Raw genomic sequence first — 57,671 nt, forward strand, 5'->3', positions numbered from 1 at the left:
CTCCGGTGGCCCAGGCACCCAGCATAGCCAGGGCAATCAATTGATCGGTGATGCCGTGCAGGCTCGGATATCGCAAGCTGTACCAGGCCGAGCGCATGACCGGCACGGCAACCAGCAGTGACGCAAAACCCAGCAGCAGCTGACTGACGCCAGTCTGCTCCGGCGCCAGCCAACGCCAGATCAGGCCCAGCGCAAGCAGGCCCAATGCGAGCATGGCCAGGGTCAACTGGCGCGCGGCGCGGCGCTGTTCGGCCGAGGACAACAGGCTCGGTGCGGCGGCGGTTTGAGCGGTCATTGTGCAGCTCCCTGAATGATCAGGCGGGAATCGTCTTTGGGATCAACCGTCGTGACCGATCCGGCCTGACCGAGAATTTTCGGCATCCGCTCGCGGTAAATCCGCAGCAGCATTTGCGGGTCAGTACCTTGCTGCTGTGCCTTGGCCAGGCTCAACACCGTGGCCGTATCCGCCGACGCCTTGGCCAGTCGTTCACTCGCCTGGGCATGGGCCACTTGCAGCGTACGGTCGGCTTGTTCGTTGGCGGTCTGCGTCAGTTTCTCCGCTTCGGTGCGTGCATTGGCCACGGCCTTATCGGCCTGCTGGCTGGCCGTCAGTACCGCGTTGAAAGCGTTCACCGCAGGACCGGGCAAACTCGATTGCACATCGACCCGCGCCACTTCGATCCCCAGTCCCTGCCCCGTCGCAGTGAGTTCGGCAAGGCGCTGGTTGATGCCCTGCACCAGATCACCACGCAAGCGTTCACGTCGTTCCGCCGCCTGGCTATCAGCGCCGATCAATTCCGGACGAGCAACCAGGATAGTGTCCAGATCTCGTGCAGCCGTGAGCGCGACCGCGCTGCGGGTTACCAGTCGGTCCAGCGCCGGCAACACGTGCTCGCCCTGGAGCACGAACGCATAGGGTTCGGTAACTTTGTAGAAAACCCGCACATCGAGTTGCACCACACCGGCATCACCCGTTAACAGATAACCGGAGCCTGCGAGGGCATCGCTGATGGGCGTGGCAAAACTGGCCACGCGATCTGCCTGCATCGCGGCACCACTGCGCAACAGACTGTCCACTCGCCGCTCGATCACCCGGTCCGCCGCCGGCAACAAAATCACCTGTTCGAAGGGTTGCGGCCAGGCCAATAACAAACCGGCATTCTGAATGCGGTCCAGCGCGCCGAAATGCAAAACCACGGCGCGATTTTGTGGATCGATCTGCCGCACATTGGAAAACGCCCACGCCAATGCCGCCAACACCGTCACCGCGTACAGGGCAATAAACGCCAATCGCCCGGCCTGAATCCAGGGGCTGCTCAACTCATTTGTTCCACGTGGAACCAAACTCATGGCTGCGATCCGGGCTTGTTATCGAGGCTAGGCGGACCATCAACCAACACCCGGAACGGTGCGGCATCGGTGCGCAGAATCAGCTTGGTCCCCGGCGTCACCACCGTGCCCAACGTATCGAGCGAACGCAGCAGGTTGTAGAGCTGCGGCGATCCCGCATAGGCGCGACCGTAAATCTGCGCCGCTTCGACGCGCGATTGCGCTTCGATATCTGCCGCTTTCACTGTGGCATCGGCCTGCACGATCCGTGCATCACGTTCGGCGGCGGAACGAATTTGCGCGGCTTCGCGCTTGCCGATCGCCGTGCGTTCAGTAGCGATGGTTTCACGCTCGGCGCGCATCCGGTCGACGGTCGCGGTGAGCGTCACCGACGGCAGCGTCAATCGTTCGATACCGACCTGCAACACCCGCACACCATAAGTGGTTAGCAGTTGCTGATCGATTTGCTTGCGCAGCTGTGCTTCGAAGTCGGTGATGCGCACCTGGCTGGCATCGGTGTTCACCAGATTCGCCAGATCAAAACTGCTGGCGGTGGTTTCCAGGGCGGAGCCGACAAAGGTACGAATCTGCCGTGCGGCTTCATCGGGCTGGTTTTGCACCGCGCGCATGAAACGTTGCACGTTGTCCGGATCGCCCTGCACCTGCCACGCCACGTAGGCCTGAACGATGATGCGCAAACCATCCCGTGTGCCGACGTCCTGCAATCCACTGGACGTGGTGCGCAGCCGCAGATCCACCGGGATCGCCGCCTCGAACGGTGCCGGCCAGCGCCAGCCCAGTCCCGGTTCCAGCAAGACCCGTGAAGGGTTGCCGAAGCGTGTGATCACCGTGGCTTCCCCTGAGCGCACCTGCACCAGGCTCGCGGCGGCGACTGCAAACGCCACCAGCAATGCCGCCCACCCCATCCGGCGCCATGGGAATGGACCGGCCTCTTGCGGATCGCCGTGATGATGGTGATGGCCGTGGTGGTGATGCCCGCCATGGCCGTGATCGTGGCCGGCGTGGTCATCGTGGTCGTGAGTAGGGGACTGGCTCAATTGGCAGCTCCTGGCTGAGCGGTTTTACGCGACGGCGCGGGGTCAACCGGCAGCGTGAACGTACGCAGGTCAATGGTCGGCGCGTTGCTGCTGCCGCCCAGTCGATGATCGAGAACCAGCAATCTGGCGTTGGCCAAACCCTGGGACAACTGGCTGAAATACTGCTCCAGTACGAAGGCCTGGCCAGCGCTGGCATAGGCTTTTTGCTCGGCGTTGAATTTCAGGTCCGCGGCCTCGGCGCCAGCATTGATCTCACGGGCGCTGGCCGTCGCCTGATCGCGCGCGGTGCTGGCCTGCAACTGCGCCTGGTTAGTGGCCTCGGCAGCGGCACCGCGCTCCCGGGCGATCAAGGCTTGCGCGCCAATCTGTGCCGCTTGCACGCCGTGATAGGCATTGGCTGCACCGGCCGGCGGGTGAATCGCCTCGACCACCGTAGCGAGAATTTCCACGCCGCTGTCGAGTTTTTGCAGGTCAGCCTGCACCGCGCGGCCGATCTCTTCGGCCAGCCCTACCCTGTCCTCGCCCAGCAAACCGTCGAGGGTGCGCGAGGCGAAGTCGTGAACCAGGATTCGGCTGGCGGTGCTGCGAATCAACATCGGCACATCGGCACTGTTATAGGTGGCGGCCAACGCAGCCTCATCGCTCAGACCGATGCGATAGACGAAGCGCACGTCCATGTTGACGATCTGAAAGCTCTGCTTGTCGGCTCGGCTGCTGGCGATCACCTGGGATTTGTCGTTTACATGGCTGGCGTCCCACAAGCGATTGGCAATTGCCGGGGCCGGGCCTTCAGCGGGGTCTGCCTGAGCAGGGGCCGTGGTTTCACCAACACTGGTGGCCAACTCGTGTACCACGCCATTCTCGACGCTCAATACCCGGCCCAAAGGCCAAGGCAAGCCCACATGCAAACCTGGGCCGAACACCTCCACTGGCTTGCCGAATCGCTCGTAGATGCCACGCCCTTGCAGGGCAATTTCGTGAATGCCGGTCAGCGACCAGCCAACCAGCGAAACCACCGCCAGCACCGGCAGGAACGCCCGACGCATGTAAGTGAAAGCCCAGATCTGCCGCAGGTCGATGCCGAAGCGGTTATGCAATTCGTGCTGCAACGCCAGCAATGGCTGTGGTGGCCAGCGCAACATGTCGGCGACAAAACTGCGCGCCAATAGCTCCGGCTCAAGACGTTCGCGGCGCGGGCTGAACAATGACAACACCGCGCGCAGCAACAGTTCTGCCGCCACCAGCCCCGGCAACAGTCCGATCAACACCGCCAGGCGTACAGGCCATACCGACGTTTCATCGGCAAACAACAGACAAAAAGCACCGAGCACCAGGCTGATGATCGCCACGCGGATCAATTGCGCCAACGTAGCGGCTTCGGGCCATTGCGCGGTATTTTCCTGCGCCAGATGGCGTTCCATCACCAACAGGCCGAACGCCAACAACAAGAAGCACGCCGCCCCGACAGTGGCCGACAGGCCCAGCGCTGCCGGGGGCAACGTGAGGTTCCAGGCTTGTTCGACGCCCAATACCGCCAACAATGCCCAGCCGCCAAGCCACAACGTTGGCGCACCGATTTGCCCGACCAGGTGCTGCGATTGCCGGCTGATCCGGTCCAGCAAACGTTCATACCACCCCGAAGGCGCGACAGACTCGTCGACAACCACCACCGGCACTACGGGATACATGGCACGGGCACGCCACTGGGTTACCCACCAGGCCGATTGCAAACCGGCCATCAACACCACAGACGCCGCGCTCAGGTTCAGCAGCAACGCCGGCCATAGTGTTTGCGAGGAAAACAGCCCGGCAAACAGCGCCAGCAGCACACCCACCGTCGCGAATACGCCCGCACCGATGGCGAACTGGCGTAAACGCCGCCCTTGAATGAACGCCTGCTGAAAGCGCGGCAACCCGGCTAACGGCGCTTCATCAACATCGAGATCGACTTGCATACCACCCCAGAGTGTCTTCGCTGACAGGACAATTCGTTACGATATAACGAAAATAGTGAAATTTCCGTATTCAAGCGCGCCATCTCAAGATGCCCAACCTGTCGCTTACCTGAAGCCTTGACCGAAATGAGGCAGAACGCACATATTACGTTCGTAATTTTATCCGGGAACTACTTTTACCGATCCTTCCCCCTTTCGATCCAGGAGTACATCCATGAGCACTTATGACGTCGTGATACTCGGCGCAGGGCCCGGCGGTTACAACGCGGCGATCCGCGCCGGACAACTGGGTCTGAAGGTGGCCTGCGTGGAAGGACGCGCCACACTCGGCGGCACCTGCCTGAACGTCGGCTGCATGCCATCCAAGGCGCTGCTGCATGCCTCAGAACTGTACGACGCGGCAATGGGTGCGGAATTCGCCAACCTGGGGATCGAAGTCAAACCCAGCCTCAACCTCGCCCAGATGATGAAACAAAAGAATGAAAGCGTTACCGGGCTGACCAAGGGCATCGAGTTTCTTTTCCGCAAGAACAAGGTTGACTGGATCAGAGGCTGGGGCCACATCGACGGGCCGGGTAAAGTCACGGTGACCGATAGCGCCGGCGGCAAGACTGAACTGAGCGCCAAGGACATCATCATCGCCACCGGTTCCGAGCCCACGCCCCTGCCCGGCGTGGACATCGATAACAAACGCATACTCGACTCCACCGGCGCCCTGGCGCTGACCGAAGTGCCCAAGCATCTGGTGGTGATCGGCGCCGGCGTGATCGGCCTGGAGCTGGGTTCGGTATGGCGGCGCCTGGGGGCGCAGGTATCGGTGGTCGAGTATCTAGACCGGATCTGCCCTGGCGTGGACATCGAAGCCGGCAAAACCCTGCAACGCTCCCTGAGCAAGCAAGGCTTGAGCTTCAAGTTGAGTTCGAAAGTGACCAGCGCCACCACCTCCGCCTCCGGTGTGCAACTGAGCATCGAGCCTGCCGCGGGCGGTGCTGCCGAGTTGCTGGAAGCCGATTACGTGCTGGTGGCCATCGGGCGCCGACCTTATACACAGGGCCTGGGGCTGGAGAATGTCGGCCTCGCCACCGACAAGCGCGGCATGCTCGCCAACAAGGGGCATCGCACCGAAGCCGCCGGGGTCTGGGTAATCGGTGACGTGACCTCCGGTCCCATGCTCGCCCACAAGGCCGAGGACGAAGCCATGGCTTGCGTCGAGCAGATCCTCGGCAAGGCGGGCGAGGTCAACTACGACCTGATCCCCAGCGTGGTCTACACCAGACCGGAGCTGGCCAGTGTCGGCAAGACCGAAGAGCAGCTCAAGGCTGAAGGCCGCGCGTACAAGGTCGGCAAGTTTCCCTTCACCGCCAACAGCCGGGCGAAGATCAACCACGAAACCGAAGGCTTCGCCAAAGTGCTGGCCGATGAGCGCACGGACGAAGTTCTCGGTGTGCATCTGGTCGGCCCGAGCGTCAGTGAAATGATTGGCGAGTACTGCGTGGCCATGGAGTTCAGCGCCTCCGCCGAAGACATTGCCCTGACCTGCCACCCACACCCGACCCGCTCCGAGGCCTTGCGCCAGGCGGCGATGGATGTGGAGGGGATGGCGACGCAGATGTAAGGCAAAGGACTGGTGGTGACAGGAACACCGCCTTCGCGGGCAAGCCCGCTCCTACAGGGATTGCGCTGTACCTGTGGGAGCGGGCTTGCTCCTGGCGGCGTTCCGACGAAGGCAGGCGACTCGGTCTAAAGCGGCAAATGCTCCAGCGGCAACGCCCCCGGCGCCTTCACCGTATGAATCGCAAAATTGCTGCGAATGTCGCTCACTCCCGGCAGCTTCAACAAACGCCCGGTGAGAAACCGGTCATAGGCACGCAAGTCCGGCACCACCACCTGCAGCAGAAAATCCGACTCCCCCGACACCAGAAACGCCGAAATCACCTCGGGCAATGCCGTCACCGCCAGGCGAAAGCTTTCGGCTTGTTCGTCGTTATGACGCTCGACCTTGACCCCGACAAACACCGTCAGCCCTAACCCGACCTCATCGCGATCCAGATTGGCCTGGTAGCCGCGAATCACCCCCGCATCTTCAAGCATCCGTACCCGGCGCAAGCAGGGTGACGCCGACAGACCGATTTCGTCTGCCAGTTGCACATTGCTCAGGCGGCCATCCCGTTGCAGCGCGGCGAGAATCTTGCGGTCGTAGGCGTCAAGTTTCATGGTTTGGCAGATCCCGATGGTTCAAGCGAAAGAAAGTTGAAGATTATGCCAATACAGCGTCCGATAGAAGCTGACAACGCAAGCACCTGCCCTACCCTTCAGCCCTAGACTGGCACCACCGAATCGACAACGAATGGGGGTGCAACGTGGAAGGACTCTGGCTGTTTTTCATGGCACTGGCGGTGGTCTACCTGTTGCCGGGGCCTGACATGATCCTGCTGTTGCAGACCGGTGCCCGCCAGGGCAAAGGCGCCGCGCTGGCCACGGCCGTGGGGTTGGGCATTGCCCGGGGTTGTCATGTGGCATTGGCGGCGCTGGGGCTGGCGGCACTGTTCAAGGCTGCACCCTGGACCTTCGATGTGGTGCGCCTGACAGGCGCCGCGTACTTGCTGTGGATCGGCATTCAATGCCTGCGAACCACGATGCTGCCGAGCTTGACCGGCACTGACACAACCGACGAAAAACCGCGCTGGGGCGCAGCCATCCGACGCGGACTGCTGACCAACCTGCTCAACCCCAAGGCATTGTTGTTCTGCTCGGTGCTGCTACCGCAATTCATCAACCCTCAGGCCGGGCCGGTGCTCGGGCAATTTGCGACGTTGGGCGTGGTGCTGGTGGGCGTCGGTTTGCTGTTCGACAGCGCCTACGCCCTGGTCGGTGCGGCACTCGGCCGGTGGCTGCAACGCAGCCCTTCAGCCCAGCGCCTGCAACAATGGTTGTTCGGCAGCCTGTTGATCGGTTTCGCCGTGCGGCTGACCTTTGTGCAACAGGCTTGAGCCTTACTGCACCTTGCGCCGACGATTGATCAGGAACAATGCCGCCGCCGTGACCACAATCACACCGCCATACTGCAGCGGCTTCTTGTACGGCCGCAGCGCTGAACGCGCGGCATCGGTAACCTGGGTCACGTAGCGCTTGTCGGCGTTCTGGAAGTCGGGATAGGGACACTGATGACCGAAATGGAACGCCCAATCCACGTACGGCCCCTCTTTGACATAGCGCTGGTAGAAAGCGTGTGCCTCTTCAGGGCTGCTGTTCCAGCCTGCTGCCGCGCACAGCACTGCCGCAAAGGCCTGGCTGGAGTGAGGCAAATTGTCAGCCGCACGACTGGCCAATGCCGTGGCTATAAAACGATAGTGATAACGCTCATCGGGCTGAGCAACGCTGGCCTGCTGGCGCTTCACTTCGTCCTCGGTCGTTAACGGCCCGACCTCGAGCTCAGTGCTTTCCAGGCTGTAGTTGCCGCCGAAAGTGGCGAAATCCGGGGCCATTTCATATCCCAGGATTTCCATTCCCCACGTGCGCGCGGCCCAGGCCGAGTTAAATAGCGCAGCAGCGCGAGTCGTGGGCCACCAGGCAGCATCCGCCTCCTTGCGTAATATTCCGTATGACTTGGCCTTGTTCTGTAGTTCAACGTTATCGAAGTACGTCGGCGCCTCCTCATAGTACCCCTCACGCAACAAACGCCGCCCCAGCAGATTGCGCAGGCTCGCCGCCACCGGCAACGGCACGTAGTTGTCGCGGTCCTGCTGGCTGAGTGGCGGCGGTGCCGGCACTTGTGTGTCGACGTAGTGCTTGAGTTCTTCGAGGGTCAACACGCGCTCGGCAACGGTGGCGGCATCGAACCAGTAAATGCTTTGGCTGCGATACAGCTGATCGAAGGCTTGCAGGTAATCCCCGCGTTGGAGGGCCAGGATCGCGCTTTCACCTTCGACCCGGCATTTGGGCTGAAGCGTTTCGTAATCGTAGTCCGGAGTCCGTCGCTCACCCCAGGATTCATTTTGCGGGAAGGCCTGGGCCGCTTTGGCGTAGGCTGCGGCGGCCGCGGTTTTATCGCCCTCGCGCACCGCCAGTTTTGCCCGCAGCCACCAGGCCAACCCGCCATCGCCGGCATGTTCAAGGAAAGCCTTGGCGCTGGCGTAATCGCCCTGTTGATAATTCATCGCCGCCAGGCGGTCGGCGTTTTCGAGACTGCCGCGGGTGCTGTTTTGCAGCAGTTTGATCATTTTCTGTTCGTTGGCCGGTTGATCGCCGAACGACCAACCCAACCGGCTGATCAGCGACGCAGTCACCAGTTGCTGCACGGGCTGGCCCTTGAGCAACTCGGCCACTTGGTCATCCGGCAGGGTCGTCAGGTCCGCCATCAACAGCTTCAGCGAGGTGTAGCCCACCGCAGAGCCGTGCAGATTTTGCGTGGCGTACAGCTCGATGGCGCGGTTCCAGTCGCCGGCGGTGCGCACCACCCGGGCTTCTTCGCCGAGGCTGGCGACGCCCAGTTCCAATGGATCGCTGAAGCCGTCGATGCTCAGTTGCCGGGTTTGCTCAAAGGCCTTGGCGGATTGTTTGAGCAGATCCGGAGCCGCATCGGCTTCGACGCTCATGGCGAACAACGCACGCCCCAGCGAGTAAGCCGCCCAGGTACTGCGCAAGGCTCTTTGCTCGGCGGGCAAGGCCAGCACTTTCTTGAAATACCCGGCGGCCAAGGCAGGATCACCCTCGCCAAATGCCACGGCACCCGCCAGGTACAACTTGAGTTCGGGCGGCAGTTGCGCCCCTTCGGCTTCCACCTGGCGGGCATCCGTCAGGCTGCGCAGGTGTTTCACCAACACTTGTTGCTCAGTGGAAAGTCCGGCCTGCTCGGCCTGATCGCGCAGCGCTACCGGGTCAGGTTCATCCGCGTAGTTGGCGCCAGCGGTCACGTTCTTCAACCCGTTGATGGCGTGGCCGAGGCGGCTGATTTCAAACCTGAAGTTACCTTCCGGCAGTTCCGCCAACGACTGGCCACGGTTATCCAGCAGACGCATGGGGAAGTCCGGGCCGCAGGCCAGCGCCGAACCCATTGGCAGGCTGAGGCTCAGGCAAAGCAAATGACGCGGCCAGTTACGGGTGAACATTCGAACCTCCTTGATCAATGTGTGCGCAGCGAGCCCAACCAATGGCACGCTGCCCGCCGGCCGGTATCCGACCGTCGCGCAGGCGGGTGAAGGTAAGCAGATCCGGGCGCTGTTGCAACGCGTACCCGGCCAAGGCATCGGCGCCCTCACAACCGCTGACCGACAGTGTCAGGCGTTCGGGCCAGGCGCTGTCGAGATTGCCCTGGTTGCTGATACCGATGTCATAGAGGCCATTGTCGGCCGAGAGTTTCAGCGCCAACTGACCGTCTAGGACATCACCACGCGCCACGGCGCGCAAAGTGATCAGGCTCCAGGCCCGGCGGTCGTTGGCCAATGGCAGGCGAAACCAGATCAGGCCCGCCAGATGTTGAGGTGGATCGGCGCGCAACTCGGTGCCGAGGGTGCGCAACGCCTGCGGGTCGGCGAGTAATTCCCGACGCTGGCCTGCACGCTCCACCGTCACTTCGCTTTCCACCACAGGCGCGCCGCCCACCGACGGCAGCAACGCCACGCCATAAGCCGGCAGCGCCAGATAGAAAGGTTTTGTTGTGACGCGACTCCAGGCCTTCGCCCATTGCCGGGCCTGATCGGCATCGAACAAGCCTCGACGCGGATCGCTCACCGCGTGGACCTGCAACACGCTGCTGTCGACTGTGGATAACAGCGCCGGCAGTTCACGACTGTCGAGCCAGGATGGCAACGCGGTGATGCTCAGCGGCAGTGAAGTCGGCAATGCTTGCCGCAAATGCGCGAGAAACTCTCGGTACGCCGGTAGCCGGGCATTACCGGCATCGTGGTCGATTTCCACGCCGCTGAGGTTCAGCCCCTGTCCCTGCCAATCGCTGATCACCTGCCGGATCTGCGCAGTGACCTCGTCCTGATCCAGCGCCTTGAGTTGCCCATCCAGGCGAACCACCGCAATCACCGGCCGGCCATCACGCTTGAGCAGTGCCGGGTCAATTCGGGCCCGACTCCAGCCGGCGTCAGGGAAGGCCTGCAAGGCCAGCACCCGCAAGGTCGAAAAATCGGTGCGGCTATCCCTGAGGGCAGCGTCGTGGGCCGGCGTCCACTGCCGCTGCCAGACGTAGAGTTGTTGATCCAGCGGCGGTGCATCCTGTCTTTCGCATCCGGTGGTGAGCGCCAGCGCCATCAGCCAGACCATCGAGCGAGTGAAAAAAACCATTGAAGCGCCTGTTCCTGAAATGCAGAAAGGGCCATTGCGGCTAATGTCGATCAGTTAAGCCGAGACACTGAGCCTGTGGCGAGGGAGCTTGCTCCCGCTGGACTGCGCAGCAGTCCCATTTTTAGGGCCGCTTCGCTGCCCAGCGGGAGCAAGCTCCCTCGCCACAGATTAATCAGCGCTGGTCGATCCCTTAACTGACAGGCATTAGCCTCTGCGGCCCCTTTTCGTTCTGCTCGCTACCCTACCCAGCCATCGACCGGCGGGCAATGTTGGCCTGCAACGATCTTCAGATATCGAGCACCAACGGCTGCGCCCCTTGCGCCGGAATCGCACAGCAAATCAGCACCTGTCCGTCATCCGGCACCTCTGCTGGCGGCAGCGGGTAATGCACCTGACCGCTGACCAATCGTGTCTTGCAGGTGCCGCAGGAGCCACCGCGGCAACTGAACTCCGGGCGCAAGCCACGGCTTTCCGCCAACTCCAGCAAGCTGCCGCCATCCGGTTGCCAGCGCGCTTCCTTGGCCGAGCGCTGGAACACCACGGGCACGGATGTGGTGGCGGCTGGCGGCTGTTCGATGACCACCGCATCGGGGTCCGGACGCCGGCGCAAGGTGGACGGGCCGAAAGTTTCGGCGTGAATCCGCGAATCGCGAATGTCCAGTTCGCGCAAGCCGTCGTACAACGCCTGGGTAAAACTTCCGGGGCCACAGACAACAAAATCCAGCTGATCGTAGTCCTCGACTGGCAGCAGATTCTTGAGCAGCGCGACGTCGATCCGTCCACTGAGGTCGAAATCCTCTCCTTGCATCGCCTCCGCTTCCGGCTGGCTGAGCAAACGCACCACCCGCACTGCGTCACCGGCGTCTTCGAGCAAGCGATCCAGCTCCTGGCGAAACGGCTGGTCGGCCAGCGTGCGCGAACTCTGGATGAACCATGTCGGGCGGATACGACGGGTGCGCAACCCCTGGTAAACCACTTCCCGCAGCATCGACAACAGCGGCGTGATGCCGACCCCGGCCGCCAGCAATACCAAAGGCCGACGCTCATGGGGCGCCACCGTGAAATGCCCTTGCGGCGCCCGCGCTTCCAATAGGTCGCCAACACTAACCTGCTCATGCAGATGCGTAGACACCCGCCCGTCACGCTTCACGCTGATGCGGAAAAAATCATCGGAGGGCGCGCTCGATAAACTGTACGTGCGGATGTGCACTTCACCGTCGATATTGAAACGCAGAGGCAAATGCTGCCCGGCCTGGAACAGTGGCAACCCGGCTCCGTCGGCGGGCTCCAGGTAAATCGAGCGAATGTTGTGGCTTTGCGCTTCAATCCGCGTCACCCGCAACGGCCGCCATTGATCACCCAGGGCCTTGGCCTGCAATCGCGCCTTGGCCTGCTCCCATGTACCGGTGAGCAAGCTGGTGGGCGACACACCGTCGAAGCGCCAGCGTAACGCCAGGGCAGCGGGACGGCGTACGACTTGCTCGACATCGATTGTCCACAGGCGCTCGGCCCCCTGGAACGCCTCGACCTGAGGGCCCTCCAGGATGATTTCAGTGCGTCCGCTGAGCTGCAGCAAATCACCGCTATTGAAATCGATGAACAACAATCCGGCCCGGGGGTTGAGCAGCAGGTTGCCCAAGGTGTTGAAGTGCAGGTTGCCGGCGAAGTCCGGAATGGTCAGGCGATTGCCTTCCACCCGTACGAAACCGGCCTGACCGCCACGGTGAGAAACATCCACCGAACGTTCACCGTCCAAATCCACATAGCTGGCAACGAAGAACGTGTCCGCTTCGGCGATCATGGCTTTGGCCGCGTCATCGAGCTCGCTGAAATGCTGGGCGACACGCGTCGAGGGATCGGCCAGCGGCACCGAGCGAAACTGGCGCAACTGAATGTACTGCGGGCAGTTGCCGAAGGACTGATCCACTGTCACCGCAAAACCACCCGTAGTCATGGCACGGACATGGCCATTGATGCGGTTGCGACGGCGGGTGTGCAGCTCGATGCCCAACAGGCCAATGGCCGAGCCGTCGCTCAACTGCGCAGGATCATCAAAGGCAGGCAGGTTGCGAAATTGCAGCAGGCCAGGTTCTGGCGAGTGGGCGAAACCAGGCTCACCTTCAAGGATGCTGGCCCAGGGATGACCGTCGGCATCCACCGCTCCGTACAACATGAACGGCAATTGCTGATAGAACGTGCGGTGCTGGTCCGGCATCTCGCTGCGAATCACCTTACGACCGAACGCCTCCATTCGTTCGGCAACGCCCACATGCGCCTGCAATTGTTTCTCACCGGCATGCCAGGGTGAACGGTCCATACGGCTGCTCCCTTGCGCCACTGGCGCAGAACGGGCGGCCCGGTGTTGCCGGGCCGCTAGCATCAGGCGGTTTTTTGCAGGCCGGCAACGGTGCGCGGCATGCCGACAAAACCTGGCAAGGCTTCGATGCGGGCCAGCCAGGCGCGAATGTTTGCGTACTCGTCCAGCGACACATTACCCTCAGGCGCATGGGCGATGTAGCTGTAGGCGGCGACGTCGGCAATCGTCGGTTCAGTGCCGGCCAGATACGGCGTATTGGCCAGTTCGTGATCGATTACTTTGAGCACGGTATGGGCGTAGGCGATCACTTCTTCAGCGTTGTAAGGTGCGCCAAACACAGTGATCAATCGTGCCCGGGCAGGGCCAAAGGCAATCGGGCCGGCAGCCACCGACAACCAGCGCTGGACCTTGGCCGCACCCACCGGATCAGCCGGCAGCCAGCGACCGTTGCCGTACTTTTGCGCCAGATACACCAGAATCGCGTTGGAATCGGCCAACACCACGCCCTGGTCATCGATCACCGGCACTTGGCCGAATGCATTGAGCGCCAGGAACGCCGGTTGCTTGTGCTCGCCCTTGGCGAGGTCAACGAAGATCAGGTCGGTCGGCAATTTCAGCAGGGACAGCATCAACTCGACACGGTGAGCGTGGCCGGAGCGTGGGAAGTTGTAGAGTTTGATCGCTTGCATGGTCGACACCTCGGGTCAGTGGTGCTACTCAGGAAGACCAGCACCGATGAGGCGAATACTCTACCTTCAACCAAAACAACAGAATCACCATAAAGCGCAATCAATTATTTCATTGGGTGAAATAACTCAACACTTGAGCGCCGGATGCTCGCGCAGGGTCTTCACCGCGAAATCAACAAAACTGCGCACCCGAGCCGGCGCTTTACGCCCTCCCTGATAGACCACATGGATGGGCAACGGCGGCAGTTCGAAGTCCTCCAGAATGATTTCCAGCTCACCGGTGGCCACCTTGCTCGCGACTTGATAAGACAGTACCCGCGTGAAGCCCAACCCCAGACAGGCTGCCGTGATGGCCGCCTGATTCGCTGTCACCACCAGTCGTGGTTCAGCCCGCACACTCAAGGTTTCGCCGTCTTCAATGAATGGCCAACTCCTGAGTTGGCCGATGGCAGAGGTCGCGATAATCGGCGCCAGAGACAGCTCCTGCGGATGCCTGGGCCGACCATGGCTGGCCAGATACTGCGGCGATGCGCAGATCACCCGCCGCACCTCGCCCACGCGGATCGCATGCTGATTGCTGTCAGGAAGTTCGCCGATGCGGATGGCCACATCGACGCCCTCCTCGACCACGCTCACTACCCGGTCCACCAGCAGCGCGTTGATGCAGACCTCGGGGAATTGCGTCAGGTAGCTCACCATCAGTGGCGTGACAAACAGCTCGCCAAACAAGACCGGAGCGGTGATGGTCAATTGCCCACGAGGATGGATATGGCTGCCCGCTGCGGAGTCCTCGGCTTCCTGCACCTCGGCGAGAATTCTCCGACAGTCCTCCAGATATCGCTGACCGGCCTCGCTCAAATACACACTGCGCGTGGTACGTGTGAGCAGTTGTGTGCCAATACGCTTCTCCAGCGCCGCCACCGCTCGGGTAACGCTGGCCGCCGACAGCCCCAAACGCCGCGCCGCCGCTGAAAAGCCCTGTTCTTGGGCGACGGCAGCGAAGACCTGCATTTCCTGGAAGCGGTCCATGGGCATGTCCTCATTTCAGATAGATAAATCGCAGTAAAAGGCCGGGATGTTAAACGCGAGTGTTCAATAACAAAGTTGGGCGTCCGACCATCAAGTAAATCAACGGGCTACTGCACTCTAGCGCCTGCGCTGTAAAAACCAAGCGTGGCACAAACCGCAAAGAGCAGACCGCGGATTATTGACAATTAATGAGGATTATTTTCTTGCGACAGGTGCGACTGTTCGCAATTATCCACACCCGCTCGCTGCAGCGGCTAATGCCTGACAGGGAAAAAGAGCCACTGGCCCGGCTCCCAACCCGTTTTCAGGCACAGGCTCGTCAGCGGACGATATCCACAGCGGCAGAATTCCAGCCTGCATAAACAGGCGGAATATACGACTGCTCCTATACTACAAACCACCCTGTTACCTATTGAGCATTAGTAGGTACCTCGTTGAAATCTTCCCTGCGTGAAATAAGGCGTTAGTTGTTAACGCTTGGACGCCTGTCCATCGATCTTGTTTTCAAGAGCCACTCCGTAGGGAAGAGTGAACTTCAACTAGCTGGCTAACCTGGTGACACCGCAAGGAGTTCGAGAATGTTGCGCACAAACATTTCCGCAAGAGCACTGTCCGGTGGTTTGCTCGATGTACTGATACGCGCCGGGCTGATTGCCGTGCTGGTGCTGTTCTGCTTCCAGATCTTCCACCCGTTCCTCAACCTCATGCTCTGGGCGCTGATTCTGGCCATCACCCTGTATCCACTGCATGCGCTCATCAAACGCAAGGTGGTCAACAAGGACGGTCGTGCCGCCACCCTGATTGTGGTAGTCGCCCTGGCCTTGCTGATGGTGCCGATCTACCTGCTGGGCACCTCGATCAGTGAATCGATCCATGGCACCCTGGCAATCCTCAAGTCCGATACTTTGCAGATTCCGCTCCCCAGCGAAAAAATTGCTTCCCTGCCGCTCATTGGCCAGCCGCTCTATGGCTACTGGATGCAAGCCGCCACCGACATGAGCAGCGTGGTGATGAAGGTGATGCCTTACATCAAGTCCGTCGGCCTGACCTTGTTGGGCAAAATGGCCGACGTTGGTGTGGGCTTTCTGTTGTTCATCGGCGCCCTGATCATTGCCGGCGTACTCATGGCCTATGGCGAAAACGGCGAAAGAAGCGCCATTGCCATCACCTCGCGCCTTTCCGGACCTGAGCGTGGCCCACGCATTACCGAGCTCTGCACTGCCACCATCCGCGCAGTCGCCCAGGGCGTGGTGGGCATCGCGTTCATTCAGATGTTACTGGTGGGCGTGGGCTTCGTGCTCATGGGTGTCCCCGGTGCCGGCCTGCTGGCGATGGTTGCGCTGCTGATGGGGATCATGCAATTGCCGGTGCTGCTGGTGACCCTTCCGGTGATCGCGTATGTCTTTGCCACCGAAGGGACCAGCCTGGCCACCATCGTGTTTGGCATCTACAGCCTGATTGCCGGGATGGCCGACAACGTCCTCAAGCCATTGATGCTGGGTCGTGGTGTCGATGTCCCGATGCCGGTGATTCTGATTGGCGCCCTGGGCGGCATGGTGAGCGGAGGCTTCATCGGTTTGTTCATCGGGCCGGTTGCGCTGGCGGTGGGCTACCAACTGTTCTGGCAATGGGTTCAGGACCAACCGTCTGCCGAGGTAATGAACGAAACACCCGAGATAGAGACGGTTAACGAGACACCGAAGATAGAGGCAATGAACGATCAGCGCCCCCTCTGAGGAGTGTGCGCTTGATGCCTCGCCCTGCTCGCGTCAGCCGGCTGCTGCTCTGTGGCACCGTCGTACTGGGCGGCTGCGTGCAACTGGGGCCGAATTTTCAGTCACCGGCCCAGCCTTGGGTCGACCACTGGAACAGCCCGGCCCTGGAGATCGCCGGCCAACAACAAGCGCAACCGGATAGCCGCCAATGGTGGCGCGTGTTCAACGATCCGGTGCTGGACCATTTGATCGCCGAAGCCGATGCCCACAACGCCGACCTGCAGGTCGCTGGCCTGCGGGTCATGGAGTCTCGCGCGCAATTGGGCATCGCCCTGAGTGGACGCTATCCGCAATTGCAGCAAGCCAGCGCCGACAGCCTGTACCTGAACCGTCGACAGTCGGGCGGCGCCAACCCCCAGGACACGCATTTCTGGCAACACAGCGTCGGCTTCGATATCGGTTGGGAGCTGGATTTCTGGGGGCGTTTCAGCCGTGCCATCGAGTCCGCCGACGCCTCCTGGTTTGCCGCCCAGGCCAACTATGAAAATGCCTTGGTGCTGTTGCACGCGCAACTGGCACAAAACTACTACGCCTTGCGCACCGCCGAGGCGCGCCTGCAAATCGCCCGCAGTAACGCCAAATTGCAAAAGCGCAGCTACGAGATCACCGAGCGCCTGTTCAACAGCGGGGCCGAAGCCGAACTCGATCTGCAACAAGCCAAGACCCAGTACCTGGGCACCTTGAGCACCATCCCGGATTTCGAAAGCCAGGTGGCCAGCTTGCGCAATGCGTTGTCCACTCTGATCGGCCAACCACCCGGCTCGATCCCGGACCTCAATCGCAACACCGGAGTGGTGCCATTGCTCGATACAGCAGTCTTGCAGGATGTGCCTGCCAACCTGCTGGTGCGGCGCCCCGATGTGCGCGCTGCCGAACTGCAAGTGGCGGCGCAGTCGGCGTTGATCGGTGTGGCCGAGACCGACCTGTACCCCTCCATCAGCCTGCTGGGCAGCATCGTCTGGTCCGCCAACTCGCTCAACGGTGCGCCCAATACCCTCGACATGGTGGCCGGACCCAGCCTGCGATGGGACATCTTCGACCACGGCCGGATCACCAACAACGTCCGCGTGCAGGATGCCCGCCTGCAGCAACTGATCGTTATCTACCAGGACAGCGTGCGCCAGGCGGCGCGCGAGGCCGACGATGCCGCGACAGGCTTGATCAAGGCGCTGGAGCGCGACCAAATCCTCAGCGAAGCCTCGATAGCCGCCGAACGTTCGGTGACCCTGGCCAATGCCCAGTACCGCGAGGGCTATTCGGATTTCCAGCGCGTTCTGGATGCCCAGCGCGCGCTGTTTGCCCAACAGGATATTTACCTGGTCAACCGTGGCACCGCGGTCAACAGCCTGATCGCCCTGTACAAGGCCCTGGGCGGTGGCTGGTACAGCGACCAGCCGATAATCGACTCGGCCACCCGCCAACAGATGCAACAACGGACCGATTGGGGCGATCTGCTCGACGAACCGAAGGAAAGTGCCCATGACTGACAGCCAACAGCCGGCCACCGAGAACGCCTCGGCCCCCGCCGCCGACCCGGCCAGAAAAGCGATCAACTGGGTGGTGGTGCTGATCATCCTGAGCCTGGTCTGGTACCTGATGGCCGACCGTTACACGCCCTACACGCAACAGGCACGGGTGCAGGCCTTCATTGTGCCGGTGGCGGCCGAGGTCTCCGGCCGGGTGACCAAGGTGCATGTACGCAACAATCAGGACGTCAAGGCCGGCCAATTGCTGTTTGAAGTCAATCCAGAGCAATACCAGATTGCCGTCGATCGCGCCCGCGCCGACCTTGAGTCGACCCGTCGCCAGGTGGGCGCCAACACCGCCGGCGTCGACTCCAAGCAAGCGTCCCTGCGCGCGTCCCAGGCCAACGAGCTCAAGGCACGCCAGGATATCCAGCGGCTTGAACGCCTGTACCGCGAAGACCCGGGCACCATCTCGCTGCGACGCCTGGAAATATCCCGTGCCACCCTGGAAGAGTCCATCAGTCAGGTCGCCGCGGCTAAGGCCGAAGTGCAACGAGCACGGGAACAACAGGGCGGTAACGAAGACGAAAACGCCCAATTGCTCAGCGCCGCCAGCAACCTTGAAAAAGCCGAGCTGGACTTGAGCAATACCAAGGTCCACGCGCGTTCAGCCGGCCTGATCACCGATCTGCGCACCGATGTCGGCCAGTTCGCCGCCGCCGGTGCGCCGGTGATGACCTTGATCGCCATCCACGATGTATGGGTCAGTGCCGACATGACCGAAAACAATCTGGGCAGTGTCCAGCCAGGGACGCCGGTATCCATCATTCTGGACGCCCACCCGGGCAGAATCTTCAAAGGCCATGTGCGAAGCGTCGGCTATGGCGTCGATATCGGCCAGACCACTCAGCCTGGCAGCCTGCCGAAAGTGGAGAACAGCCGCGATTGGCTGCGCCCCGCCCAGCGCTTTCCGGTCATCATCGAGTTCGAGCCCGGTGAGTTGACCAGCCCGCAGGGCATCCGGTCCGGCGGGCAGGCCGAAGTCATGGCATTCCCGAGTGAAGGTAACCCGCTGAATATCCTGGGTCGCTTGTTCCTGCGCGTGATGAGCTGGATGTCCTATGCGTATTGAGCGCCCGGCCCGGGTTCAGCGCGCCCTGCGCCTGAGCTTCGGCACAGCGCTGTGCCTGGCGGCGAGCTTCGGTCTGGCCCTGCCCATCCCGTTCCTCGCGCCGATGCTGGCGCTGATGATGTTGGCAGCGATGAACCGACCGTTGCCGTTCAAGGCCAGCCTGGGCCTGATCCTGATCCTTATGCTGACCACCGGGACCGGCCTGCTGCTGATTCCCCTGCTGCGTTACTACCCGCTCAGTGGTGTGCTAGTGGTCGGATTGTGCCTGTTCATGGCCTTCGGTTATGGCCTGCGCGGCGGCAATGCGCTGGTGGCGACTTTCCTGGTGGTAGGCCTGACCTTGATCAGTTCAGCCGGAACCGCTGAATTCACCCTGGGGCTTGAGGTGATCGTGGCCCTGGTCAAGGGACTGTTCCTGGCCGTCACCACGCTGACCATCAGCCATTGGCTGTTTCCCGACCCCGCCAGCGCCCCCGTGGCCAAACCCGGTCCGAGCCTTTCTCCAACCGAAAGCAGTTGGCTGGCCCTGCGTGCCACGCTGGTGGTACTGCCGACTTTCCTGCTGGCCATGATCGACCCGGCCAGCTACCTGCCGATCATCATGAAAGCCGTCAGCCTCGGCCAACAAAGCTGCGCAACCAGCGCTCGCACCGCCGGCCAGGAATTGCTCGGCTCGACCCTGCTCGGTGGCCTGATGGCGATTCTTTTCTGGTGCGCGCTGAGCCTGTTCGTCAACCTGTGGATGTTCTTTCTGTGGATGTTGCTGTTCGGCCTGCTGGCGGCCAGAAAACTCTACGGCCTGGCCGTGACCCAACAACCACCGAGTTTCTGGCTCAACAGCCTGGCGACCCTGATCATTCTGCTCGGCCAATCGGTACAGGACAGTGCAGCGGGCAAGGACGTCTACACCGCCTTCGCCATCCGCATGGGCTTGTTCATTCTCGTGACTTTGTACGCCTGTGCGATGGTCCATTTGCTGGATACGCGGCGGGAGCGTCGAATTACGTCCACCTAGAAACAGAAAAACCCCCTGAAGAGGGGGTTTTTCATCTGTGGATAACTTATTCCACAGTCACCGACTTCGCCAAATTGCGCGGCTGGTCAACGTCGGTGCCTTTCAGTACGGCGACGTAGTACGACAGCAGCTGCAGCGGGATGGTGTAGAGGATCGGCGACAGGATGTCGTGGATGTGCGGCATGTGCACCACGTGGGTGCCTTCACCGTTGGTCATGCCGGCCTTCTCGTCAGCGAAGACGATTAAATGGCCACCGCGGGCGCGGACTTCCTGGAGGTTGGACTTCAACTTCTCCAGCAGTTCGTTGTTCGGCGCCACGGTCACTACTGGCATGTCGTTATCCACAAGCGCCAACGGGCCGTGTTTCAGCTCGCCGGCCGGATAGGCTTCAGCGTGGATGTAGGAGATTTCCTTGAGCTTGAGGGCCCCTTCCATCGCTACCGGGAACTGCGCGCCACGGCCGAGGAACAGCGTGTGGTGTTTCTCGGCGAACAGCTCGGAGATTTTTTCCACGGTGCTGTCCATGGCCAACGCTTCGCCCAGGCGGGTTGGCAAACGGCGCAGTTCTTCGACCAGCGTCGCTTCGATGCCTTTGGCCAAGGTGCCACGAACCTGGCCCAGGGAAAGCGTCAGCAACAACAGGCCAACCAATTGCGTGGTGAAGGCTTTGGTCGAAGCCACACCAATTTCACGACCGGCCTGGGTCAACAGGGTCAGGTCGGATTCACGTACCAGCGAGCTGATGCCGACGTTGCAGATCGCCAGGCTGGCGAGGAAGCCCAATTCCTTGGCATTGCGCAGTGCGGCCAGGGTGTCGGCGGTTTCGCCGGACTGGGAAATGGTCACGAACAGAGTGTCCGGCTGCACCACCACCTTGCGGTAACGGAATTCGCTGGCGACTTCGACCTGGCAAGGAATGCCCGCCAGCTCTTCCAGCCAGTAACGCGCGACCATGCCGGCGTGGTAGCTGGTGCCACACGCGACGATCTGTACGTTACGCACTTTGGCGAACAACTCGGCCGCCTGTGGGCCGAACGCCTGTACCAGCACCTGGTTCTGGCTCAGGCGACCTTCCAGGGTGCGCTGTACCACGGACGGTTGCTCGTGGATTTCCTTGAGCATGAAGTGGCGGAACTCGCCCTTGTCAGCGGCTTCGGCACCGTCGCGATACTGCACGGATTCGCGCTCGACAGCCTGGCCGTCAACGTCCCAGATCTGCACGCTGTCGCGGCGGATTTCGGCGATGTCGCCTTCTTCCAGGTACATGAAGCGGTCGGTGACTTGACGTAGGGCCAACTGGTCGGACGCCAGGAAATTTTCCCCCAGGCCCAGGCCGATCACCAACGGGCTACCGCTGCGGGCTGCGACCAGGCGATCCGGTTGCTGCGCGCTGATCACTGCCAGGCCGTAAGCACCGTGCAGCTCTTTGACGGTCGCCTTGAGGGCCACGGTCAGATCGCGCAGATCCTTGAGTTTGTGGTTCAGCAGGTGTGAGATGACTTCGGTGTCGGTGTCCGAGGTGAACACGTAGCCCAGGGCCTTGAGTTGTTCACGCAGGGCTTCGTGGTTTTCGATGATGCCGTTGTGCACCACCGCCAGGTCACCGGAGAAATGCGGGTGAGCATTGCGCTCGCACGGTGCACCGTGGGTGGCCCAGCGGGTATGGGCGATGCCCAGACGGCCGACCAGCGGCTCGCTGGCCAATGCCTGCTCCAGCTCACTGACTTTGCCCGGACGACGCAGGCGCTCGAGTTTTTCGTCGTTGGTGTAGACCGCCACGCCAGCGCTGTCATACCCACGGTATTCGAGGCGCTTCAGGCCTTCGACGAGGATGGCGGTGATGTTACGTTCTGCGACTGCGCCGACAATTCCACACATGCTATTTCTCCTGACTGACAGCCGCGCAAATCAAATTGATACCGCGGGCCTGAATCTGATCGCGAGCCTCAAGCGGCAGGCGTTCATCCGTAATAAGGGTATGGACACTGCTCCAGGGCAGTTCCAGGTTGGGAATCTTGCGGCCGATCTTGTCGGCCTCCACCATCACGACCACTTCGCGGGCGACTTCGGCCATGACCCGGCTCAGCCCGAGCAGTTCATTGAAGGTGGTTGTACCGCGAACCAGATCGATGCCATCGGCGCCGATGAACAGCTGGTCGAAGTCGTAGGAGCGTAGTACCTGCTCGGCAACCTGCCCCTGAAAGGACTCGGAATGCGGGTCCCAGGTGCCACCGGTCATCAACAGCACCGGTTCGTGCTCAAGTTCGCTCAAGGCATTGGCAACATGCAGCGAGTTGGTCATCACCACCAGGCCGGGTTGCTGTCCGAGTTCCGGGATCATGGCGGCGGTAGTACTGCCACTGTCGATAATGATGCGTGCATGCTCGCGAATCCGCGCGACGGCGGCACGGGCGATGGCTTGCTTGTATATGGAAACCGGCTGACCAAGGTCCGCGACCAGCTCCTGAGGCATGGTGATCGCCCCGCCGTAGCGACGCAGCAACAGGCCATTGCTTTCAAGTGCTGCCAGATCCTTGCGAATCGTAACTTCCGACGTTTCGAAGCGCTTGGCCAACTCATCCACACTGACTTCGCCCTGCTCATTGAGCAAGGCGAGGATGTTGTGGCGACGCTGAGGTGTGTTGCGCTTCGACATAAGCTGATAAGTTTCGATTCGAAAGATAGCGGAAGCAATCAAAACCTATCAGCGAAACTTCGTCAAGCGACTTGCGATAAAAAGGGCTGTGGATAACTTGTAGGAGCGAGCTTGCTCCGGGCGGCGTTCCGACGATGGGCGTGAACGATGATGCATTCTTTCTGGAAAAATGCGCCGCTCTCGAATTCATCGCGAGCAAGCTCGCTCCTACAAGGGAGTTGTGGATAACTCAGCTCTTCTTGATCTTTTCCGGCCGCTTCCAGCCGTCGATGTTCTTCTGGCGAGCACGTCCGATGGCCAACTGGGATTTATCCACAGTCGAGGTGATGGTCGAACCGGCCGCTGTCGTTGCACCGGCGAGGATATCCACAGGCGCCACCAACGAGTTGTTGGAACCGATGAACACATCTTCGCCCAACACGGTTTTCCACTTGTTGGCGCCGTCGTAGTTGCAGGTGATGGTACCGGCACCGATGTTGCTGCGCGCGCCCACCTCGGCATCACCCAGATACGTCAAATGACCGGCCTTGGCGCCTTCGCCCAGATGAGCGTTTTTCAGCTCGACGAAGTTACCCACATGCGCGCGGGCTTCCAGCACGGTGCCTGGACGCAGACGGGCAAACGGGCCGGCATCGCTGCCTTCACCCAGAATGGCTCCCTCGATATGGCTGTTGGCCTTGATGACCACGCCTTTGCGCAGGGTGCTGTCCTTGATCACGCAGTTCGGGCCGATCACCACATCGTCTTCGATGACGACCTTGCCTTCGAGGATCACGTTGATATCGATCAGCACGTCGCGGCCAACGGTGACTTCGCCGCGCACATCGAAACGTGCCGGGTCGCGCAGGGTCACACCTTGGGCCATCAAACGACGGCCGGCGCGCAGTTGATAGTGACGCTCGAGTTCGGAAAGCTGCTTGCGGTCGTTGGCGCCCTGCACTTCCATGGCGTCGTGGGGTTGTTCGGTGGCCACCACCAGCCCGTCGTTGACTGCCATTTCGATCACGTCAGTCAGGTAATACTCACCCTGAACATTGTTGTTCGACAGGCGGCTCGTCCAGTCGGCCAGGCGATCGGCAGGAACAGCGAGGATACCGGTGTTGCCTTCGCGGATCGCGCGTTGCGCTTCGTTGGCATCCTTGTGTTCAACGATGGCAGCGACTTTACCGTCGACGTCGCGCACGATGCGGCCATAACCGGTCGCATCGTCGAGTTCGACAGTCAGCAGGCCCATCTGCCCTGGCACTACTTGTGTCAGCAGGCGTTGCAGGGTTTCCACCTCAATCAACGGCACGTCACCGTAAAGAACCAGCACAGTATCGGATTTGATGAAAGGAACAGCCTGGGCCACGGCATGCCCGGTACCCAATTGCTTGTCCTGCAGGACGAAGTTCAGGTCGTCAGCGGCCAGACGTTCGCGCACGGCGTCGGCACCATGACCAATCACGACGTGGATGCGCTGTGGATCAAGTTGCCGGGCGCTGTGGATAACATGGCCGAGCATCGAATTGCCGGCAATCGGGTGCAAGACTTTCGGCAAGGCAGAGCGCATGCGCGTGCCTTGGCCAGCAGCGAGAATAACGATTTCAAGGGACATGACTGGCTACCAATCCAGGGTGGTCAGCGACTGCGACCAAGGTTATAAAATGTCGAAAAAGAAAAAGGGTAGCCGAGGCTACCCTTTTTTATCAATCACACAACAAGCGCAGCCTTAATGGCCAAACTTCTTGCGGATCTGCTGGACGGTGCGCAGCTGAGCTGCAGCCTCGGCCAGTCGAGCAGCAGCAGAACCGTAATCGAATTCCGCGCCTCGCTCATGCAAGGCTTTCTCGGCAGCCTTAACGGCTTCCAGAGCTGCGGCTTCGTCCAGGTCGGCAGCACGTTGCACGGTGTCGGCAAGAACCTTGACCATGTTCGGCTGAACCTCGAGGAAACCACCGGAGATGTAATACACCTCGGCTTCCCCGCCCTGCTTGATCAGGCGGATCGGACCTGGCTTCAGATTAGTGATCAGCGGCGCGTGACCCAGGGCGATACCAAGATCACCCAGTGCACCGTGCGCAACCACCATCTCGACCAGGCCGGAAAAGATCTCTCCTTCCGCGCTGACGATATCGCAATGGACTGTCATAGCCATCTGATTGCCTCAACCTAAATTAGCGCCCGTTGCCGGGCGCCGGGATTACAGTTTCTTGGCTTTCTCGATCGCTTCTTCGATGCCGCCGACCATGTAGAACGCTTGTTCTGGCAGGTGGTCGTAGTCACCGTTGAGGATGCCTTTGAAGCCAGCAATGGTGTCTTTCAGGGAAACGTATTTACCCGATGCACCGGTGAAGACTTCAGCCACGAAGAACGGCTGCGACAAGAAGCGCTGGATCTTACGAGCACGGTTTACCAACTGCTTGTCGGCTTCCGACAGCTCGTCCATACCCAGGATCGCGATGATGTCCTTCAGCTCTTTGTAACGTTGCAGAACGTACTGAACGCCGCGAGCGGTGTCGTAGTGGTCCTGGCCGATTACGTTCGGGTCCAGCTGGCGCGAAGTCGAATCCAGTGGATCTACCGCTGGGTAGATACCCAGGGAAGCGATGTCACGGGACAGAACGACGGTAGCGTCCAAGTGGGCGAAGGTGGTCGCTGGCGACGGGTCGGTCAAGTCGTCCGCAGGTACGTATACCGCCTGGATCGAGGTGATCGAACCTTCTTTGGTCGAAGTGATACGTTCTTGCAGAACGCCCATCTCTTCAGCCAGGGTCGGCTGGTAACCTACTGCAGAAGGCATACGGCCCAGCAGTGCGGATACTTCAGTACCGGCCAGGGTGTAACGATAGATGTTGTCGACGAACAGCAGAACGTCGTTACCTTCGTCACGGAACTTCTCGGCCATGGTCAGGCCGGTCAGAGCTACGCGCAGACGGTTTCCCGGCGGCTCGTTCATCTGACCGTAAACCAGTGCCACTTTGTCCAGAACGTTGGAGTCCTTCATCTCGTGGTAGAAGTCGTTACCCTCACGAGTACGCTCACCCACACCGGCGAACACGGAATAACCGCTGTGCTCGATGGCGATGTTACGGATCAGTTCCATCATGTTTACGGTTTTGCCTACACCGGCACCACCGAACAGACCGACTTTACCGCCTTTGGCGAACGGGCAAACCAGGTCGATAACCTTGATGCCGGTTTCCAGCAGGTCGTTGCCGCCTGCCTGTTCAGCGAACGAAGGCGCTGGACGGTGAATGCCCCAACGCTCTTCGGTGTCGATCGGACCAGCTTCGTCGATCGGGTTACCGAGGACGTCCATGATCCGGCCCAGGGTCGCTTTACCGACCGGTACGGAGATGGCTGCGCCAGAGTCGACAACGTCCAGACCGCGCTTCAAGCCTTCGGTGGAACCCATCGCAATGGTACGAACCACGCCGTCGCCCAGCTGTTGCTGAACTTCCAGGGTGGTCCCGGCCGCGCTTTGTACAGTCAGCGCGTTGTAGATGCTCGGTACGCTGTCGCGTGGAAATTCCACGTCGATAACGGCGCCGATGATTTGAACGATACGTCCGCTACTCATAGCTGGATCCTCTGAATATTTGAACCGTTAAACCGCGGCAGCGCCGCCGACGATTTCCGAGATCTCTTGGGTGATCGCAGCCTGACGCGCCTTGTTGTAGACCAGCTGCAAATCGCTGATCAAATCACCGGCGTTGTCGGTAGCGTTCTTCATTGCGATCATCCGCGCAGCCTGTTCAGCCGCGTTGTTCTCGACCACCGCCTGGTAGACCTGCGACTCCACGTAACGGACCATCAAGCCGTCAAGCAGCTCTTTGGCGTCCGGTTCGTACAGATAATCCCAGTGGTGCTTGAGTTCTTGATCCGGGGTTGCCACCAATGGAATCAACTGCTCCACGGTAGGCTGTTGCGTCATGGTGTTGATGAACTTGTTGGACACCACGGACAGGCGGTCAATACGGCCGTCCAGGTAGGCATCCAGCATCACCTTGACGCTGCCGATCAGGTCATTGATCGACGGCTCTTCACCCAGGTGGCTGATAGCTGCAACGACGTTACCGCCGAAGTTGCGGAAGAAAGCCGCACCCTTGCTACCCACTACACACAGATCGATCTCGACGCCGTTTTCGCGGTTTACCGCCATGTCCTTGACCAGGGCCTTGAACAGGTTGGTGTTCAAGCCACCACACAGACCACGGTCACTGCTCACCACAACGTAACCGACGCGCTTTACTTCACGGTCGATCATGAATGGGTGGCGATATTCCGGGTTAGCGTTGGCCAGATGGCCAATAACCTGGCGGATGCGCTCCGCGTAAGGACGGCTAGCAGCCATGCGCATTTGTGCCTTGCGCATTTTACTGACCGCCACTTTTTCCATGGCGCTGGTAATCTTTTGCGTGCTTTTGATGCTCGCAATCTTACTGCGAATCTCTTTTGCGCCTGCCATGTAACACCTATCAGGTTAGCAAGCGGGAGCCTTGCGGCTCCCGCTGCGGCTTACCAGGTTTGGGTGGCCTTGAACTTCTCGATACCGGCTTTCATGCCAGCGTCGATTTCGTCATTGAAGTCACCTTTCACGTTGATCTTCGCCATCAAATCGGCGTGATCGCGGTTGAAGAAAGCAATCAGCGCTTGCTCGAAGCTGCCGATCTTGGCGATTTCAACGTCAGTCAGGAACCCACGCTCAGCGGCATACAGCGACAGCGCCATGTCAGCGATCGACATTGGTGCGTATTGCTTCTGCTTCATCAGCTCGGTAACGCGCTGACCATGCTCAAGTTGCTTACGGGTCGCTTCGTCCAGGTCAGAAGCGAACTGGGCGAATGCCGCCAGTTCACGGTACTGAGCCAGAGCGGTACGGATACCACCGGACAGCTTCTTGATGATCTTGGTCTGAGCGGCACCACCCACACGGGATACCGAAACACCGGCGTTCACTGCAGGGCGGATGCCCGAGTTGAACATGGCCGATTCCAGGAAGATCTGACCGTCGGTGATGGAAATCACGTTGGTCGGAACGAACGCGGAAACGTCGCCAGCCTGGGTTTCGATGATCGGCAGTGCGGTCAGGGAACCGGTTTTGCCGGTCACTGCGCCGTTGGTGAACTTCTCTACGTACTCTTCCGAAACGCGGGATGCGCGCTCCAGCAGACGGGAGTGGAGATAGAACACGTCGCCTGGGTAAGCTTCACGGCCTGGTGGACGGCGCAGCAGCAGGGAAATCTGGCGGTAAGCCACTGCTTGCTTGGACAGATCGTCATAAACGATCAGCGCGTCTTCACCGCGGTCGCGGAAGTATTCGCCCATGGTGCAACCGGAGTACGGTGCCAGGAATTGCAGCGCAGGAGATTCCGAAGCACTGGCAGCCACGATGATCGTGTTGGCCAGGGCGCCGTTTTCTTCCAGCTTGCGAACCACGTTGGCGATGGTCGATTGTTTCTGACCGATGGCTACGTAGACGCAGAAAATGCCGCTGTTCTTCTGGTTGATGATCGCGTCGATCGCCAGAGCGGTTTTACCGATCTGACGGTCACCGATGATCAGCTCACGCTGGCCACGGCCGACAGGGATCATCGCATCGACAGCCTTGTAGCCAGTCTGTACAGGCTGGTCTACCGACTTACGCCAGATCACGCCTGGAGCAACTTTCTCGACCGCGTCGGTCTCGGTGTTGTTCAGTGGACCTTTGCCGTCAACCGGGTTACCCAGTGCGTCGACTACGCGACCCAGCAGTTCCTTACCAACCGGAACTTCGAGGATGCGGCCGGTGCACTTGGCGCTCATGCCTTCAGCCAGAGACTGGTAAGCGCCCAATACAACGGCACCTACGGAGTCTTGCTCCAGGTTGAGGGCCATACCGAAGACGCCGCCCGGAAACTCGATCATCTCGCCGTACATTACGTCGGCCAGACCGTGAATCCGCACGATACCGTCAGATACGCTGACGACAGTGCCTTCGTTACGGGCTTGGGAGGTCACATCGAGCTTGTCGATGCGGCCCTTGATAATTTCACTTATTTCGGAAGGATTGAGTTGCTGCATTGCTCTGCTGCCCCTTCAAACTCAAGATTTCAATGCTTCGGCCAGTTTCGCGATTTTGCCGCGAATCGAGCCATCGATAACCAGGTCGCCGGCGCGAATGACAACACCCCCAATGAGGGATGGGTCTTCCGCAACTTGCAGGCGCACTTCCCGGTCGAGTCGTGCACTGAGAACCTTGGCGAGTTTGTCTTGCTGTTCTTGGTTCAATGCAAAAGCACTGGTCACTTCAACGTCTACCGACTTCTCTTGCTCGGCCTTGTACAGGTCGAAAAGAGCGGCGATCTCCGGCAATAGCAGAAGACGGTCGTTTTCGGCAACGACATTGATGAAGTTCTGTGCCTTGGCATCAAACTTGTCGCCACACACGTCAATGAACGTGGTGGCCTTTTCTGCGCTCGTCAGTCGCGGGGCCTTGAGCACGCGCTGCAGGGTGTCGTCTTGTGACACCGCCGCAGCCAGGCCGAGCATGGCTGACCAATTGGCCAGTTGCTGGTGGGCCTGAGCGTGCTCGAAGGCCGCCTTAGCGTAAGGTCGGGCCAACGTGGTCAGTTCTGCCATGATCGCCCTCGCTTAGATTTCAGCAGCCAGTTGGTTAACCAGCTTTGCGTGCGCGTTTTGATCGATTGTGGCACCCAGGATCTTCTCGGCGCCTTCGACTGCAAGCAAGCCCACTTGGGCACGCAGCATGTCTTTGACACTGTTCAGTTCCTGTTCAATCTCGGCTTGAGCCTGAACCTTCACACGGTCAGCGTCGATACGGGCTTTTTCAACAGCCTCTTCGACAATCTGGTTACCGCGTTTCTTGGCTTGCTCGATGATTTCAGCTGCCTGAGCTTTCGCTTCGCGCAGTTGCTGACCCGCTTTCTCTTGGGCCAACTCCAGGTCGCGAGCTGCACGGCTGGCAGCGTCCAGACCATCAGCGATCTTCTTTTGACGTTCGTGCAGCGCCGCAATGACCGGAGGCCATACGAACTTCATGCAGAACAGTACAAAAATCAGGAACGCAACGGACTGGCCAATCAGGGTCGCATTAATGTTCACGCCAACACCTCGCAGTTACGTTGTCCATCACACCAAATTACCCGGAAGATCCGAGTAATCAGCCAGCGATTTGACCAACGAACGGGTTCGCAAAGGTGAAGAACAGAGCGATACCAACACCGATCATGGTTACGGCGTCGAGCAGACCGGCAACGATGAACATTTTAACTTGCAGCATTGGAACCATTTCTGGCTGACGCGCTGCGCCTTCCAGGAACTTGCCGCCCAGCAGGCCGAAACCAATTGCGGTACCCAGTGCGCCCAGGCCGATCAACAGTGCAACAGCGATAGCGGTTAGACCAACTACAGTTTCCATCTTTCCTCCCGACTTTTACGTCGTATGGTTTAGGTTTTTTTAATTTAAAGCGGTAAAACAAATCGTTTCAGAGGCCCCGTTAAGAGCCCCCTCCCGTTTAACGGGGAGGGACATCAGACTAGTCGAGACTGGCCTTAATGGTTTTCTTCGTGTGCCATCGACAGGTAGACGATGGTCAACATCATGAAGATGAACGCCTGCAGGGTGATGATCAGGATGTGGAACACAGCCCACGCCCACTGCAGAACGACGCCCAGGCCGCTGAGCCAGAGCAGACCGCTGCCGAACATCACAGCAATCAGAATGAAGACCAGCTCGCCGGCGTACATGTTGCCGAACAGACGCAGAGCCAGGGAGATCGGCTTGGCGATCAGGGTTACGAACTCCAGCAGGAAGTTCACCGGGATCAGCAGGGCCTGAACGAAGATGTTCTTGCTGCCGAACGGGTGCAGGGTCAGCTCGCCGATGAAGCCGCCGAGGCCCTTGACCTTGATGCTGTAGAAAATGATCAGTGCGAAAACCGAGAACGCCATGCCCAGGGTCGCGTTCGGGTCGGTGGTCGACACGGCGCGGAACGGGATGTGGTGGTCGCCGGTGATCAGGATGGCCAGTTGAGGAATCCAGTCGACCGGTACCAGGTCGACGGCGTTCATCAGGAACACCCAGACGAAGATGGTCAGTGCCAGCGGTGCAATCACCGGGCTACGGCCATGGAAGCTGTCTTTCACGCTGCCATCGACGAATTCGACCAAAACTTCAACGAAGTTCTGCAAAGCACCAGGCTGACCCGAAGTCGCTTTCTTTGCCGCCATACGGAAAAGAAGAACGAAGATCAGACCCAATGCGACCGACCAGCCGAGAGTATCGACGTGGAAAGCCCAGAAGCCCATTTCCTTGGCTTCTGCTGCGGTGTGGGCAAAGCCCCAGCCGCCGGTAGGGAGCTGACCGAAGGTCAGGTTCTGCAAGTGGTGCTGGATATAGCCCGAAGCGGTTGTTTCTGCCATGTTTGCCTCAAACGCCCTAAGGTCTCGAAAGTCTTGTTCTCATCAGCAGGGGAGCGAACCAGCTGACCAGTTGGGTCAGCACGAAGACGCCGAATACAGCCAGCGGCGCCAATGGCTTCACACCTGCGAACGTCAATGCAAAAAGCACCGCCGTCAAAATCAGTTTGCCCGCCTCGCCGGCATAAAAAGACCGGACGATGGCTTGAGCTGCCCGGGCGCCGGTAAACCGAAATGCCCTGTGAGCGAAATAAATATTGGGAAGCAAGGCTATCAGGCCTCCGCAGAGCCCCGAGTACCCGGCAACGACTCCATACCGTTGCCAGAGCGCCAAAGCGGCAATGAGCAGAACGACAAGTTGAGCCATTAACACCGGAAAAACTGCCAGACGATGGAAGGGCAGGCGGTTTGGCGTGCGGGTTTCCATCACTTTTACTCCCCAATGGTCGGCTGCCGAAACTCACTAACTTGGCATAATTTGTGCCGACAAAATGCGCGCAGAGTATAGGGGCGGTTCTGCCCCTATTCAACTGTCAGGTAGTGATTTCCGACTGCGCGCTACATGAGGAAATGTTTCAGCGGATATGTGCAAGTACGCCTTGAAGCTCATCCAGAGAGTTGTAACCAATCACCAACTGCCCTTTACCCTTCTTACCGTGGCGAATCTGCACCGCAGAGCCTAGGCGCTCGGCCAGGCGCTGTTCGAGGCGGGCGATATCCGGGTCCGGTTTTGCCGGTTCAACAGGCTCCGGTTTGCCACTCAACCACTGGCGAACCAATGCCTCAGTCTGGCGCACGGTCAGCCCGCGTGCGACAACATGTCGCGCCCCTTCAACCTGTTGATTTTCCGGTAACCCGAGCAAAGCACGGGCATGACCCATTTCCAGGTCGCCGTGGGACAACATGGTCTTGATGACTTCCGGCAGGGAAATCAGGCGCAGCAGGTTGGCCACGGTCACCCGGGACTTGCCCACAGCTTCAGCCACCTGTTGCTGGGTCAGCTGGAACTCCTGCTGCAAACGCTGCAGGGCCACCGCTTCTTCAATCGGGTTCAGGTCTTCGCGCTGGATGTTCTCGATCAGAGCGATGGCAATGGCGGTTTCATCGGGTACATCGCGAACCATCGCCGGGATGGTTTCCTGCCCGGCCTGCTGGCTGGCGCGCCAGCGGCGTTCGCCGGCAATGATTTCAAAGCGGCCGCTGCCGATCGGGCGAACCACGATGGGCTGCATGACGCCCTGGGCCTTGATCGACTGCGCCAGCTCTTCGAGCGCTTGCGGATCCATGTCACGACGCGGCTGGTATTTGCCGCGCTGGAGCAGGTCCAGGGGAAGGTGTTGCAGCTCACGCTGATCGGCTTGCGCCGCTTGTTCTTCCAGCGAACTGACAGTCGGACCACTCAACAGAGCATCCAGTCCACGTCCGAGACCTCGTTTCTTGACGGCCATGGGGATTCCTTAAGTTGCCTGAGCAGCGGCGATGCGTGAGTTTTTGCGTTGACGACGAACCATTTCGCCCGCCAATGCCAGATAGGCAACGGCGCCTCGCGATGCTTTGTCGTACGCCAGCGCCGGCATGCCGTAGCTTGGCGCTTCGGCCAGACGGATGTTGCGCGGAATGACGGTGTCGTAGAGCTGTTCGCCGAAGTGTTCCTTGAGCTGCGCCGAGACATCGTTCATCAGGCTCAGCCGCGGGTCGTACATCGTTCGCAGCAGGCCTTCGACCTTGAGGTTCGGGTTCAGCAGTTCAGCGATACGTTTGATGTTATCCACAAGGTCGCTCAAGCCTTCGAGTGCGAAGTACTCGCACTGCATGGGGATAATGACCCCGTCGGCGGCAACCAGTGCGTTCAAGGTCAGCATCGACAGCGACGGCGGACAGTCGATCAGGATGTAATCGTAGTTTTCCCGGATCGGCGCCAGCGCACTGCGCAGGCGACTTTCCTTCATCTGCATTTCCAGCAGCACCACTTCGGCCGCGGTGAGGTCGCGGTTGGCTGGCAACAGCTGGTAACCACCGTGTTCGGAGAAGTGCATGGCCTGGGCCAGGTCGCACTCGCCGATCAGCAGGTCGTAGACCGAGTTTTCCAGGCCATGTTTATCCACACCGCTACCCATGGTGGCGTTGCCTTGTGGATCAAGGTCGATCAACAGCACCCGGCGCTTGGTCGCGACCAGGGATGCTGCGAGGTTGATGCAGGTGGTGGTTTTGCCCACGCCACCCTTTTGGTTCGCAATCGCGAATACCTTAGCCATTCTTGCTTGTGTTCCCAATCATGCCGTGCGGCGCAGTATCAGCAGATGGCGTTGGCCTTGGCAACCAGGTACGGCCAGGGCGTGTTCGCTATCGAGGTGGAAGTCTGCCGGCAATGCTACCAGCTCATCGGCCGGATGAACGCCCTTCATTGCCAACCAGCGTGTTTCGGTGTCGCCGAGGTGGCGAGTCCAGTTGCTGAAGTTCTCCATGCTGCTGAACGCCCGGGAAATGATCCCGTTGAACGGCTGGACAGGCTGGAAGGCTTCGACGCGACTGTGGATAACTTGCAGGTTATCCAGTTTGAGTTCGAGTTTGACCTGGGTCAGGAAGCGGGTTTTCTTGCCATTGCTGTCCAGGCAGGTCACCTGGGACTCGGGAAACAGAATGGCCAGCGGAATGCCTGGCATGCCGCCGCCACTGCCGACGTCGAGCCAGCGTCCGTTTTCGATGAATGACATCACGCTCAGACTGTCGAGCAGGTGACGGGAAACCATTTCGTCCGGATCACGTACGGCAGTGAGGTTGTAAGCCTTGTTCCATTTGATCAACAGGGCCAGATAACCCAGCAGTTGCGCGTGCTGGGTTTCTGTCAGCGTGACGCCAAGCTGGCGGGCACCTGTGGATAACTCTTCTGCGTGTTGCGAAGTGACCAACGAACTCAAGCGCTTTGCTCCAACTGACGGCCCGCGCCGCGTTTTTTCAAATGAATCATCAACAGCGAAATGGCTGCCGGCGTTACGCCCGGGATACGCGAGGCCTGACCCAAGGTTTCTGGACGGGTCGCGCCGAGCTTGCTCTGGATCTCCTTGGAGAGCCCGGAAATGTTCGTGTAATCGATATCCACAGGCAGTTTGGTGTCTTCGCTGGCGCGCAAGCGGGCGATTTCATCCTGTTGGCGATCGATGTAGCCGGCGTACTTGGTCTTGATTTCGACCTGCTCGGCAACCTGTGGATCATCTGCGCCGCCACCGGTCACGGCAATCAGACCAGCGTAGTCGATTTCCGGACGACTCAGGAGGTTGAGCAGGTTGTATTCATGAGTCAGCGGCGTGCCGAATTTTTCGGCAATCGCATCACCTTGTTCGGTGCCCGGACGGACCCAGGTGCTTTTCAGACGCTGCTCTTCCAGTTCGATGCTTTCGCGTTTTTTGCAGAAAGCGGCCCAACGCTCGTCATCCACCAGGCCCAGTTCGCGACCTTTTTCGGTCAAGCGCAGGTCGGCGTTGTCTTCACGCAGGATCAAACGGTATTCGGCACGGGAGGTGAACATCCGGTACGGCTCTTGGGTACCGAGGGTAATCAGGTCGTCGACCAACACGCCGATGTAGGCCTCGTCGCGACGCGGGCACCATGCCTCTTTGCCTTGCGCACGCAGTGCAGCGTTGGTCCCGGCGAGCAAACCCTGGGCGCCGGCTTCTTCGTAACCGGTGGTGCCGTTGATTTGCCCGGCAAAGAACAGGCCGCCGATGACTTTGGTTTCCAGGCTGTATTTCAAATCCCGTGGATCGAAGTAGTCGTACTCGATCGCGTAGCCCGGACGCACGATGTGCGCGTTTTCCATGCCACGGATCGATTGCACGATCTGCAGTTGCACGTCGAACGGCAAGCTTGTGGATATCCCGTTCGGATACAGCTCATGGGTGGTCAAACCTTCCGGTTCGATGAACACCTGATGGCTTTCCTTGTCGGCAAATCGATGGATCTTGTCTTCGATCGACGGGCAATAACGCGGGCCGATACCTTCGATCTCACCGGCAGCGGAATACATCGGCGAACGGTCGAGGTTCGCGGCAATGATTTCGTGGGTGCGCGCATTCGTGTGGGTAATCCAGCAACTGACCTGCCGTGGATGCTGTTCCTTGTTGCCCATGAACGACATCACCGGGATCGGCGTATCGCCCGGTTGTTCGGCCATTACCGAGAAATCCACAGACCGGCCGTCGATACGCGGCGGAGTACCGGTTTTCAAACGACCCACACGCAATGGCAGTTCACGCAGACGGTGAGCCAGCGCAATCGACGGCGGATCACCGGCGCGACCGCCGGAAAAATTCTGCAAACCGATGTGGATAAGTCCACCAAGGAACGTACCGGTGGTCAACACCACGGAATCGGCGAAGAAACGCAGGCCCATTTGGGTGACAACACCACGGACTTGTTCCTGCTCGACGATCAGATCGTCAGCGGCCTGTTGAAATATCCACAGGTTCGGCTGGTTTTCCAGGATTTCGCGGACAGCGGCCTTGTACAGAACCCGGTCTGCCTGCGCGCGGGTTGCACGTACGGCCGGGCCTTTGCGGCTGTTCAACACGCGAAACTGGATGCCACCTTTATCGGTAGCCATGGCCATCGCGCCACCGAGGGCATCGATTTCCTTGACCAGATGGCTTTTGCCGATCCCGCCAATAGCCGGGTTGCAACTCATGGCACCGAGGGTTTCCACGTTATGCGTCAGCAACAGGGTTTTAACCCCCATACGTGCTGAGGCCAGTGCTGCCTCGGTACCGGCATGACCGCCGCCGATGACGATCACTTCAAAACGGGAAGGGAAATCCACCACGCACCTCGTGCCTGCTTAAGTAGGTAATTCAGGAATAGTTTGAGCTCAGGTTTTTGGACCTGGTCGACAAGTATAGGGACTTCGCCCTTCCTAAAGAACCCTTTGCACAAAATTTAACCAGCTGTGGAAAACTCGAGGTTATAGAAATTAAAAAGAAAGAAATTTATTAAATCTTTGTTTTTATGTTTATTTCTATGCACATGCCTTTCTGTGGATAGATCTATACAGCCCTTTGTTTTCAATGTGTACAGAGATTCAAAACCCTGTGTTCATGTGCCAATGAGGCCCTTGGATAACCGGTGTAAGCCTGTGGATGAAAGGGGTTGTTATCCACAGAGGAGGTTATGTTCAGTTTTCAGGCCCTGTTATCAACTGCCCTTAGCCACGGTTATTCACAGGGCTTAATCCACAGAAAAGTGCCGTTTGCCCGAAATTCGGGTACAGGAATTCCGCTCAAGCTGACGACGTCCGCTCGGCACTGGAGGTTTTTTCAGAAAAGGAGGGAGCAGACAGGCACGAATGGCCTGTCTGCGAATAACCGGAGGGCTACTTGCCGATACAGAAGCTGGAGAAAATTCGCCCCAGCAGATCGTCAGAACTGAAAGCACCGGTGATTTCACCCAGCGACTGCTGAGCCTGGCGCAAATCCTCGGCCAACAACTCGCCAGCACCGGCCAGGGTCAATTGGGCGCGACCATGCTCGAGTGCAGCACTGGCATGACGTAGCGCCTCAAGGTGTCGCCGGCGAGCGCTGAAGCTGCTTTCGGACGTTTGTTCATAGCCCATGCAGGCCTTGAGGTGATCACGCAGCAGCTCCAGCCCGACACCACCCGACTTGGCGCTCAGGCTGATGGTGACATGGCCGTCGTTGCTGACCTCCATGGCAATGGCTTCACCCGTAAGATCGGCCTTGTTGCGGATCAGGGTGACTTTCGCGGGATCGGGACGGATTTCGAGAAACTCCGGCCAGAGTGCAAACGGATCGAGGGCTTCCGGTGCCGTGGCATCGACCACCAGCAGTACCCGATCCGCTTCGCCAATGGCTTTCAGGGCTCGCTCGACGCCGATTTTTTCCACATGATCATCGGTATCGCGCAGTCCGGCGGTATCCACCACGTGCAACGGCATGCCATCTATGTGGATATGTTCACGAAGGACATCCCGGGTAGTGCCGGCAATTTCAGTCACGATCGCCGCTTCACGCCCCGCCAGTGCATTGAGCAGGCTGGACTTACCGGCATTGGGACGACCGGCAATGACCACGGTCATGCCGTCACGCAGCAAGGCGCCCTGCCCGGCTTCGCGCATGACGGTGGATAACTCGTCGCGCACCTTGTCGAGCATGCTCAGGACGTGGCCATCGGCGAGGAAGTCGATTTCCTCTTCCGGAAAATCGATGGCCGCTTCGACATAGATCCGCAGGCCGATCAGTTGCTCGGTGAGGTTATGCACACGTGACGAGAAAGCCCCCTGCAGGGAGCGCAACGCGTTTCGCGCAGCCTGGGCAGAACTGGCTTCAATCAGGTCGGCGATGGCTTCGGCCTGGGCCAGGTCAAGTTTATCGTTGAGGAAGGCGCGTTCGCTGAATTCCCCTGGTCGGGCGAGCCGGCAACCCAGTTCCAGGCAGCGCTTGAGCAACATGTCCAGAACGATCGGGCCGCCGTGGCCTTGCAACTCCAGCACATCTTCGCCAGTGAACGAGTTCGGGCCCGGGAAATACAGGGCAATGCCCTGGTCCAGCACTTCGTCGTGTTCACTGAAAAACGGACCGTAATGGGCAAATCGCGGCTTGAGCTCGCGACCACTGAAGGCCTTGGCCGCAACGCTGGCCAACGGCCCGGAAATACGCACGATGCCTACACCGCCACGACCTTGGGCGGTGGCGACGGCGGCGATGGTTTCACGAGGGACGCTCATAAACCGGTATCCAGACAAAAGTGACAGATAGCAAAACGCCCCACTAGGGGGCGTTTTGAGTGGTTATCCACAGTGTAAATCAGGCAGCTGCTTTCGTAGCCGCTTCGATCTTACGCGTGATGTACCACTGTTGGGCGATCGACAGGCAGTTGTTCACTACCCAGTACAGCACCAGACCCGCCGGGAACCACAGGAAGAAGAAGGTGAAGATGATTGGCATCAGTTTCATCACCTTGGCTTGCATCGGATCCGGTGGAGTCGGGTTCAGCTGCTGCTGGATGAACATGGTTGCACCCATGATGATCGGCAGAATGAAGAACGGATCCTTGATCGACAGGTCAGTGATCCACAGCATGAACGGCGCCTGACGCATCTCGACGCTTTCCAGCAGAACCCAGTACAGCGAGAGGAAAACCGGCATCTGCACGAGGATTGGCAAGCAACCACCCAGCGGATTGATCTTCTCTTTCTTGTACAGCTCCATCATGGCTTGCGACATTTTCTGCCGGTCATCGCCATGTTGCTCTTTCAGTGCTGCCAGTTTCGGTGCCACTGCACGCATGCGCGCCATGGATTTGTAGCTGGCAGCCGACAACGGGAAGAAAATCCCTTTGATCAGCATGGTCAGGAAGATGATCGACCAGCCCCAGTTACCCACAATGGCGTGGATGTGTTGCAGCAACCAGAAGATCGGCTGGGCAATGAACCACAGAATGCCGTAGTCGACGGTCAGTTCCAGACCTGGGGACAACTCTTTCAGCACAGCCTGGCTTTTCGGACCGGCGTACAGAACAGCGCTGGTCTCGGCCTTGGCACCCGGTGCAACACTCATCGATGGGCCGGTGTAGCCAATGATGTAGTTGCCTTTGCTGTCTTTACGGGTCTGGACGATGTTGTTTTCGCCCTTGGCCGGAATCCATGCGGTCACGAAGTAGTGCTGCAACCAGGCAACCCAACCGCCAGTGACGGTTTCTTTCAACGGCGCCTTGTCCATGTCCTTCATGGACACTTTCTTGTACGGCTCCGAACTTGTCCACAGGGCAGCGCCCAGGTAAGTCGCGGTGCCGGTAGCCGTGGTCGACGATGGGTCGGCGCTGGCGTCACGCTTCAACTGGGCGAACATCGCACCGGTCCAGGGCTGGGCGCTCTGGTTGTCGATCAGGTAGGAAACGGTTACGTCGTACAGGCCGCGTTTCAAGGTGAAACGCTTGATGTAGTTGACGCCATCCTTGCTGAACTTCAGGTCTACGACCAATTGGTCCTGACCGTCAGCCAGTTGATAAACCTTCTTCTCCGAGGAATAAACCGGACGACCGGCCGAATTGGCATCCGGACCGTTGGTGCCGATCAGACCGCTTTGCGCCAGATAAGTACGTTCGCCGCCATTATCGAACAGCTGGAACGGAATTTCCGGGTGATCCTGACGACGCGGATACAGCGGCAGGGTCAGTTGGGCAACATCGCCACCTTGTGGGTCGACAGCCAGGTCCAGTACATCCGTTTTGATCTGGATGAGGTCCTTGCTCACAGCCACCGGAGTTTCGGCAGGTGCGCTGGTGTCGCTTGCAGCACGTGGAATGTCGTCACTGGCGGAAGCGTTGGAGCCAGATGCCGTATCCGGCAGGCCCGATGCAGTCGTATTGGTGGCAACATTCTGAGTCGGCAGGGCAGCCTGGCCATAGTCCTGGTTCCATTTAAGAACCATAACGTAGGACACGATTGCCAGGGCGACGATCAGGATCGTGCGTTTGATATCCATGATTACTCGGCCATCGAAGAAGAACGGGAGGTAGGGATAGGTGGAACCGGGTCATAACCACCGGGATTCCACGGATGACAGCGACCTAAACGACGAAAGGTCAGCCAGCCACCGCGAAGAAGGCCATGATTTTCGATGGCTTCTAACGCGTAGCAGGAACAACTGGGGTAGAAACGACAGTGACTGGCCATCAGGGGACTAATGGCATAGCGATAAAACTGGATCGGAACGAGTGCCAGTTTACGCATCTGGACTGTCTACCCCTACAGTTTCGGTTTTGACTGCTGGTACCGGCGAACTGCGAGCCAGACGTTTCCAGAGTTTGCCGAAATGCTGAATCAATTCGGGGTTTTCTACATCACCCAAACCTTTGCGCGCGACGATAACGATGTCCCAGCCGGCCAGAGAATCCTGGTTCAGGCGAAACGATTCGCGCATCAGACGTTTGAGGCGATTGCGCTCGACGGAGAGCTTTACGCTCTTTTTCCCGATAACCAACCCGAGACGGGGGTGATCGAGATCGTTGTTGCGCGCAAGGAGCAGGAGATTTTTCCCCGGAACCTTGCCGGTAGGGGAGTCAAAGACCGCCTTGAATTGCCGGGGGGTAAGCAGACGCTTTTCCCGACTGAAGTCCTGACTCACCTCCAGTGCCGGATTATCAAACTGCCAGACGCGCACGACCTTTGGCGCGACGACGCGACAGGACGGCACGACCGTTCTTGGTAGCCATGCGAGCACGGAAACCGTGGGTACGAGCGCGTTTGATAGTGCTTGGTTGGAAAGTACGTTTCATTGTCGTGTTACCTGGTTCGTCCACAACGGGCCGGAATGGCCCCCGTTTTAAGAGACCGGGGATTCTAGAGAAAGCAAGCCTTCAGGTCAATTTCCAACCAGCGTTTCCTTATAAATAGATCTGCGGACGTTTTGCGCTGTACGGACCATCGGCAAATATAAGAATAAGAAAGGAAAGTATTTAAAGCTTTTCTGTAAAGCTTATAAAAGCTAGGCTCGCAGTCTTCTGTGGATAAGTAGTTTCAGCCCTTGTTCTGTCTGCTGTACAGAGAATGACAACTACAGTGGAAAACAGTGTTCAGCCTGTGCTGCGCTGTCGGATAACCTGTGTGTGGAAGCTCGCTTTATCCACAGGCCGGTTATCCACCGAGTTTCGCCCCCACTTGTGCAATGACCTTAACCCCGGTTATCCACAGAGCTTATGCACAGACCGCTGGTCGTCTTTTTTGCGTATGGAACGGCGATTCTTCTTGGTCGATGAACCACCTTCGTGTGGATAAGTCGGCGTCTGGTCGCTACAATGGCCGCTTGTTTTTGCCTCACCGGCTTTCAACTTAGGGGATATCCGTGTCAGTGGAACTTTGGCAGCAGTGCGTGGAGCTTTTGCGCGATGAGCTGCCTGCCCAACAATTCAACACTTGGATCCGTCCACTACAGGTCGAAGCCGAAGGCGACGAGTTGCGTGTCTATGCACCCAATCGTTTTGTTCTGGACTGGGTCAACGAAAAGTACCTGGGACGTGTTCTCGAATTGCTCGATGAGCACGGCAATGGCTTGGCGCCTGCGCTTTCCTTGTTAATAGGCAGCAAACGCAGTTCGGCACCCCGTGCCGCGCCCAATGCTCCGCTGGCTGCCGCCGCTTCCCAGGCCCAGGCTGTTCAAGCGCCGGCCAGTCCACAGCCAGCACCTGCCGCTGCGTCGACCAAACGTACGACGCAAAAAGTGGCAGAGGTCACCGAGCAAGAACCTTCCCGTGACAGCTTCGACCCCATGGCCGGCGCCAGTTCGCAACAGGCCCCGGTTCGCGCCGAACAACGTACCGTGCAGGTCGAAGGTGCGCTCAAGCACACCAGTTACCTGAACCGCACCTTTACCTTCGAGAACTTCGTTGAAGGTAAATCCAACCAATTGGCGCGCGCCGCCGCCTGGCAGGTGGCTGACAATCCCAAGCACGGTTACAACCCGCTCTTCCTTTATGGTGGCGTCGGCCTGGGTAAAACCCACTTGATGCACGCTGTGGGTAACCATCTATTAAAGAAGAACCCGAATGCCAAGGTGGTGTACCTGCATTCCGAGCGTTTTGTGGCGGACATGGTCAAGGCCTTGCAACTGAACGCGATCAACGAGTTCAAACGCTTCTACCGTTCGGTGGATGCCTTGCTGATCGATGACATTCAGTTCTTCGCCCGCAAAGAGCGTTCCCAGGAAGAGTTTTTCCACACCTTCAACGCCCTGCTCGAAGGTGGCCAGCAGGTCATTCTCACCAGTGACCGCTATCCGAAGGAAATCGAAGGCCTTGAAGAACGCCTCAAATCGCGCTTCGGCTGGGGCCTGACCGTAGCGGTCGAGCCGCCGGAGCTGGAAACCCGCGTGGCGATCCTGATGAAGAAGGCCGATCAGGCCAAAGTCGAGCTGCCTCACGATGCCGCATTCTTCATTGCCCAACGCATTCGCTCCAACGTTCGTGAGCTGGAAGGCGCGCTCAAACGCGTGATCGCCCACTCGCACTTCATGGGTCGCGATATCACCATCGAGCTGATTCGCGAATCCCTGAAGGACTTGTTGGCGTTGCAGGATAAACTGGTCTCTGTGGATAACATTCAGCGCACTGTCGCCGAGTACTACAAGATCAAGATCTCCGACTTGCTGTCTAAACGCCGTTCGCGTTCGGTCGCTCGTCCGCGTCAGGTCGCCATGGCGTTGTCCAAGGAACTGACCAACCACAGCCTGCCGGAAATTGGCGATGTGTTTGGCGGTCGCGACCATACAACGGTCTTGCACGCGTGCCGCAAGATCAACGAACTTAAGGAATCCGACGCGGACATCCGCGAGGACTACAAGAACCTGCTGCGTACGCTGACCACTTGATGAACACCAGCGCAGCTTATTAAGGCAAGGGACTAGACCATGCATTTCACCATTCAACGCGAAGCCCTGTTGAAACCCCTGCAACTGGTCGCAGGTGTCGTCGAACGTCGACAGACCTTGCCGGTGCTTTCCAACGTGCTGCTGGTTGTCGAAGGCCAGCAATTGTCGCTGACCGGTACCGACCTGGAAGTCGAGCTGGTCGGTCGTGTTCAACTCGAAGAGCCGGCGGATCCGGGCTCCATCACCGTGCCCGCGCGCAAGCTGATGGACATCTGCAAAAGCCTGCCGAACGATGCGCTGATCGACATCAAGGTCGACGAGCAGAAGCTTGTGGTCAAGGCCGGCCGTAGCCGCTTCACCCTGTCGACACTGCCGGCCAACGACTTCCCGACTGTGGAAGAAGGCCCGGGTTCGCTGACCTGCAGCCTGGAGCAAAGCAAGCTGCGTCGTCTGATCGAGCGCACCAGCTTCGCCATGGCCCAGCAGGACGTGCGTTACTACCTCAACGGCATGCTGCTGGAAGTTTCCGCTGGCGTAATCCGTGCTGTGGCCACCGACGGTCACCGTCTGGCCATGTGCTCGATGCAGGCCGATATCGGTCAGCCGGATCGTCACCAGGTCATCGTGCCGCGCAAAGGTATCCTCGAACTGGCACGCCTGCTCACCGAGCCGGACGGCAATGTCAGCATCGTGCTGGGTCAGCACCACATTCGCGCCACCACCGGTGAGTTCACCTTCACATCAAAATTGGTCGACGGCAAATTCCCGGACTACGAGCGTGTTCTGCCTAAAGGTGGCGACAAGCTGGTACTGGGCGATCGCCAGGCGCTGCGCGAAGCGTTCAGTCGTACCGCGATTCTGTCCAACGAGAAGTACCGTGGTATCCGTCTGCAACTGGCCAGCGGTCAGCTGAAGATCCAGGCGAACAACCCGGAGCAGGAAGAAGCGGAAGAAGAAGTCGGCGTTGAATACAACGGTGGCTCTCTGGAAATCGGCTTCAACGTGAGCTATCTGCTCGACGTACTGGGCGTGATGACCACCGAGCAGGTTCGTCTGATCCTGTCCGACTCCAACAGCAGCGCGCTGGTGCAGGAATCGGATAACGACGACTCGGCCTACGTTGTCATGCCGATGCGTCTGTAATAGCTAGATGTCCTTAAGTCGCGTCTCGGTCACCGCGGTGCGCAATCTGCACCCGGTGACCTTCTCCCCTTCCCCCCGCATCAATATTCTTTACGGCGCCAACGGCAGCGGCAAAACCAGTGTTCTGGAGGCCATCCATCTGCTGGGGCTTGCCCGTTCGTTTCGCAGCACCCGCCTGTTGCCGGTCATTCAATACGAGCAACTGGCGTGCACGGTCTTTGGCCAGGTTGAGTTGGCGGAGGGTGGGCATAGCGCCTTGGGCATTTCGCGGGATCGCCAAGGCGAATTCCAGATCCGTATCGATGGGCAGAACGCGCGCAGTGCCGCACAGCTGGCTGAAATCTTGCCATTGCAGCTGATCAACCCGGACAGCTTTCGATTGCTGGAAGGTGCGCCGAAGATTCGCCGACAGTTTCTCGACTGGGGTGTGTTCCACGTGGAACCGCGCTTCATGTCAACCTGGCAGCGCTTGCAGAAGGCCCTGCGCCAGAGAAACTCTTGGCTGCGGCATGGTACACTTGACGCCGTTTCGCAAGCGGTTTGGGACAGGGAACTGTGCCAGGCCAGCGCTGAAATAGATGAATACCGCCGCGCTTATATCAAAGCCTTGAAACCAGTCTTTGAACAAACCTTGAGCGATCTGGTTGAGCTTGAAGGCTTGACGCTCAGCTATTACCGCGGCTGGGACAAAGACCGTGAACTGAGTGCTGTGCTCGCCGGGTCTCTGCAGCGGGACCAGCAAATGGGGCATACCCAGGCCGGACCACAACGTGCTGATTTGCGTCTCAGACTGGGCGCGCACAACGCCGCGGACATCTTGTCCCGTGGCCAGCAGAAGTTGGTGGTTTGCGCATTACGGATTGCCCAAGGGCACCTGGTCAGCCAGGCTCGACGCGGTCAGTGTATTTATCTGGTGGATGACTTGCCGTCCGAGCTGGACGAGCACCACCGTCGCGCGCTTTGCCGCTTGTTGGAAGACTTACGCTGCCAGGTATTTATCACCTGTGTAGATCACGAATTATTGAGGGAAGGCTGGCAGACGGAAACGCCAGTCGCTCTGTTCCACGTGGAACAGGGCCGTATCACCCAGACCCACGACCATCGGGAGTGAAGGCATTGAGCGAAGAAAATACGTACGACTCAACGAGCATTAAAGTGCTGAAAGGCCTGGATGCCGTACGCAAACGTCCCGGTATGTACATTGGTGACACCGACGATGGCAGCGGTCTGCACCACATGGTGTTCGAAGTGGTCGATAACTCGATCGACGAAGCTCTCGCCGGCCACTGCGACGACATCAGCATCATCATCCACCCGGATGAGTCCATCACCGTTCGTGACAACGGTCGTGGCATCCCGGTAGACGTGCACAAAGAAGAAGGCGTTTCGGCAGCCGAGGTCATCATGACCGTGCTGCACGCCGGCGGTAAGTTCGACGACAACTCCTATAAAGTATCCGGCGGTCTGCACGGTGTAGGTGTGTCGGTGGTGAATGCGCTGTCCAAAGAACTGGTCCTGACCGTTCGCCGTAGCGGCAAAATCTGGGAACAGACTTACGTACACGGTGTTCCGCAAGAACCAATGAAAATCGTTGGTGAGAGCGAAACCACGGGCACCCAGATTCACTTCAAGCCATCGGCTGAAACCTTCAAGAATATACACTTCAGCTGGGACATCCTGGCCAAGCGGATTCGTGAACTGTCCTTCCTCAACTCCGGTGTCGGCATCGTCCTCAAGGACGAGCGCAGCGGCAAGGAAGAGCTGTTCAAGTACGAAGGCGGCCTGCGTGCGTTCGTTGAATACCTGAACACCAACAAGACTGCGGTCAACCAGGTGTTCCACTTCAACGTCCAGCGTGAAGACGGCATCGGCGTGGAAATCGCCCTGCAGTGGAACGACAGCTTCAACGAGAACCTGTTGTGCTTCACCAACAACATTCCACAGCGCGACGGCGGTACTCACCTGGTGGGTTTCCGTTCCGCACTGACGCGTAACCTGAACACCTACATCGAAGCAGAAGGCCTGGCGAAGAAGCACAAGGTCGCTACCACCGGTGACGATGCCCGTGAAGGCCTGACCGCGATCATTTCGGTGAAAGTGCCGGATCCGAAGTTCAGCTCCCAGACCAAAGACAAGCTGGTGTCTTCCGAAGTGAAGACCGCGGTCGAACAGGAAATGGGCAAGTACTTCTCCGACTTCCTGCTGGAAAACCCGAACGAAGCCAAACTGGTCGTCGGCAAGATGATCGACGCGGCCCGTGCCCGTGAAGCGGCGCGTAAAGCCCGTGAGATGACTCGCCGCAAAGGCGCGCTGGACATCGCCGGCCTGCCGGGCAAACTGGCTGACTGCCAGGAAAAGGACCCTGCCCTGTCCGAACTGTACCTCGTGGAAGGTGACTCCGCGGGCGGCTCTGCCAAGCAGGGACGTAACCGTCGGACCCAAGCCATCCTGCCGCTGAAGGGCAAGATCCTGAACGTCGAGAAGGCGCGTTTTGACAAGATGATCTCTTCGCAAGAAGTGGGCACCTTGATCACCGCGCTGGGCTGCGGTATCGGCCGCGACGAGTACAACATCGACAAACTGCGTTACCACAACATCATCATCATGACCGATGCTGACGTCGACGGTTCGCACATCCGTACCCTGCTGCTGACCTTCTTCTTCCGTCAGTTGCCGGAGCTGATCGAGCGTGGCTACATCTACATCGCTCAGCCGCCGCTGTACAAAGTGAAGAAAGGCAAGCAAGAGCAATACATCAAAGACGACGACGCCATGGAAGAGTACATGACGCAGTCGGCCCTTGAAGATGCGAGCCTTCACCTGAACGAAGAAGCACCTGGCATTTCCGGTGAAGCACTTGAGCGTCTGGTGAATGACTTCCGTCTGGTGATGAAGACCCTCAAGCGTCTGTCGCGCCTGTACCCACAGGAGCTGACCGAGCACTTCATCTACCTGCCAGCGGTGAGCATGGAGCAACTGTCTGATCACGCAGCGATGCAAGATTGGCTGGCTCAGTACGAAGTTCGCCTGCGCACCGTCGAGAAGTCCGGCCTGGTTTACAAAGCCAGCCTGCGTGAAGACCGTGAACGTAACGTCTGGCTGCCAGAGGTCGAACTGATCTCCCACGGCCTGTCGAACTACGTCACCTTCAACCGCGACTTTTTCGGCAGCAACGATTACAAGACTGTCGTTTCGCTAGGCGCTCAACTGAGCACCCTGCTGGACGACGGCGCGTACATCCAGCGTGGCGAGCGCAAGAAGCCGGTGACCGAGTTCAAGGAAGCCCTTGAATGGCTGATGGCTGAAAGCACCAAGCGTCACACCATCCAGCGATACAAAGGTCTGGGCGAAATGAACCCGGATCAGCTATGGGAAACCACCATGGACCCAAGCCAGCGCCGGATGCTCAAAGTGACCATCGAAGACGCCATTGGCGCAGACCAGATCTTCAACACCCTGATGGGTGATGCGGTCGAACCTCGTCGTGACTTCATCGAAAGCAATGCTCTGGCGGTGTCCAACCTGGACTTCTGATCCCGGTCGATGCCAATAAAAAGGCCAATGCATTCGCATTGGCCTTTTTATTGGTGCGTTTTACTCGCTCGGCGGAGCACTCTTGGCAATTGTTCCGGGCATAAAAAAACCGGCTATATCAGCCGGCTTTTTTACGTCCTAAAAAAACTTATGCACGTTTTTATGGTTTTTATCATTCAAAGAAATATGTAAAAAAATCATAAAGTTACGTACAAGAAACGACGTTTTTCAATGAAACGGTACACAGGTTATCCACAGAATCTCAGACAGCCAGCTGATCGTTTGAAACCGGCGCTTGCGGAGCCGGTGGCAGCGATCCCATTTCCCGTTGCATCTGCTCGTTCCACGCCTGGACCCGGTCGTTCAATTCAGCAATGGCTCGCGGTCCTGCGCCTGCGGCATACATCGGTTCGCCAATGATCACAGTGATGACGCCCTGCTGCTTCGCCCAACCGGTTTTCGGCCAGAACTTGCCTGCGTTGTGCGCAATCGGCAGCACGGGCAATTCGGCGTTGACCGCCAAGGCGCTGCCACCGCGCGAGAACTTTCCGACGGTGCCGAAAGGAACGCGCGTGCCTTCAGGGAAGATCAGCACCCAGACATTGTCCTTGAGCAGTTCATCGCCCTTCTTTGCTACATGCTTGAGTGCGGCTTTCGGGTTGTCGCGATCGATGGCGATCGGTCGCAGCATGGCCATGGCCCAGCCAAAGAACGGCACATAGAGCAATTCACGTTTGAGCACCTGGCTCAGCGGTGAAAAGTAGGCAGAGAGAAAGAACGTCTCCCACGTGCTCTGGTGGTTCGACTGAATGACACAAGGCCTTTCAGGTACGTTCTCGGCACCCTTCACTTCGTAGCAGATACCAAGAAACACTTTGCTCAGCCACAAGGCGCAGCGGCACCAGTACACGTTGATAAAGCGGTAACGTGCCTTGAAGGGCAGAAACGGCGCGATAAAAAAACTCAGGCTGCACCACAGCAAGGAGCTGGTGCCCAGCAGCAGGTAAAAGAGGAAGGTTCTGATGGCCTGCAATATCGACATGGTGACGTTTACCGTTGCGGGAATTGCCCGCTTGTATAAAGCGCACTCCTGACGGGTCCCTTATCAGGAATTTCAGAAGCACTCTAATTGTGGATAAGTTCTGCGGCAATCGCCGCCAGATCGTCAAAAATCAATGTGCCAACCGGAAGGGTTTTACCCAAAGTCTTTTCGCCTTTCCCGGTCTTTACCAAAACTGGCTGTGAATCGACGGCTTTGGCGGCCTCCAGGTCACCAAGGCTGTCGCCGACGAACCAGAGATTGGTCAGCGACACGTTGTAATGAGCGGCGATGGTTTTCAACATCCCGGGTTTCGGCTTGCGGCAATCGCAGCCTTCGTCCGGCCCGTGGGGGCAGTAGACGATCAGGCCGACTTCACCGCCCTGCTCCGCCACCAGCGCGCGCAAGCGCTCGTGCATGGCATCCAGGGTGGCGAGGTCGTAATAACCGCGAGCGATGCCCGACTGGTTGGTAGCGACCGCTACCGTCCAGCCGGCCTTGCTCAACTGCGCGATGGCCTCGATCGATCCGGGGAGCGGAATCCACTCCTCCACCGACTTGATGTAAGCGTCGGAGTCGTAATTGATCACTCCGTCTCGATCGAGAATCAGCAGTTTCAACAGCAGTCCCTCAACCCAGCAGCGAAATGTCGGCGACGCCGAGGAACAACCCACGCAGGCGCGCCAGCAAGGCGTAGCGGTTGGCGCGGACCTTGGCGTCTTCAGCGTTGACCATCACGGCTTCGAAGAACGCATCCACCGGTTCGCGCAGTGCAGCCAGGCGTGCCAGGGATTCGCTGTACTGACGCGAGGCGGCCATTGGCTGCACAGCCTGGTCAGCCTGCTGGATCGCCGAGTACAGGGAGAACTCGTTGGCATTGTCGAAGTACTTGGCTTCCACGACGGTAGGCACCGAGCCTTCGACCTTGCTCAGCAGGTTCGACACGCGCTTGTTCACCGCGGCCAGGGCAGCGGCTTCCGGCAATTTGCGGAAGGCCTGTACTGCTTGTACGCGCTGGTCGAAGTCCAGGGCCGAGCCTGGCTTCAAGGCACGCACCGACAGGTAGGTCGCGACGTCGACGCCTTCGTCTTCGTAACGGGCACGCAAACGGTCGAAGATGAACTCCAGCACCGAGTCGTTCAGGCCGGCAGCCTTGATCTTGGTCCCGAACGCATTCACAGCGAAGGCCACGGCGTCGTTCAGGTCCAGATCCAGTTGCTTCTCGATCAGGATACGCAACACGCCCAGTGCGGCACGGCGCAGGGCGTACGGGTCTTTGCTGCCGGTCGGCAGCATGCCGATACCGAAGATACCCACGAGGGTGTCGAGCTTGTCGGCAATGGCCACGGCCGCACCGGTCAGGGTGCTCGGCAGTTCAGCGCCAGCACCGCGCGGCATGTACTGCTCGTTCAGCGCCAGTGCGACATCTTCCGGCTCGCCATCGTTGAGGGCGTAGTAGTAACCGGCGACACCTTGCATTTCCGGGAACTCGCCGACCATCTCGGTCGACAGGTCGCACTTGGACAGCAGGCCTGCGCGAGCAGCCCACGAAGCGTTGCCGCCAATTCGCGCGGCGATGTAGGCGGCGAGTCTGGAGACTCGCTCGGCCTTGTCGTAGACGCTGCCGAGTTTTTCCTGGAACACCACGTTTTGCAGGCGCAGGTTGAAGTCTTCGAGCTTCTGCTTCTTGTCTTGCTTGAAGAAGAACTCGGCGTCGGTCAGGCGTGGGCGAACCACCTTCTCGTTACCGGCGATGATCTGCTGCGGGTCTTTGCTTTCGATGTTGGCCACGGTAATGAAACGAGGCAGCAACTTGCCGTCGGCGTCCAGCAGGCAGAAGTACTTCTGGTTGTCCTGCATGGTGGTGATCAGTGCTTCTTGTGGCACGTCGAGGAAGCGTTCCTCGAACGAGCACACCAGCGGCACCGGCCATTCGACCAGCGCGGTCACTTCATCGAGCAGGGCTGGCGGAACGATTGCCGTGCCTTCCTGACGGGTGGCCAGCTCTTCGGTGCGCTTGCTGATGATCTCGCGACGCTCGTTGGCGTCAGCCAGAACGTAGGCGGCACGCAGGTCGGCCAGGTAGCTGGATGGCGAACCGATGCGCACGCTTTCCGGGTGATGGAAGCGGTGACCACGGGAATCGCGGCCGGCCTTCTGGGCGAGGATGGTGCAGTCGATGACCTGGTCACCGAGCAGCATCACCAGCCATTGGGTCGGACGAACGAACTCTTCCTTGCGCGCGCCCCAACGCATGCGTTTCGGGATCGGCAGGTCGTTCAGGGAATCTTCGACGATGGTCGGCAGCAGGCTCGCGGTCGCCTTGCCGGCAATGCTCTGGCTGTAGCGCAGTTTCGGGCCGCTCTGATCGATTTCGCTCAGATCGACGCCGCACTTCTTGGCGAAGCCCAGTGCCGCCTGGGTCGGGTTGCCTTCGGCATCGAACGCGGCCTGACGTGGCGGGCCGTCCAGGTTGATGCTGCGATCCGGTTGCTGGGTGGCCAGCGAGGTGATCAGCACAGCCAGGCGGCGCGGCGCGGCATAAACGGTTTTGGTCTCGTAGTTCAGGCCGGCAGCTTGCAGGCCCTTGTCGATACCGGCGAGGAACGCCTCGGCCAGGGTGTTCAGGGCTTTGGGTGGCAGTTCTTCAGTGCCCAGTTCAACCAGAAAATCCAGAGCACTCATTGTGCAGCCTCCAGCTTGGCCAGTACTTCATCACGCAGGTCCGGGGTCGCCATCGGGAAGCCCAGCTTGGCGCGAGCCAGCAGGTAGGCTTGCGCAACGGAACGCGCCAGGGTGCGTACACGCAGGATGTATTGCTGACGCGCAGTCACCGAGATTGCCCGGCGCGCATCCAGCAGGTTGAAGGTATGGGAGGCCTTCAACACCATTTCGTAGCTTGGCAACGGCAGCGGCTGGTCGAGTTCGATCAGGCGCTTGGCTTCGCTTTCGTAGAAATCGAACAGTTCGAAAAGCTTGTCGACGTTGGCGTGTTCGAAGTTGTAGGTCGACTGTTCCACTTCGTTCTGGTGGAACACGTCGCCGTAGGTCACCTTGCCGAACGGGCCGTCAGCCCAGACCAGGTCGTAGACCGAGTCCACGCCTTGCAGGTACATGGCCAGGCGCTCGAGACCGTAGGTGATTTCGCCGGTCACCGGGTAGCACTCGATGCCGCCCGCTTGCTGGAAGTAGGTGAATTGGGTTACTTCCATGCCGTTGAGCCAGACTTCCCAGCCCAGACCCCAGGCACCGAGGGTCGGCGATTCCCAATTGTCTTCGACGAAGCGGATGTCGTGGACCAGCGGGTCCAGACCGACGTGCTTGAGGGAGCCCAGGTACAGTTCCTGGAAGTTGTCCGGGTTCGGCTTCAGGACGACCTGGAACTGGTAGTAGTGCTGCAGACGGTTCGGGTTTTCGCCGTAGCGGCCGTCAGTCGGACGGCGGCTTGGCTGCACGTAGGCGGCGTTCCAGGTTTCCGGGCCGATGGCGCGCAGGAATGTAGCAGTGTGGAAAGTGCCGGCGCCTACTTCCATATCGTAGGGCTGAAGTACCACACAACCTTGCTCGGCCCAGTATTGCTGGAGGGCGAGGATCAAGTCTTGGAAGGTACGCACGGCTGGCGTAGGCTGGCTCACGAAATTCACCTGTTTCTTGGGCTGCGATTTAAAGAGCGGGAGTATACCCGATTCATGGCTGCGCACGCCCCCTGGAGCCTTATGCCACGCTGCTTTTGGTGTTCCGAAGATCCGCTGTACATGGCATATCACGATCAGGAGTGGGGCACGCCGCTACGCGATGCGCAGGGATTGTTCGAGTTGCTTTTGCTCGAAGGGTTCCAGGCCGGCCTCTCCTGGATCACCGTGCTACGCAAACGCGAGCATTATCGTCAGGTGATGTTCGGTTTTGATGTCCAGCGTGTGGCGCAGATGAGCGATGCCGAAATCGACGAGTTGATGCTCGATCCGGGCATCATCCGCAACCGCCTCAAGCTCAACGCGGCCCGGCGCAATGCCCAGGCCTGGCTGGCGCTGGAGGACCCGGTGGGATTTCTCTGGTCGTTCGTCGGTGGTGTGCCTGTGATCAATCATTTCAAGGATCGCGGCGAAGTCCCGGCCGTGACGCCGACCGCCGTGGAAATGAGCAAGGGCTTGAAAAAAGCCGGATTCACCTTCGTCGGGCCGACCATTTGCTACGCGCTGATGCAGGCCTCGGGCATGGTCATGGATCACACCCGCGATTGCGACCGCTACGCGCAGCTGGCGAACGGCGGTTAGAATGGCCGCCTTGCGCACAGCACAAAATCAGGAGTGACCTGTGGATAAGTTGAAAGGCGCCTTGTTGGTAGGCGCTCTGCGGCTGTTTGCCCTGCTTCCGTGGCGGGCCGTGCAGGCCGTGGGCTCGGCGATTGGCTGGGTCATGTGGAAAACCCCGAACCGTTCCCGCGACGTGGTACGGATCAATCTGTCCAAGTGCTTTCCGGACATGGACCCTGTCGAGCGTGAGCGCCTGGTGGGCCAGAGCCTGAAGGACATCGGCAAGTCCCTGACCGAAAGCGCCTGCGCCTGGATCTGGCCGGCCCAGCGCTCCATCGACCTGGTGCGCGAGGTCGAAGGCCTCGACATATTGAAGGACGCCCTCGCCTCCGGCAAAGGCGTGGTCGGCATCACCAGCCACCTGGGCAACTGGGAAGTGCTCAACCACTTCTATTGCAGCCAGTGCAAACCGATCATTTTTTACCGTCCGCCCAAATTGAAGGCGGTGGATGAATTGCTGCAAAAGCAGCGGGTACAGCTGGGCAACAAGGTGGCCGCTTCCACCAAGGAAGGCATTCTCAGCGTCATCAAGGAAGTGCGCAAAGGTGGTGCGGTGGGTATTCCTGCCGACCCGGAGCCAGCCGAGTCCGCCGGGATCTTCGTGCCGTTTTTCGCGGTGAAGGCGCTGACCAGCAAGTTCGTGCCGAACATGCTCGCCGGCGGCAAAGCGGTCGGCGTGTTCCTGCATGCCCTGCGGCTGCCGGACGGTTCAGGCTACAAGGTGATCCTGGAAGCCGCGCCCGAAGCCATGTACAGCACCGATACCGAGACCTCGTGCGCGGCCATGAGCCAGGTGGTCGAGCGCTATGTGCGGGCGTATCCGAGCCAGTACATGTGGAGCATGAAGCGCTTCAAGAAGCGTCCACCGGGTGAAGCTCGCTGGTATTGACGCTGTGGATAACCCCGTAGGAGCTGCCGAAGGCTGCGATCTTTTGATCTTGCTTTGATAAAAATCAAAAAATCGCAGCCTTCGGCAGTTCCTGCAAGGGCTTCTCACAGGCTGCGTTATCTTCTGGTCAGTGCGCCTGACGCTCGAGCTTCTTCAGGAACACCGTCATTTCCTTCTCGGCCTGTTTGTCACCATGGCCGCGAGCAGCTTCCACGCCTTGCTCCCAGGCTTGCCGCGCGGCCGCAAAGTCCGCCAGCGCCAGATGGGCCTTGCCCAGCAGTTTCCACGCCGCTGAATACTTCGGATCGAATTCGACGCAGCGTTGAAAATGCTCCACTGCCTTGGCGTTCTCCCCCAGATCCAGATAACCCTTGCCCAAACCGAAGCGCAGCAAAGCGTTATCCACACCCTTGGCGAGCATTTTTTCCAGGGATTCGATCATCGGTGGATTCCTTTTTGAGGTGTGTCAGGAAGATATCCGGGATCTGGAAGTCCGCTATCGCGAGCAAGCTCGCTCCCACACTTGATCTTCAGAAACACAAATGGTGTGTACGACCAAGAACCCTGTGGGAGCGAGCTTGCTCGCGATGAGGCCAATCCGATCACCGAAAAATCCGCATCAGAAGAAGCTCAACCCCACATGGAACAGCTTCTCCACATCGCGAATATGCTTTTTATCCACAAGGAACAAAATTACATGGTCGCCCGTTTCGATCACGGTGTCGTCATGGGCAATGATCACCTCTTCGTCGCGGATGATCGCACCGATGGTGGTACCCGGCGGCAGGCCGATGTTCTCGATGGCCTTGCCGATCACCTTGCTCGATTTCGCATCGCCATGGGCAATCGCCTCGATGGCCTCCGCCGCGCCCCGGCGCAGTGAGTGCACGCTGACGATGTCGCCCCGGCGCACGTGGGCCAGCAAGGTGCCGATGGTCGCCAGTTGCGGGCTGATGGCGATGTCGATGTCGCCGCCCTGGATCAGATCGACATAAGCCGGGTTGTTGATGATGGTCATCACCTTCTTCGCACCCAGGCGCTTGGCCAGCAGCGACGACATGATGTTGGCTTCGTCGTCGTTGGTCAGGGCGAGGAACAGATCTGCGTCGGCGATGTTCTCCTCCAGCAGCAGGTCGCGGTCCGAGGCGCTGCCCTGCAACACCACGGTGCTGTCGAGGTGGTCCGAGAGATGACGGCAACGGGCCGGATTCATCTCGATGATCTTTACCTGATAACGGCTTTCGATAGCCTCGGCCAGACGCTCGCCGATTTGCCCGCCTCCGGCGATGACGATGCGTTTATAGGTCTCGTCGAGACGGCGCATTTCGCTCATGACCGCGCGAATGTTCGCCTTGGCAGCGATGAAAAACACTTCGTCGTCGGCTTCGATCACCGTATCGCCCTGGGGCAGGATCGGCCGGTCTCGACGGAAAATCGCCGCGACACGGGTTTCCACGTTCGGCATGTGCTCGCGCAACTGCCGCAGTTGCTGACCCACCAGCGGCCCGCCGTAGTACGCCCGCACCGCCACCAGTTGCGCCTTGCCTTCGGCGAAGTCGATCACCTGCAAGGCGCCCGGATGCTGGATCAGGCGCTTGATGTAGTTGGTAACCACTTGTTCCGGGCTGATCAGCACGTCCACAGGAATCGCTTCGTTCTGGAACAATTGCTCCTCGCGGGTCAGGTAGGCGGCTTCGCGAACCCGGGCGATCTTGGTCGGGGTGTGAAACAGGGTGTGGGCGACCTGGCAGGCGACCATGTTGGTTTCATCGCTGTTGGTCACCGCGACCAGCATGTCGGCGTCATCGGCTCCGGCCTGGCGCAACACCGTCGGGAATGAGCCGCGACCTTGAACGGTGCGGATGTCCAGGCGGTCGCCGAGATCGCGCAGGCGTTCGCCATCGGTGTCGACCACAGTAATATCGTTGGCTTCGCTGGCCAGGTGTTCCGCCAGCGAACCGCCGACTTGCCCTGCACCGAGGATGATGATTTTCATCCAGTCACTCCATTGAATCCGTTTAACCGCGAGCGGCGGCGATCTTGATCAGCTTGGCGTAGTAGAAACCGTCGTGGCCGCCTTCCTGGGCCAGCAACTGGCGACCATGGAGCTGCTTGATGCCGGCCGCCGTGGCGAGGTCCAGTTCGCGGGCGCCCGGCGTGCGGGCGAGGAAGGCTTCGATGACTTCGGTATTTTCGGTCGGCAGCGTGGAACAGGTGGCGTACAGCAGAATGCCGCCCACCTCCAATGTGTTCCACATGGCGTCGAGCAATTCGCCTTGCAGCACCGCCAGCGCGGCGATGTCGTCGGGTTGGCGGGTCAGCTTGATGTCCGGGTGACGACGGATCACACCGGTGGCCGAGCATGGCGCGTCCAGCAGGATGCGCTGGAACGGCTTGCCGTCCCACCACGCCTGGGTGTCGCGGCCGTCGGCGGCGATCAATTCGGCGCTCAGCTTCAGGCGTTCGAGGTTTTCCCGCACCCGTACCAGGCGCTTGGCCTCCAGGTCTACCGCCACGACGCCGGCCAGTTTTGGCTCGGCTTCAAGGATGTGGCAGGTCTTGCCACCTGGCGCACAGCAGGCGTCCAGCACCCGTTGGCCCGGCGCGAGGTCGAGCAGATCGGCGGCCAGTTGCGCGGCTTCGTCCTGCACGCTGATCCAGCCTTCGGCGAATCCCGGCAGACTGCGCACATCGGTGGCCGCTTCGAGCACGATGCCATCGCGGCTATAGACACACGGCGTGGCGGCGATACCGGTATCTATCAGCAAACCGAGGTAGGTATCGCGACTGTGATGACGACGGTTGACCCGCAGGATCATCGGCGGATGCGCGTTGTTGGCGGCGCAGATGGCTTCCCATTGCTCTGGCCAGAACGCCTTCAGGGATTTCTGCAGCCAGCGCGGGTGAGCGGTGCGCACCACGGGATCACGTTCCAGCTCGGCGAAAATCGTTTCGCTGTCGCGCTGAGCATTGCGCAGCACAGCATTGAGCAAACCCTTTGCCCAAGGCTTTTTCAGCTTGTCGGCGCAACCGACGGTTTCACCAATGGCGGCATGGGCCGGGACGCGGGTGTAGAGCAACTGATAAAGACCGACCAGCAATAGCGCCTCGACATCGGCGTCGGCGGCCTTGAACGGTTTCTGCAGCAGCTTGGCCGCCAGCGCCGACAAGCGTGGCTGCCAGCGCGCGGTGCCGAACGCCAGGTCCTGGGTGAAGCCGCGATCACGGTCCTCGACCTTGTCCAGTTGCATTGGCAGCGAACTGTTGAGCGATGCTTTTCCGTTCAGGACAGCGGTGAGTGCCTTGGCGGCGGCCAGACGCGGATTCATTGAGCGTCCACCGCTTGACCGAGGACGATACCGGTGGCGAATTTCTCGCGACGGCTGTTGAACAGGTCGCTGAAGTTCAGCGCCTTGCCACCGGGCAATTGCAGGCGGGTCAGGCACAGGGCCTGTTCGCCGCAGGCGACGATCAGGCCGTCCTTGCTGGCACCGAGGATTTCACCCGGGGCGCCTTTGCCTTCGGCCAGGTTCGCGGCCAGCACTTTCAGGGCTTCGCCGTTCAAGGTGCTGTGGGTGATCGGCCACGGATTGAAGGCACGGACCAGACGCTCCAGCTCGACCGCCGGGCGGGTCCAGTCGATGCGTGCTTCGTCCTTGTTCAATTTGTGCGCATAGGTCGCCAGGCTGTCGTCCTGGACTTCGCCCTCCAGGGTCGCGGCAGCGAGGCCGGCAATCGCCTGGACCACGGCCGGAGGGCCCATTTCGGCGAGGCGATCGTGCAGGCTGCCACCGGTGTCTTCGGCGCTGATCGGCGTGGTGACCTTGAGCAGCATCGGCCCGGTATCGAGGCCGGCTTCCATGCGCATCACGGTCACGCCGCTTTCTGCGTCCCCCGCTTCCACAGCACGCTGGATCGGCGCCGCACCACGCCAGCGAGGCAGCAACGAGGCGTGGCTGTTGATGCAACCCAGGCGCGGTATATCCAGTACCACTTGCGGCAGGATCAGCCCGTAGGCGACCACCACCATCAAGTCCGGCTTCAACGCGGCCAGTTCCGCTTGCGCGTCTTCGTTGCGCAAGGTGGGCGGTTGCAACACCGGGATGTTGTTCTCTAGAGCAAGCTGCTTGACCGGGCTCGGCATCAGTTTTTGCCCGCGACCGGCCGGACGATCCGGTTGGGTGTAGACCGCGACGATCTCGTAAGGGCTGTCGAGCAAGGCCTTGAGGTGTTCGGCGGCGAATTCCGGGGTGCCGGCAAAGACA

General features: G+C 59.5%; 51 protein-coding genes (2 of these 51 cut by a window edge). 12 read left to right on the plus strand and 39 right to left on the minus strand.

The annotated features are described in order from the left end of the window. The 4 genes in view from KGA81_RS04925 to hflK (KGA81_RS04940) are tightly spaced (each overlapping or abutting the next) and all read right to left on the minus strand, a layout consistent with a single transcriptional unit that may run on beyond the window. Positions 1–295, minus strand: the 5' end (the start) of a protein-coding gene (locus KGA81_RS04925; protein WP_223544799.1) for a cation-translocating P-type ATPase. 1,616 nt of this gene lie to the left of the window's left edge; only the first 295 of its 1,911 coding nucleotides appear in the window; the start codon lies at positions 293–295; the stop codon falls past the left edge of the window. After that, the gene (gene hflK, locus KGA81_RS04930; RefSeq protein WP_223544800.1) at positions 292–1,350 is read right to left on the minus strand and encodes a protease modulator HflK; all 1,059 of its coding nucleotides are present in this window, start codon (positions 1,348–1,350) and stop codon (positions 292–294) included. Before hflK (KGA81_RS04930) ends, KGA81_RS04925 begins: the two co-directional genes overlap by 4 nt. Beyond that, a complete protein-coding gene (gene hflC / locus KGA81_RS04935) occupies positions 1,347–2,387 on the minus strand; it encodes a protease modulator HflC (protein WP_223544801.1) in 1,041 nt (346 codons plus the stop codon). The genes hflK (KGA81_RS04930) and hflC overlap by 4 nt, the downstream gene beginning before the upstream one ends. Continuing rightward, entirely contained in the window at positions 2,384–4,342 is a 1,959-nt protein-coding gene (gene hflK / locus KGA81_RS04940) for a protease modulator HflK (protein WP_223544802.1), read from the minus strand. Before hflK (KGA81_RS04940) ends, hflC begins: the two co-directional genes overlap by 4 nt. Before the next feature lie 214 nt (positions 4,343–4,556). Between hflK (KGA81_RS04940) and lpdA the strand changes: the two genes are divergently transcribed. After that, positions 4,557–5,957: a dihydrolipoyl dehydrogenase gene (gene lpdA, locus KGA81_RS04945; RefSeq protein WP_223544803.1), complete on the plus strand. Its 1,401-nt coding sequence runs from the start codon at positions 4,557–4,559 to the stop codon at positions 5,955–5,957. Between the two features lie 125 nt (positions 5,958–6,082). Here lpdA and KGA81_RS04950 read toward each other — a convergent pair whose 3' ends face one another. Further along, positions 6,083–6,556 carry an Lrp/AsnC family transcriptional regulator gene (locus tag KGA81_RS04950; protein ID WP_108218814.1) on the minus strand — a complete coding sequence of 158 codons (474 nt, stop codon included), beginning with the start codon at positions 6,554–6,556 and terminating at the stop codon, positions 6,083–6,085. Between the two features lie 146 nt (positions 6,557–6,702). Between KGA81_RS04950 and KGA81_RS04955 the strand changes: the two genes are divergently transcribed. Further along, positions 6,703–7,332 carry a LysE family translocator gene (locus KGA81_RS04955; protein WP_223544804.1) on the plus strand — a complete coding sequence of 210 codons (630 nt, stop codon included), beginning with the start codon at positions 6,703–6,705 and terminating at the stop codon, positions 7,330–7,332. Positions 7,333–7,335: 3 nt separating this feature from the next. Here the strand turns inward: KGA81_RS04955 and KGA81_RS04960 are convergent, their stop codons facing one another. From KGA81_RS04960 to KGA81_RS04980, 5 genes are all read right to left on the minus strand, one after another. Continuing rightward, a complete protein-coding gene (locus KGA81_RS04960) occupies positions 7,336–9,450 on the minus strand; it encodes a hypothetical protein (RefSeq protein ID WP_223544805.1) in 2,115 nt (704 codons plus the stop codon). Beyond that, positions 9,437–10,633, minus strand: a complete 1,197-nt coding sequence (locus KGA81_RS04965) for a DUF3142 domain-containing protein (RefSeq protein WP_223544806.1) — start codon at positions 10,631–10,633, stop codon at positions 9,437–9,439. Before KGA81_RS04965 ends, KGA81_RS04960 begins: the two co-directional genes overlap by 14 nt. Positions 10,634–10,919: 286 nt before the next feature. Next, positions 10,920–12,950, minus strand: a complete 2,031-nt coding sequence (locus tag KGA81_RS04970) for a pyridoxamine 5'-phosphate oxidase family protein (RefSeq protein ID WP_223544807.1) — start codon at positions 12,948–12,950, stop codon at positions 10,920–10,922. Between the two features lie 62 nt (positions 12,951–13,012). Beyond that, on the minus strand, positions 13,013–13,639 hold the full coding sequence (locus tag KGA81_RS04975; RefSeq protein ID WP_223544808.1) for a glutathione S-transferase family protein: 627 nt from the start codon (positions 13,637–13,639) through the stop codon (positions 13,013–13,015). A 126-nt stretch (positions 13,640–13,765) separates the two neighbouring features. After that, positions 13,766–14,668 carry a LysR family transcriptional regulator gene (locus KGA81_RS04980; RefSeq protein WP_223544809.1) on the minus strand — a complete coding sequence of 301 codons (903 nt, stop codon included), beginning with the start codon at positions 14,666–14,668 and terminating at the stop codon, positions 13,766–13,768. Positions 14,669–15,246: 578 nt separating this feature from the next. Here KGA81_RS04980 and KGA81_RS04985 point away from each other — a divergent pair. From KGA81_RS04985 to KGA81_RS05000, 4 genes are read left to right on the plus strand one after another with little or no spacing between them, the layout of a single operon-like run. Then, on the plus strand, positions 15,247–16,404 hold the full coding sequence (locus KGA81_RS04985; RefSeq protein WP_223544810.1) for an AI-2E family transporter: 1,158 nt from the start codon (positions 15,247–15,249) through the stop codon (positions 16,402–16,404). A 14-nt stretch (positions 16,405–16,418) separates the two neighbouring features. Further along, positions 16,419–17,930, plus strand: coding sequence for an efflux transporter outer membrane subunit (locus tag KGA81_RS04990; RefSeq protein WP_223544811.1), 1,512 nt, complete (start codon positions 16,419–16,421; stop codon positions 17,928–17,930). Further along, on the plus strand, positions 17,923–19,041 hold the full coding sequence (locus KGA81_RS04995) for an HlyD family secretion protein (RefSeq protein ID WP_223544812.1): 1,119 nt from the start codon (positions 17,923–17,925) through the stop codon (positions 19,039–19,041). Before KGA81_RS04990 ends, KGA81_RS04995 begins: the two co-directional genes overlap by 8 nt. Next, entirely contained in the window at positions 19,031–20,056 is a 1,026-nt protein-coding gene (locus KGA81_RS05000) for a DUF2955 domain-containing protein (protein WP_223544813.1), read from the plus strand. Before KGA81_RS04995 ends, KGA81_RS05000 begins: the two co-directional genes overlap by 11 nt. 46 nt (positions 20,057–20,102) lie before the next feature. Here the strand turns inward: KGA81_RS05000 and glmS are convergent, their stop codons facing one another. From glmS to rpmH, 21 genes are all read right to left on the minus strand, one after another. Continuing rightward, positions 20,103–21,935: a glutamine--fructose-6-phosphate transaminase (isomerizing) gene (glmS, locus tag KGA81_RS05005; protein ID WP_223544814.1), complete on the minus strand. Its 1,833-nt coding sequence runs from the start codon at positions 21,933–21,935 to the stop codon at positions 20,103–20,105. A 1-nt stretch (position 21,936) separates the two neighbouring features. Then, positions 21,937–22,713 carry a DeoR family transcriptional regulator gene (locus KGA81_RS05010; protein WP_108218803.1) on the minus strand — a complete coding sequence of 259 codons (777 nt, stop codon included), beginning with the start codon at positions 22,711–22,713 and terminating at the stop codon, positions 21,937–21,939. Between the two features lie 229 nt (positions 22,714–22,942). Then, positions 22,943–24,310: a bifunctional UDP-N-acetylglucosamine diphosphorylase/glucosamine-1-phosphate N-acetyltransferase GlmU gene (gene glmU / locus KGA81_RS05015; RefSeq protein ID WP_223544815.1), complete on the minus strand. Its 1,368-nt coding sequence runs from the start codon at positions 24,308–24,310 to the stop codon at positions 22,943–22,945. 114 nt (positions 24,311–24,424) lie between these two features. After that, positions 24,425–24,850: a F0F1 ATP synthase subunit epsilon gene (locus KGA81_RS05020; RefSeq protein ID WP_223544816.1), complete on the minus strand. Its 426-nt coding sequence runs from the start codon at positions 24,848–24,850 to the stop codon at positions 24,425–24,427. A gap of 45 nt (positions 24,851–24,895) precedes the next feature. Continuing rightward, positions 24,896–26,275 carry a F0F1 ATP synthase subunit beta gene (gene atpD / locus KGA81_RS05025; RefSeq protein WP_108218801.1) on the minus strand — a complete coding sequence of 460 codons (1,380 nt, stop codon included), beginning with the start codon at positions 26,273–26,275 and terminating at the stop codon, positions 24,896–24,898. A gap of 27 nt (positions 26,276–26,302) precedes the next feature. Further along, a complete protein-coding gene (gene atpG, locus KGA81_RS05030) occupies positions 26,303–27,163 on the minus strand; it encodes a F0F1 ATP synthase subunit gamma (protein WP_007934344.1) in 861 nt (286 codons plus the stop codon). 50 nt (positions 27,164–27,213) lie between these two features. Beyond that, positions 27,214–28,758 carry a F0F1 ATP synthase subunit alpha gene (gene atpA / locus KGA81_RS05035; protein WP_223544817.1) on the minus strand — a complete coding sequence of 515 codons (1,545 nt, stop codon included), beginning with the start codon at positions 28,756–28,758 and terminating at the stop codon, positions 27,214–27,216. Between the two features lie 21 nt (positions 28,759–28,779). After that, complete coding sequence (locus tag KGA81_RS05040) at positions 28,780–29,316, minus strand: F0F1 ATP synthase subunit delta (RefSeq protein WP_223544818.1); 537 nt, start codon at positions 29,314–29,316, stop codon at positions 28,780–28,782. A 12-nt stretch (positions 29,317–29,328) separates the two neighbouring features. Further along, entirely contained in the window at positions 29,329–29,799 is a 471-nt protein-coding gene (locus tag KGA81_RS05045; RefSeq protein ID WP_223544819.1) for a F0F1 ATP synthase subunit B, read from the minus strand. Positions 29,800–29,857: 58 nt separating this feature from the next. Then, positions 29,858–30,115, minus strand: a complete 258-nt coding sequence (atpE, locus tag KGA81_RS05050; RefSeq protein WP_003097235.1) for a F0F1 ATP synthase subunit C — start codon at positions 30,113–30,115, stop codon at positions 29,858–29,860. 134 nt (positions 30,116–30,249) lie between these two features. Next, positions 30,250–31,119, minus strand: coding sequence for a F0F1 ATP synthase subunit A (atpB, locus tag KGA81_RS05055; RefSeq protein ID WP_095943038.1), 870 nt, complete (start codon positions 31,117–31,119; stop codon positions 30,250–30,252). 16 nt (positions 31,120–31,135) lie between these two features. Next, positions 31,136–31,543, minus strand: a complete 408-nt coding sequence (locus tag KGA81_RS05060; RefSeq protein WP_223544820.1) for a F0F1 ATP synthase subunit I — start codon at positions 31,541–31,543, stop codon at positions 31,136–31,138. A gap of 148 nt (positions 31,544–31,691) precedes the next feature. Then, positions 31,692–32,564: a ParB/RepB/Spo0J family partition protein gene (locus KGA81_RS05065; protein ID WP_204932611.1), complete on the minus strand. Its 873-nt coding sequence runs from the start codon at positions 32,562–32,564 to the stop codon at positions 31,692–31,694. Between the two features lie 9 nt (positions 32,565–32,573). After that, positions 32,574–33,371 (minus strand): ParA family protein, encoded by a 798-nt coding sequence (locus tag KGA81_RS05070; RefSeq protein ID WP_007969897.1) that lies wholly within the window; start codon positions 33,369–33,371, stop codon positions 32,574–32,576. Positions 33,372–33,389: 18 nt separating this feature from the next. Further along, complete coding sequence (rsmG, locus tag KGA81_RS05075; RefSeq protein WP_223544821.1) at positions 33,390–34,034, minus strand: 16S rRNA (guanine(527)-N(7))-methyltransferase RsmG; 645 nt, start codon at positions 34,032–34,034, stop codon at positions 33,390–33,392. Continuing rightward, positions 34,031–35,929: a tRNA uridine-5-carboxymethylaminomethyl(34) synthesis enzyme MnmG gene (gene mnmG, locus KGA81_RS05080; protein WP_223544822.1), complete on the minus strand. Its 1,899-nt coding sequence runs from the start codon at positions 35,927–35,929 to the stop codon at positions 34,031–34,033. Before mnmG ends, rsmG begins: the two co-directional genes overlap by 4 nt. Positions 35,930–36,478: 549 nt before the next feature. Further along, the gene (gene mnmE / locus KGA81_RS05085; protein WP_223544823.1) at positions 36,479–37,849 is read right to left on the minus strand and encodes a tRNA uridine-5-carboxymethylaminomethyl(34) synthesis GTPase MnmE; all 1,371 of its coding nucleotides are present in this window, start codon (positions 37,847–37,849) and stop codon (positions 36,479–36,481) included. Positions 37,850–37,928: 79 nt separating this feature from the next. Further along, complete coding sequence (gene yidC / locus KGA81_RS05090; RefSeq protein WP_007985062.1) at positions 37,929–39,608, minus strand: membrane protein insertase YidC; 1,680 nt, start codon at positions 39,606–39,608, stop codon at positions 37,929–37,931. A gap of 2 nt (positions 39,609–39,610) precedes the next feature. Further along, complete coding sequence (gene yidD, locus KGA81_RS05095; protein WP_010207715.1) at positions 39,611–39,856, minus strand: membrane protein insertion efficiency factor YidD; 246 nt, start codon at positions 39,854–39,856, stop codon at positions 39,611–39,613. Continuing rightward, on the minus strand, positions 39,849–40,250 hold the full coding sequence (gene rnpA, locus KGA81_RS05100; protein WP_223544917.1) for a ribonuclease P protein component: 402 nt from the start codon (positions 40,248–40,250) through the stop codon (positions 39,849–39,851). Before rnpA ends, yidD begins: the two co-directional genes overlap by 8 nt. 16 nt (positions 40,251–40,266) lie before the next feature. Beyond that, positions 40,267–40,401 carry a 50S ribosomal protein L34 gene (gene rpmH / locus KGA81_RS05105; protein WP_003213577.1) on the minus strand — a complete coding sequence of 45 codons (135 nt, stop codon included), beginning with the start codon at positions 40,399–40,401 and terminating at the stop codon, positions 40,267–40,269. A gap of 566 nt (positions 40,402–40,967) precedes the next feature. Here rpmH and dnaA point away from each other — a divergent pair. Genes dnaA through gyrB form a run of 4 tightly spaced genes read left to right on the plus strand, consistent with a single transcriptional unit; the run spans position 40,968 to position 47,165 of the window. Beyond that, complete coding sequence (dnaA, locus tag KGA81_RS05110) at positions 40,968–42,488, plus strand: chromosomal replication initiator protein DnaA (protein WP_223544824.1); 1,521 nt, start codon at positions 40,968–40,970, stop codon at positions 42,486–42,488. 39 nt (positions 42,489–42,527) lie between these two features. Then, positions 42,528–43,631 (plus strand): DNA polymerase III subunit beta, encoded by a 1,104-nt coding sequence (dnaN, locus tag KGA81_RS05115; RefSeq protein ID WP_007969885.1) that lies wholly within the window; start codon positions 42,528–42,530, stop codon positions 43,629–43,631. 7 nt (positions 43,632–43,638) lie between these two features. After that, the gene (gene recF, locus KGA81_RS05120; protein ID WP_007985068.1) at positions 43,639–44,742 is read left to right on the plus strand and encodes a DNA replication/repair protein RecF; all 1,104 of its coding nucleotides are present in this window, start codon (positions 43,639–43,641) and stop codon (positions 44,740–44,742) included. Between the two features lie 5 nt (positions 44,743–44,747). Then, positions 44,748–47,165: a DNA topoisomerase (ATP-hydrolyzing) subunit B gene (gyrB, locus tag KGA81_RS05125; protein WP_108218879.1), complete on the plus strand. Its 2,418-nt coding sequence runs from the start codon at positions 44,748–44,750 to the stop codon at positions 47,163–47,165. A 262-nt stretch (positions 47,166–47,427) separates the two neighbouring features. On the opposite strand, the gene KGA81_RS05130 is transcribed toward gyrB, so the two are convergent. The 4 genes from KGA81_RS05130 to glyQ all read right to left on the minus strand — a co-directional run bounded on the left by KGA81_RS05130 (position 47,428) and on the right by glyQ (position 51,839). Continuing rightward, entirely contained in the window at positions 47,428–48,207 is a 780-nt protein-coding gene (locus KGA81_RS05130) for a lysophospholipid acyltransferase family protein (protein WP_223544825.1), read from the minus strand. An 83-nt stretch (positions 48,208–48,290) separates the two neighbouring features. Further along, a complete protein-coding gene (gmhB, locus tag KGA81_RS05135; protein ID WP_165798734.1) occupies positions 48,291–48,830 on the minus strand; it encodes a D-glycero-beta-D-manno-heptose 1,7-bisphosphate 7-phosphatase in 540 nt (179 codons plus the stop codon). 4 nt (positions 48,831–48,834) lie between these two features. Then, entirely contained in the window at positions 48,835–50,889 is a 2,055-nt protein-coding gene (gene glyS, locus KGA81_RS05140) for a glycine--tRNA ligase subunit beta (RefSeq protein ID WP_223544826.1), read from the minus strand. Further along, positions 50,886–51,839, minus strand: coding sequence for a glycine--tRNA ligase subunit alpha (gene glyQ, locus KGA81_RS05145; protein ID WP_003187265.1), 954 nt, complete (start codon positions 51,837–51,839; stop codon positions 50,886–50,888). The genes glyS and glyQ overlap by 4 nt, the downstream gene beginning before the upstream one ends. Before the next feature lie 81 nt (positions 51,840–51,920). Between glyQ and KGA81_RS05150 the strand changes: the two genes are divergently transcribed. After that, complete coding sequence (locus KGA81_RS05150; RefSeq protein WP_223544827.1) at positions 51,921–52,478, plus strand: DNA-3-methyladenine glycosylase I; 558 nt, start codon at positions 51,921–51,923, stop codon at positions 52,476–52,478. A 40-nt stretch (positions 52,479–52,518) separates the two neighbouring features. Next, on the plus strand, positions 52,519–53,406 hold the full coding sequence (locus KGA81_RS05155) for a lysophospholipid acyltransferase (RefSeq protein ID WP_223544828.1): 888 nt from the start codon (positions 52,519–52,521) through the stop codon (positions 53,404–53,406). Between the two features lie 127 nt (positions 53,407–53,533). On the opposite strand, the gene KGA81_RS05160 is transcribed toward KGA81_RS05155, so the two are convergent. The 4 genes from KGA81_RS05160 to fmt form a co-directional block, all read right to left on the minus strand. After that, on the minus strand, positions 53,534–53,848 hold the full coding sequence (locus tag KGA81_RS05160; protein ID WP_223544829.1) for a tetratricopeptide repeat protein: 315 nt from the start codon (positions 53,846–53,848) through the stop codon (positions 53,534–53,536). A gap of 177 nt (positions 53,849–54,025) precedes the next feature. Continuing rightward, positions 54,026–55,402: a Trk system potassium transporter TrkA gene (gene trkA, locus KGA81_RS05165; RefSeq protein ID WP_104450374.1), complete on the minus strand. Its 1,377-nt coding sequence runs from the start codon at positions 55,400–55,402 to the stop codon at positions 54,026–54,028. A 22-nt stretch (positions 55,403–55,424) separates the two neighbouring features. Then, entirely contained in the window at positions 55,425–56,735 is a 1,311-nt protein-coding gene (gene rsmB / locus KGA81_RS05170) for a 16S rRNA (cytosine(967)-C(5))-methyltransferase RsmB (RefSeq protein WP_223544830.1), read from the minus strand. Beyond that, positions 56,732–57,671, minus strand: the 3' portion of a protein-coding gene (fmt, locus tag KGA81_RS05175) for a methionyl-tRNA formyltransferase (protein WP_223544831.1). The gene runs 20 nt beyond the window's last position; 940 of the gene's 960 nt are visible here — the last part of the coding sequence; its start codon lies beyond the right edge, outside the window; its stop codon occupies positions 56,732–56,734. The genes rsmB and fmt overlap by 4 nt, the downstream gene beginning before the upstream one ends.

It is taken from the genome of Pseudomonas sp. A-B-19 (genome assembly GCF_019947515.1).
In the GTDB taxonomy this organism is placed as follows: Bacteria; Pseudomonadota; Gammaproteobacteria; order Pseudomonadales; family Pseudomonadaceae; genus Aquipseudomonas.

Bases quoted from the DNA above. Each gene is read 5' to 3' on its own strand.
- KGA81_RS05000 (WP_223544813.1), top strand. From the start codon at position 19,031: ATGCGTATTGAGCGCCCGGCCCGGGTTCAGCGCGCCCTGCGCCTGAGC.
- hflK (WP_223544802.1), bottom strand. From the start codon at position 4,342: ATGCAAGTCGATCTCGATGTTGATGAAGCGCCGTTAGCCGGGTTGCCG.
- hflK (WP_223544800.1), bottom strand. From the start codon at position 1,350: ATGAGTTTGGTTCCACGTGGAACAAATGAGTTGAGCAGCCCCTGGATT.
- recF (WP_007985068.1), top strand. From the start codon at position 43,639: ATGTCCTTAAGTCGCGTCTCGGTCACCGCGGTGCGCAATCTGCACCCG.
- KGA81_RS05060 (WP_223544820.1), bottom strand. From the start codon at position 31,543: ATGGAAACCCGCACGCCAAACCGCCTGCCCTTCCATCGTCTGGCAGTT.
- yidC (WP_007985062.1), bottom strand. From the start codon at position 39,608: ATGGATATCAAACGCACGATCCTGATCGTCGCCCTGGCAATCGTGTCC.
- KGA81_RS05150 (WP_223544827.1), top strand. From the start codon at position 51,921: ATGCCACGCTGCTTTTGGTGTTCCGAAGATCCGCTGTACATGGCATAT.
- KGA81_RS04985 (WP_223544810.1), top strand. From the start codon at position 15,247: ATGTTGCGCACAAACATTTCCGCAAGAGCACTGTCCGGTGGTTTGCTC.
- KGA81_RS04980 (WP_223544809.1), bottom strand. From the start codon at position 14,668: ATGGACCGCTTCCAGGAAATGCAGGTCTTCGCTGCCGTCGCCCAAGAA.
- KGA81_RS05020 (WP_223544816.1), bottom strand. From the start codon at position 24,850: ATGGCTATGACAGTCCATTGCGATATCGTCAGCGCGGAAGGAGAGATC.
- glmS (WP_223544814.1), bottom strand. From the start codon at position 21,935: ATGTGTGGAATTGTCGGCGCAGTCGCAGAACGTAACATCACCGCCATC.
- trkA (WP_104450374.1), bottom strand. From the start codon at position 55,402: ATGAAAATCATCATCCTCGGTGCAGGGCAAGTCGGCGGTTCGCTGGCG.
- rpmH (WP_003213577.1), bottom strand. From the start codon at position 40,401: ATGAAACGTACTTTCCAACCAAGCACTATCAAACGCGCTCGTACCCAC.
- KGA81_RS04995 (WP_223544812.1), top strand. From the start codon at position 17,923: ATGACTGACAGCCAACAGCCGGCCACCGAGAACGCCTCGGCCCCCGCC.
- lpdA (WP_223544803.1), top strand. From the start codon at position 4,557: ATGAGCACTTATGACGTCGTGATACTCGGCGCAGGGCCCGGCGGTTAC.
- glyS (WP_223544826.1), bottom strand. From the start codon at position 50,889: ATGAGTGCTCTGGATTTTCTGGTTGAACTGGGCACTGAAGAACTGCCA.
- glmU (WP_223544815.1), bottom strand. From the start codon at position 24,310: ATGTCCCTTGAAATCGTTATTCTCGCTGCTGGCCAAGGCACGCGCATG.
- atpE (WP_003097235.1), bottom strand. From the start codon at position 30,115: ATGGAAACTGTAGTTGGTCTAACCGCTATCGCTGTTGCACTGTTGATC.
- KGA81_RS05010 (WP_108218803.1), bottom strand. From the start codon at position 22,713: ATGTCGAAGCGCAACACACCTCAGCGTCGCCACAACATCCTCGCCTTG.
- KGA81_RS04965 (WP_223544806.1), bottom strand. From the start codon at position 10,633: ATGGTTTTTTTCACTCGCTCGATGGTCTGGCTGATGGCGCTGGCGCTC.
- atpB (WP_095943038.1), bottom strand. From the start codon at position 31,119: ATGGCAGAAACAACCGCTTCGGGCTATATCCAGCACCACTTGCAGAAC.
- KGA81_RS05070 (WP_007969897.1), bottom strand. From the start codon at position 33,371: ATGGCTAAGGTATTCGCGATTGCGAACCAAAAGGGTGGCGTGGGCAAA.
- atpD (WP_108218801.1), bottom strand. From the start codon at position 26,275: ATGAGTAGCGGACGTATCGTTCAAATCATCGGCGCCGTTATCGACGTG.
- KGA81_RS05040 (WP_223544818.1), bottom strand. From the start codon at position 29,316: ATGGCAGAACTGACCACGTTGGCCCGACCTTACGCTAAGGCGGCCTTC.
- dnaN (WP_007969885.1), top strand. From the start codon at position 42,528: ATGCATTTCACCATTCAACGCGAAGCCCTGTTGAAACCCCTGCAACTG.
- KGA81_RS04975 (WP_223544808.1), bottom strand. From the start codon at position 13,639: ATGCAAGCGATCAAACTCTACAACTTCCCACGCTCCGGCCACGCTCAC.
- yidD (WP_010207715.1), bottom strand. From the start codon at position 39,856: ATGCGTAAACTGGCACTCGTTCCGATCCAGTTTTATCGCTATGCCATT.
- mnmE (WP_223544823.1), bottom strand. From the start codon at position 37,849: ATGAGCGTCCCTCGTGAAACCATCGCCGCCGTCGCCACCGCCCAAGGT.
- KGA81_RS04960 (WP_223544805.1), bottom strand. From the start codon at position 9,450: ATGTTCACCCGTAACTGGCCGCGTCATTTGCTTTGCCTGAGCCTCAGC.
- KGA81_RS04950 (WP_108218814.1), bottom strand. From the start codon at position 6,556: ATGAAACTTGACGCCTACGACCGCAAGATTCTCGCCGCGCTGCAACGG.
- atpA (WP_223544817.1), bottom strand. From the start codon at position 28,758: ATGCAGCAACTCAATCCTTCCGAAATAAGTGAAATTATCAAGGGCCGC.
- atpG (WP_007934344.1), bottom strand. From the start codon at position 27,163: ATGGCAGGCGCAAAAGAGATTCGCAGTAAGATTGCGAGCATCAAAAGC.
- KGA81_RS05130 (WP_223544825.1), bottom strand. From the start codon at position 48,207: ATGTCGATATTGCAGGCCATCAGAACCTTCCTCTTTTACCTGCTGCTG.
- KGA81_RS05160 (WP_223544829.1), bottom strand. From the start codon at position 53,848: ATGATCGAATCCCTGGAAAAAATGCTCGCCAAGGGTGTGGATAACGCT.
- KGA81_RS05065 (WP_204932611.1), bottom strand. From the start codon at position 32,564: ATGGCCGTCAAGAAACGAGGTCTCGGACGTGGACTGGATGCTCTGTTG.
- KGA81_RS04970 (WP_223544807.1), bottom strand. From the start codon at position 12,950: ATGGACCGTTCACCCTGGCATGCCGGTGAGAAACAATTGCAGGCGCAT.
- rsmB (WP_223544830.1), bottom strand. From the start codon at position 56,735: ATGAATCCGCGTCTGGCCGCCGCCAAGGCACTCACCGCTGTCCTGAAC.
- KGA81_RS04990 (WP_223544811.1), top strand. From the start codon at position 16,419: ATGCCTCGCCCTGCTCGCGTCAGCCGGCTGCTGCTCTGTGGCACCGTC.